Origin of the sequence: Streptococcus sp. NLAE-zl-C503, from assembly GCF_900104285.1 — a bacterium.
Lineage (GTDB): Bacteria > Bacillota > Bacilli > Lactobacillales > Streptococcaceae > Streptococcus.
In genome coordinates, this window is record NZ_FNJT01000001.1 from 301,261 (window position 1) to 358,931 (window position 57,671).

A 57,671-nucleotide genomic window follows, 5' to 3' on the forward strand; every position below is an offset into this window, starting at 1 on the left:
TCCGGAACCAGCACCAACGCCAACTCCGACTCCGGAACCAGAAGTAAAACCGGCACCTAAACCTTCTGATACTTCAAAACCAGAAGTTAAGCCAGAGCTTAAACCACAAACTAATTCGAATACTGCTCCAACAGCTCATGTGAAACCTGTTGGGCAAACTTCAAACTCTAAAGCTGATAAACCTACTTCGAAAAAAGAAACTCCAGCTCTGCCAAACACTGGCGAACAAAATTCAATTCTTGGATTTGCAGGTTTCCTCCTTGCAAGTCTTGGTTTAGCAGGTTTGACTTACAAAGGGCGTCACTAAAAAAATTAACACATAATAAACAAGAACTTGAACGATTGTTCAGGTTCTTTTTGGAATGAAAAAAATTGAATCGTTAAAAATTTAAAAGCTACTATTTTTAGTCTTATTTAAGTTATCTGCTATAAAATATGGTATAATTATTGAGTTGGTCTAGAGAAATTTTTGACCGTTTTTAGAAAAAGGAGTAAACATGAAGAAAAAACTATTGGCAGGAGCCATTACCTTATTATCCGTAGCGACTTTGGCTGCTTGTTCAAAAAGTTCTGAAGGAGCTGACCTCATCAGCATGAAGGGCGATGTCGTCACTGAACATCAATTTTATGAACAAGTCAAAAATAACCCAACTGCGCAACAAGTTTTGCTTAATATGGCCATTGAAAAAGTTTTTGAAAAACAATATGGTTCAGAAGTAACTGATAAAGAAGTGGATGATGCTGTTGCTGAAGAGCAGAAGAAATACGGTGATAGTTATCAAAATGTTCTTTCACGTGCGGGTATGACTCCTGAGACTCGTAAAGCTCAAATTCGCACAAGTAAGTTGGTCGAATTGGCAGTTAAAAAAGCAGCAGAAAATGAATTGACAGACGAAGCTTACCAAAAAGCTTTTGAGTCTTATACGCCAGATGTAACAGCTCAGATCATCCGTATGGATAATGAAGACAAGGCCAAAGAAGTACTTGAAAAAGCAAAAGCAGAAGGAGCTGACTTTGCCCAGTTGGCAAAAGACAACTCAAATGATGACAAGACAAAAGAAAATGGTGGCGAAATCACTTTTGACTCTGCTTCAACAGAACTTCCAGAACAAGTCAAGAAGGCGGCCTTTGCCTTGGATGTGAATGGTGTCTCTGATGTTATCACAGCGACTGGAACACAAGCCTACAGTACCCAATACTACATTATTAAGCTAACCAAGAAAACAGAAAAATCATCAAACCTAGATGACTACAAAGAAAAATTGAAAACGGTCATCCTGGCTCAGAAACAAAACGATTCATCTTTCGTTCAGAGCGTTATCGGAAAAGAATTCCAAGCTGCCAATATTAAAGTGAAAGATCCTGTTTTCCAAAATATCTTTGCCCAATACGTTGGTGGTGCCGATTCAAATTCAAGCAGCAGCTCATCAGCAAAATAAAAAAGAAAATACAAACTTTATCTTGAAGTTTGTATTTTTTAGCAATCAGTTTCAACCAAAGAGCAAAATTCGAAGGATTGGAGGATAAGAGTTTTTTTCTTTCTGAAAAAATGGTATAATAGCAATCAAAACTAGAAAATAAAACGGAATTAGGAACAGTTTTCTCTGTTTCTATTAGAGTGGTGACATATGAAAATTAGTAAAAGGCACCTATTGAACTATTCCATTTTGATTCCTTACCTCCTTTTATCGATTTTGGGTCTAATTGTTGTTTACTCAACGACGAGTGCTACCTTGATTCAAGAAGGAAAAAGCGCTCTTCAGTTAGCTCGGAACCAAGGAATGTTTTGGGGAGTTAGTTTGGTTTTGATTGCCTTAATTTATAAACTGAAACTTGGTTTTTTAAGAAATGAACGCTTGATTTTTATCGTTATGTTTGTAGAGATCATTCTCCTAGCTTTGGCTCGGCTAATTGGGACACCAGTCAATGGTGCCTACGGTTGGATTTCTGTAGGACCTGTAACGATTCAGCCTGCGGAGTACCTTAAGATTATCATTATTTGGTACCTAGCCCATCGTTTTTCAAAACAGCAGGATGAGATAGCTGTTTACGATTTCCAAGTCTTGACTCAGAATCAGTGGTTACCTCGAGCTTTTAACGACTGGCGTTTCGTTTTACTGGTTTTGATTGGTAGTTTGGGAATTTTCCCTGACTTGGGAAATGCGACTATTCTGGTCTTGGTGTCGCTGCTTATGTACACAGTCAGTGGAATTGCCTATCGTTGGTTCTCGACTATTCTAGCTCTCTTAGCAGGAAGTTCCATTTTAGCCTTGTTTGTCATTCGTCTTGTTGGGATTGAGAAGTTTTCTCAAATTCCGGTATTTGGTTACGTTGCTAAACGTTTCAGCGCCTTCTTTAATCCTTTCAATGACTTGGCAGGCGCAGGGCACCAGCTTGCAAATTCCTACTATGCCATGGTGAATGGTGGCTGGTTTGGACTTGGACTAGGAAATTCCATCGAAAAGCGTGGTTATTTGCCAGAAGCCCACACGGATTTCGTCTTTTCGATTGTCATCGAGGAATTTGGATTTGTAGGAGCGAGTATGATTTTGGCACTCCTCTTCTTCTTGATTTTGAGAATCATCCTAGTCGGTATTCGAGCTAAGGATCCCTTTAACTCCATGGTTGCTATCGGTGTCGGAGGTATGATCCTTGTTCAGGTCTTTGTCAATATCGGTGGGATTTCCGGTTTGATTCCTTCTACAGGGGTAACCTTCCCCTTTCTTTCACAAGGTGGGAATAGCCTTCTGGTCTTATCCGTAGCCATTGCCTTTGTACTAAATATCGATGCTAGTGAAAAACGTGCCAAACTTATCAGAGAATTCGAAGGTCAAACTTCTGTTACTCTATAAGGATTGAATGGAAAGGAAAGTATATGTCTCTTCAAAAATTAGAAAACTATAGTAATAAAGCCGTCGTCCAAGAAGAAGTCTTGATTCTGACTGAGCTATTAGAAGATATCACAAAAAATATGCTAGCGCCAGAAACCTTTGAAAAGATTATCCAGTTGAAGGAATTATCAACTAGCGAGAATTATCAAGGGCTCAATGACCTAGTGACCAGTCTTTCGAATGAAGAAATGATTTACATTTCACGCTATTTCTCAATCCTTCCACTCTTGATCAATATCTCTGAGGATGTGGATTTGGCTTATGAGATCAATCACCAAAATAATGTGGACCAAGACTATCTAGGAAAACTGTCAACAACCATTAAGATGGTGGCTGAAAAAGAAAACGCGGCTACAATTTTGGAGCAGCTGAATGTAGTTCCAGTTTTGACTGCCCACCCTACTCAAGTACAACGTAAGAGTATGTTGGATTTGACCAATCACATCCATACTCTTTTGCGTAAGTACCGTGATGTCAAACTAGGCTTGATCAACAAAGAAAAATGGCACACCGATCTCCGTCGTTATATTGAGATTATCATGCAAACGGACATGATTCGCGAGAAGAAATTGAAAGTAACCAACGAAATCACCAACGTGATGGAGTACTATCAAAGTTCTTTTTTGAATGCTGTTCCACGTTTGACGGCTGAGTATAAGAAACTAGCTAAAGAACAAGGTATCGAGCTCCAACATCCAAAACCGATTACCATGGGGATGTGGATCGGAGGAGACCGTGATGGGAATCCTTTCGTAACAGCGGAAACCCTCAACAAATCAGCCTTGACCCAGTGTGAAGTCATCATGAATTATTACGATGAGAAGATTTATAACCTCTATCGTGAATTTTCACTGTCAACCAGCATCGTGAATGTCAGTGACAAGGTTCGTGAGATGGCTCTTAAGTCACAGGATAACTCCATTTATCGTGAAAAAGAACTCTATCGTCGTGCCCTCTTTGACATCCAAGCTAAGATGCGGGCAACCAAGACCTATCTTATCGAAGATAAGGATGTTCATCCAAGATATGCTACCGCGGATGAATTTTACCAAGACTTGTTAGCTATCCGGGATTCTCTCCTTGAGAACAAGGGGGAATACCTGATCTCAGGAGAATTTGTCGAGCTGATGCAAGCAGTTGAAATCTTTGGCTTCTACCTTGCCTCTATCGACATGCGCCAGGATTCTAGCGTTCACGAAGCCTGTGTGGCTGAATTGTTAGCATCAGCTGGTATCAACGATCACTATAGCGATCTGTCTGAAGACGAAAAATGTAGCCTTCTCTTAAAAGAGTTGGAAGAAGACCCTCGTATCCTCTCAGCCACTCATGCTGAAAAGTCAGAACTGCTTGAGAAGGAACTGTCTATCTTTAAAGCTGCCCGCAAGTTGAAGGATAAACTGGGTGAAAATGTCATTCGTCAAACCATCATCTCTCACGCAACAAGTGTATCCGATATGCTCGAACTAGCCATTATGCTTAAGGAAGTCGGCTTGGTGGATGCTCAAAAAGCCCGCGTTCAGATTGTTCCCCTCTTTGAAACGATCGAGGACTTGGATCACTCAGAAGAGACTATGAGAAGATATTTCTCTCTACCTTTGGCTAAAAAATGGATTGCTTCAAAGGATAACTACCAAGAAATCATGCTTGGCTACTCTGATAGTAACAAGGACGGTGGTTACCTGTCATCATGTTGGACCCTCTACAAGGCGCAACAACAACTAACTGCTATTGGAGACGAATTTGGCGTTAAAGTTACCTTCTTCCATGGTCGTGGTGGTACTGTGGGTCGTGGTGGTGGCCCAACTTATGAAGCTATTACATCCCAACCACTCAAATCTATCAAAGACCGCATCCGTCTGACTGAGCAGGGAGAAGTGATTGGAAACAAATACGGAAACAAAGATGCTGCCTATTATAACCTTGAGATGTTGGTTTCTGCAGCCATTAACCGTATGATTACCAAAAAGAAGAGTGATACCAACACATCAAATCGTTACGAAGCTATCATGGATCAAGTAGTGGACCGTAGCTACGATATCTACCGTGATTTGGTCTTTGGAAATGAACATTTCTATGACTATTTCTTCGAGTCAAGCCCAATCAAAGCTATTTCAAGCTTTAACATCGGTTCGCGTCCAGCAGCTCGTAAGACCATCACTGAAATCGGCGGTTTACGTGCTATCCCTTGGGTCTTCTCATGGTCACAAAGTCGTGTCATGTTTCCTGGATGGTATGGCGTGGGTTCAAGCTTCAAAGAATTTATTGATCAAGATCCTGATAATATTGAGATCCTCCGTGATATGTACCAAAACTGGCCTTTCTTCCAATCCCTACTCTCTAATGTGGACATGGTCTTGTCTAAGTCTAACATGAACATTGCCTTCGAATATGCCAAGCTCTGTGAAGATGAAGAAGTGCAAGCCATCTATTACACCATTTTAGATGAATGGCAGTTGACCAAGGACGTTATTTTAGCTATTGAAGGCTATGACGAACTCTTGGCTGAAAACTCTTACCTAAAAGACAGTCTAAACTATCGTATGCCTTACTTTAATATCCTTAACTACATCCAGTTGGAGTTGATTAAACGTCAACGTCGTGGTGAGTTGTCAACAGACGAAGAAAGATTGATCCACACAACTATCAACGGAATTGCAACAGGTTTGCGTAATTCAGGTTGATATTTTCTAAACTTCCTCTTTTTCTAGGGGAAGTTTTTGAATAGTTTGAAAAATTCTAAAAATAGTCTTGACAAGTAATTGAAAAATGATATAATTTAAACATTCAGAAAGTAATCATTGAAGTTTTTTAGAGAGTCTGTGGTTGGTGGAAACAGATAAATGAAAGTGATGAAAATTGGGCTGAATGTTCTTAAGAATTTGAAATCATAAAAATTCGGTGAGCACACCTTACAGTGCAACTCGTGAATGCGAGAAAGAGCGATAGGGATATTCCCTATAATTGAGGTGGCACCGCGCATCGACGTCCTCACACAAGTTTTTTGTGTGAGGACTTTTTTGTTGGAGGAGACTTATGGAATTTAAACGATGGCGTCGCTTGATGATGTGATTTAAAAAGTTAAGGTAAAAGAATTAAGGAGAAAGAAAAATGAAAAATAAACGTTTAATTGGAATTATCGCTGGATTAGCAGTATTGGTAGTGGCTAGCTTGATCTATTCTTCAATGAACAAGCCAGTAGCTAAGGAAGAGCAAAAGGTTGCTAAGGTTGGTGTCCTTCAATTTGTTAGTCACCCATCCTTGGACTTGATTTACCAAGGGATTCAAGATGGACTAGCTGAAGAAGGCTATAAAGGTGACCAAGTGAAAATCGACTTTATGAACTCTGAAGGGGATCAGAGCAAGGTTGCAACCATGAGTAAACAGTTAGTAGCAAATGGAAATGACGTTGTTGTTGGGATTGCGACACCAGCGGCTCAAGGACTTGCAAGTGCTACGAAAGACCTACCAGTTATCATGGCTGCTATTACAGACCCAATCGGTGCTAACTTGGTCAAAGATTTGAAAAAACCAGGTGGCAACATCACAGGGGTATCAGACCACAACCCTGCTGAACAACAAGTAGAGTTGATAAAAACCCTCACACCAAATGTCAAAACAATCGGAGCTCTTTACTCAAGTAGCGAAGATAACTCAAAAACACAGGTAGAAGAATTCAAGGCTTATGCTGAAAAAGCGGGTTTGACAGTCGAAACCTTTGCTGTTCCTTCAACTAACGAAATTGCTTCAACTGTTAATGTTATGACAAGCAAGGTCGACGCAATCTGGGTTCCAATTGACAACACCATCGCATCAGCCTTCCCAACAGTTGTTTCAAGCAACCAAACAGCTAAAAAGCCAATCTATCCAAGTGCCACTGCCATGGTAGAAGCAGGAGGACTGGCATCTGTAGTAGTTGATCAACATGACCTTGGGGTGGCTACTGGTAAGATGATTGCTAAAGTTTTGAAAGGTGAAAAACCAGCTGATACTCCAGTTAATGTCTTCTCAACTGGTAAATCAGTTATCAACAAAAAACTAGCGCAAGAACTTGGTATCACCATTCCTGAGTCTGTTCTAAAAGAAGCAGGACAAGTGATTGAATAAAGATAAAGGAGGAGTTGGGGACATCTCCTCCCATTTTTACTAAAGAAAGAAATGAGTGAAAGATTATGATAGTATCCATTATTTCTCAGGGGATGGTCTGGGCGATTCTAGGTTTGGGAATCTTTATGACTTTTCGAATTTTGAATTTTCCAGATATGACTACTGAGGGCTCTTTTCCTCTAGGAGGAGCAGTGGCTGTAACCTTGATAACACAGGGAGTCAATCCATTTTTAGCGACCTTGGCTGCAGTAGGAGCGGGCTGTCTAGCTGGTATGGCGACGGGACTCTTATATACCAAAGGAAAAATCCCAACCCTCTTATCAGGGATTTTGGTTATGACTTCCTGCCATTCCATCATGCTCATGATTATGGGGCGTGCCAATCTGGGGCTTCTTGGAACCAAGCAAATTCAGGATGTCTTGCCTTTCGATTCAGACCTCAATCAACTCCTGACTGGCTTTATCTTTGTTGCTCTTGTTATTGGTCTCATGCTCTTTTTCCTAGATACCAAACTAGGTCAAGCCTACATCGCTACAGGTGACAATCCCGATATGGCTCGTAGTTTTGGAATCCATACTGGTCGTATGGAACTCATGGGTTTGGTTCTTTCAAATGGGATTATCGCGCTTGCAGGGGCCTTAATTGCTCAACAAGAAGGATATGCAGATGTTTCTCGAGGAATTGGAGTGATTGTCGTAGGGCTTGCTAGCTTGATTATTGGTGAGGTATTGTTCAAGAGTTTGACCTTGGCAGAGCGACTTATGACCATCGTTGTAGGCTCTATCGCTTATCAGTTCCTCGTTTGGGGAGTGATTGCTCTTGGGTTTAATACAAGTTATCTTCGTTTGTACAGCGCCTTGATTTTGGCAGTTTGCCTCATGATTCCAACCTTCAAAAGCAAATACCTGAAAGGAGTCAAGTTTAGCAAATGACAGCAATTGTAGAATTAAAAAATGCTACCAAAGTCATCACGAATGGCTTTGACGAGGAAAACATCATTCTGAATGATGTTTCTCTTGAAATTTTTGAACATGATTTCATTACCATCCTAGGAGGGAATGGAGCTGGAAAGTCAACGCTTTTTAACACTATTGCAGGTACCCTACCTTTAACAAGCGGAAGTATCCGTATCATGGGCGAGGATGTGACTCATTTTTCACCTGAAAAGAGGGCTAAGTATTTGTCTCGCGTCTTTCAGGATCCTAAGATGGGTACGGCTCCCCGTATGACGGTAGCGGAAAATCTCTTGATTGCCAAGTTTCGTGGTGAGAAGAGAGGACTCCTTCCTAGAAGGCTATCAAGCCATAGGGAAGAGTTTCAGTCTACCATTGAAAAAGTGGGAAATGGCCTTGAAAAACATCTGGACACTCCTATTGAATTTCTGTCAGGTGGACAACGTCAGGCCTTGAGTCTCTTGATGGCAACCTTGAAACGACCAGAGTTGCTCTTGTTGGACGAACACACAGCGGCCCTTGACCCAAAAACAAGTGTGGCCTTGATGGAATTAACAGATGACTTTGTCAGCAAGGATCATCTGACAGCCTTGATGATTACCCACCATATGGAAGACGCTCTCAAGTATGGAAACCGTCTGATTGTCATGAAAGAAGGTCGTATCATCCAAGACCTCAATAAAGAAGAAAAAGCTAAGATGAAGATTTCAGACTACTATCAATTGTTTGAGTAAAGTAGAGAATTGTTCATAAAAAATAGTAAAGAAAAACTTAGAAGTACGGAAGTGTTTCTGAGTTTTTTATCTCCTCTTTCTATCTAGAAAAATAAGGCAAAGAGAATTACGGAAAGCGTATGAAATGGTTTACTTTTTTTCAGAAATAAGCTATACTAGTTTACGTGAAATTATGATAAGATGGAGGTATTGTGTATGGTTGACAAGCAAGTCATTGAAGAAATCAAAAACAATGCCAACATTGTGGAAGTCATAGGTGATGTGATTTCTTTACAAAAGGCTGGACGGAACTATTTAGGGCTCTGTCCTTTTCATGGTGAAAAGACCCCCTCTTTCAACGTTGTGGAAGACAAGCAGTTTTATCACTGTTTTGGATGTGGTCGTTCAGGGGATGTCTTTAAGTTCATCGAAGAATACCAAGGCGTGTCCTTCATGGAAGCCGTTCAGCTCTTGGGAGAGCGCGTCGGTATTCAACTAGCTATTCCTGTCCAGTCTCGTCCTCAACAAGCTTCCCCTCATCAAGCTCTATATGAGATGCATGAAGAAGCTGCTCGCTTTTACCATGCAATTCTCATGACGACCAAGATGGGAGAAGAAGCAAGGGCTTATCTCTACAAACGTGGATTGACAGATGATGTTCTGAAGCACTTCCAAATTGGACTAGCTCCAGCTGAGAGAACCTATCTCTATCAACGTTTGGCTGACAAGTTCGAGGAAAAGGATTTATTGGATTCGGGCCTGTTTAACCTGTCAGATGGCAATCAATTTTATGATACTTTTTTTGGACGTATCATCTTTCCTTTGACCAATGACAAGGGGCAGGTTATTGCTTTTTCAGGTCGTATCTGGCAAGAAACTGATACTCAGACTGCCAAATATAAAAATAGTCGCTCGACTGCAATTTTTAACAAGAGTTACGAATTGTATCATTTGGACAAGGCTAAAAAAGCAACTGGAAAGACAGCAGAACTCTACCTGATGGAAGGTTTCATGGATGTGATCGCGGCCTACCGTGCTGGCATAGAAAATGCTGTGGCTTCCATGGGGACAGCTCTGAGCAAGGAACATGTTGATCACCTCAAACGCTTCACCAAAAAGATAGTTCTCAGCTATGATGGTGACAAGGCAGGGCAGGCAGCAACAGCCAAGGCATTAGAGGAGTTAAAAGACTTTTCAGTGGAGGTTGTTCGAGTACCTGATGCCATGGACCCAGATGAGTATTTGCAAAAGAATTCTGCTGAAGACCTGGCTTACCTCTTAACAAAGACTCGGATCAGTCCTATAGAGTTCTATATACACCAGCTCAAGCCAGAAAATAGTGATAACTTGCAAGCGCAAATCGAGTTCATTGAAAAGATTGCTCCCTTAATTGCCAAAGAAAAGTCTATCACTGCCCAGAATTCCTATATCCACATTCTTGCGGATAACCTACCTTCCTTTGATTACCAGCAGGTGGAGCAGATTGTAAATGAAAGTCGGATTGTTCAGAGACAGGAGAGGGTCAAGGAGCATCCTACACCGGTAGCGATTAGTTTGCCTGTGACGCGTCAACTGACAGCAGTTATGAGAGCAGAGGCTCATCTCCTTTATAGGATGGCAGAGAATCCAGTTGTGTTAAATGACTACCGATTAAGAGAAGACTTTTTCTTTGATACCCCAGAATTTCAGATTCTTTACGAATTATTAAGTGTAGAGGGACAAATCGGATCAGAGGAGCTTTCTCATCAGACTCCTGAGGTTGAAAATGCCTGGTACCACGTGCTTAGTCTGGATTTGCCAGCTGAGATGTCGCCTCAAGAGTTAGTGGAAGTCGAAGAGACTCGAAACCGTGCCCTCCTCGGCAAGGATAACTTAAGAATTAAAAAGAAAGTGCAGGAAGCTAGTCATGTAGGAGATACAGACACAGCCTTGGAAGAATTGCAACGATTGATTTCCCAAAAGAGAAGAATGGAGTAATAATGGCAACAAAACAAAAAGAAGTAACGACATTTGATGTGCAAGTAGCAGACTTTATCCGTAACCACAAAAAAACAGGAACAGCAACAGATGATGAAATCAATTCAAGTCTGGTTATTCCTTTTACCCTAGATGCAGACGGCATTGAAGACCTTTTGCAACGGATTCAGGATGCTGGCATTTCTATTACGGATAACGAAGGGAATCCAAGTGCACGTGTCCTTAGTACAGAAGAAGAGCCGGAACTCAGTGATGAGGATTTGATTGGCTCAACCTCTGCCAAGGTTAATGACCCAGTCCGTATGTATTTGAAGGAAATCGGGGTAGTTCCTCTCTTGACCAATGAAGAGGAAAAAGAATTGGCCCTAGCAGTTGAAGCTGGTGATATCGAAGCCAAACAACGTCTTGCGGAAGCCAACCTTCGTTTGGTAGTTTCGATTGCTAAGCGCTACGTAGGGCGTGGTATGCAGTTTCTTGACTTGATCCAAGAAGGAAACATGGGCTTGATGAAGGCCGTGGACAAGTTTGACTATTCAAAAGGATTCAAGTTTTCTACTTACGCAACTTGGTGGATTCGTCAGGCGATTACCCGTGCCATCGCTGATCAGGCTCGTACCATTCGTATTCCTGTTCACATGGTGGAAACGATTAACAAGCTTGTCCGTGAACAGCGGAATCTCCTTCAAGAATTGGGTCAAGATCCAACTCCTGAACAAATCGCTGAGCGTATGGATATGACACCTGACAAGGTCCGTGAAATCTTGAAAATCGCCCAAGAGCCAGTATCACTTGAAACACCGATTGGTGAAGAGGACGATAGCCATCTTGGGGACTTTATCGAAGACGAAGTGATTGAAAATCCAGTAGACTACACAACTCGTATCGTTTTGCGTGAGCAGTTGGATGAAGTCTTGGATACTCTCACAGACCGTGAAGAAAACGTCTTGCGCTTGCGCTTCGGGTTAGATGATGGGAAAATGCGTACTCTTGAAGATGTTGGTAAAGTCTTTAACGTGACTCGTGAACGTATCCGTCAGATCGAGGCCAAGGCTTTGAGAAAATTGCGCCAACCAAGTCGCAGCAAACCGCTTCGTGATTTTATTGAAGATTAGAGTGAGGATGAACATGGCTTATACAGAAGAGCAAATTGAGGCTATCAAAACCCGCATTTTGAATGCCTTGGAAGAAGTCATCGATCCTGAGTTGGGAATTGATATTGTCAACCTAGGTTTGATTTATGAAATTCGTTTTGATGGTGAAACTGGTCACACTGAAATTGATATGACCTTGACAACTATGGGCTGCCCACTGGCTGACCTTTTGACAGACCAGATACACGATGCGATGACAGATGTGCCTGAAGTAACCAATACCGAAGTTAAATTGGTCTGGTATCCAGCTTGGACGGTTGAAAAAATGAGCCGATACGCACGTATCGCCCTAGGAATTAAATAAAGACTAAGAAAAATGTGAGAGACGATTGGAAAATAGGGTAAATTCCTCTTTTTCCTCTTGTCTCTTCTTTCTTTTGCTGATTTTCTGGAAATAAAATGGTATAATGAATGGTATGGAAAACGAAAAATTGCGTGTCAATATGCTAAGTTCAAGTGAAAAAGTGGCTGGTCAGGGAGTATCAGGAGCCTACCGTGAGTTGGTACGTCTCCTACATCGTGATGCCCAAGATCAGTTAATTGTTACGGAGAATCTTCCTGTTGAGGCAGATGTAACCCACTTTCATACCATTGATTTCCCTTATTATTTATCTACATTCCAAAAGAAGCGATCTGGGAGAAAAATTGGCTATGTGCATTTTTTGCCTGATACGCTTGAGGGGAGTTTGAAAATTCCATTTTTCTTAAAGGGAATTATCAAGCGCTATGTTTTTTCATTTTACAACAGAATGGAACACCTAGTGGTGGTCAATCCCATGTTTATCGAGGATTTGGTGGCGGCTGGTATTCCACGTGAAAAAGTAACTTATATTCCAAACTTTGTAAATAAGGAAAAATGGCATCCACTGCCAGCTGACCAAGTAGCAAAACTTCGTCAGGAAATGGATTTAGCTGAGGATCAGTTTGTTGTTGTCGGTGCAGGTCAGGTTCAGAAACGTAAAGGTATTGATGACTTTATCCGCCTTGCGGAGGAATTGCCAGAAATTACTTTTATCTGGGCTGGTGGTTTTTCATTTGGCGGGATGACAGATGGTTATGAACGCTATAAAAAAATCATGGACAATCCACCTAAAAATCTAATTTTCCCAGGTATTGTTCCTCCAGAGCGAATGCGAGAACTCTACGCTTTGGCTGATCTCTTCTTGCTACCAAGTTACAACGAACTATTCCCTATGACCATCTTAGAGGCAGCTAGTTGTGAAGCACCGATTATGTTGAGAGATTTAGATCTATACAAGGTCATTCTCGAAGGGAATTATCGTGCGACAAGTGATGTTTCAGAGATGAGAGAAGCCATTCTCGAATACAAAGATCATCCTGAAAAGTTGAAAGACTTGAAAGAAAAAGCTAGAGAGATTTCTAAAGAGTATTCCGAGGAGCATTTATTGGAAATCTGGTTGAAGTTCTATCGGGAGCAGGCGGCTCTAGGCAAAAAGTGAGGTAATCTATGCGAATTGGTTTATTTACTGACACCTATTTCCCTCAAGTTTCTGGGGTTGCGACCAGTATTCGAACCTTGAAGACAGAACTTGAAAAGCAAGGGCATGCAGTTTTTATCTTTACAACTACCGATAAAGACGTGAACCGATACGAGGATTGGCAAATTATTCGCATTCCGAGTGTCCCTTTCTTTGCATTTAAAGATCGACGATTTGCCTATCGTGGTTTTACAAAGGCGCTTGAAATTGCCAAACAGTATCAACTTGATATCATTCATACCCAGACAGAATTTTCACTTGGTTTGCTAGGGATTTGGATTGCGAGAGAATTGAAAATTCCTGTTATCCATACCTACCATACCCAGTATGAAGACTATGTGCATTACATTGCTAAGGGTATGCTGATTCGGCCAAGTATGGTAAAATATCTGGTACGAGGCTTCCTTCACGATGTGGATGGAGTGATTTGTCCTAGTGAGATTGTTCGGGACCTTCTATCTAAGTACAAGGTCAAGGTTGAAAAGCGTGTTATCCCAACTGGAATTGAGTTGGCTAAGTTTGAACGACCTGAGATCAAAGAGGAAAACTTACAAGAACTCCGTTCGAAGTTAGGTATTCAGGAAGGCGAGAAAATGTTACTGAGTCTTTCTCGTATTTCCTATGAGAAAAATATCCAAGCAGTCATAGCCGCCTTTGCACAGGTTTTGAAAGAAGAAGACAAGGTGAAGCTGGTTGTTGCTGGTGACGGTCCCTATCTGGACAGTCTGAAAGAGCAAGCAGTGAAATTAAACCTGCAAAAACATGTGATTTTTACAGGTATGATTTCTCCAAGTGAGACAGCTTTATACTATAAGGCTGCAGATTTCTTCATCTCTGCCTCTACTAGTGAAACCCAAGGATTAACTTATCTAGAGAGTTTAGCCAGTGGAACGCCTGTCATTGCTCATGGCAATCCTTATCTGGATAATCTGATAAGTGACAAAATGTTTGGAACCCTCTACTATGGAGAGCATGATCTTGCTGGTGCAATCTTGGAGGCCTTGATCGCCACTCCAGATATGGATGAGCAGAAGTTGGCTGACAAGTTGTATGAGATTTCGGCTGAGAATTTTGGGAAACGAGTTCATGAGTTTTATCTCGATGCGATGATTTCAAATAAATTTGAGCAGGAACTACGTGGCGACGAACCCATGACACAGCGATTCTTAAAAACTATTTTGTACCTACCTCAGCAGGCTGTTTCAGCTCCAGTTAAAGAGTCCAAACGAATATTAAAGGCTTCTAAAAAGCAATTGTCTAGCATCCGGGATTACTGGAGAGATTAGTAAAAATATAGGAGAATAAAATATGGCAAAAAAATTTATGAGAAGTGGTAGAGATCAAAAAATTGGAGGCGTTTGCGCAGGTGTAGCCCACTATTTTGATATTGACCCTACCATTGTCCGTGTGATTTGGGGCGTTCTTGCCTTTTGTTATGGGGCAGGGGTACTTGCTTACTTGATTTTATGGGTAATTGCACCTGTTTCTAGCGAATATTAAAAGAGAATCAGAATAGAACAAAGAGAAATAAAAAGGAGTCCAGATGGCTTTTGGAGATAATGGAAAACGTAAAAAAACAATGTTTGAAAAAGTAACGCTTTTTGTCGTGCTAATTATGTTGTTTGTAACCCTTGCTGGTATCTTTGCGACAGCACTTGGAGCTTTTAGCAGATTCTAAGCAAGTTGCTAAGATAGAAACAATAACTAATGACTGGATTTTCCAGTCCTTTTTAAAGTGAGAAGAAAATATGAGTATGTTTTTAGATACAGCTAAGATCAAGGTCAAGGCTGGTAATGGTGGCGATGGCATGGTCGCCTTTCGCCGTGAAAAGTATGTCCCGAATGGCGGTCCTTGGGGTGGTGATGGCGGACGTGGTGGTAACGTTGTTTTCGTTGTGGATGAAGGCTTGCGTACCTTGATGGATTTCCGCTATAACCGTCATTTCAAGGCCGAATCTGGTGAAAAAGGAATGACTAAAGGAATGCATGGACGTGGTGCAGAAGATCTTCGTGTTCGCGTACCACAAGGAACGACTGTACGTGATGCAGAAACAGGTAAAGTCATTACAGACTTGATTGCACATGGTCAAGAATTTATCGTGGCCCATGGTGGTCGAGGTGGTCGAGGGAATATCCGTTTTGCAACACCAAAAAATCCTGCACCTGAGATTTCTGAGAATGGGGAGCCAGGTCAAGAACGTGAGTTGCAACTAGAATTAAAAATCTTGGCGGATGTCGGTCTGGTCGGTTTCCCATCTGTTGGAAAGTCAACTCTGCTTAGTGTCATTACTTCAGCCAAACCAAAGATTGGTGCCTACCACTTTACGACAATTGTCCCAAATCTTGGGATGGTTCGTACCCAGTCAGGTGAATCGTTTGCCGTAGCGGACCTGCCAGGTTTGATTGAGGGAGCTAGCCAGGGTGTCGGCTTGGGGACTCAGTTCCTTCGTCATATTGAACGCACTCGAGTCATCCTTCATATCGTCGATATGTCGGCGAGCGAAGGTCGCGATCCCTACGAAGATTATCTTGCTATCAATAAGGAATTGGAGTCATACAACCTTCGTCTTATGGAGCGTCCTCAGATCATCGTAGCCAACAAGATGGACATGCCTGAAAGTCAGGAAAATCTTGAAGCCTTCAAGAAAAAATTAGCAGCAAACTACGACGAGTTTGAAGAACTACCAGCCATCTTCCCTATTTCTGGTTTAACCAAGCAAGGGTTGGCTACTCTTTTGGATGCGACAGCTGAATTGTTAGATAAGACTCCAGAGTTCTTGCTCTATGATGAGTCTGATATGGAAGAAGAAGCTTACTATGGCTTTGATGAGGAAGAAAAAGCCTTTGAAATTAGCCGCGATGATGATGCTACATGGGTACTTTCTGGTGAAAAACTCATGAAACTCTTTAACATGACCAACTTTGATCGTGATGAGTCTGTCATGAAGTTTGCTCGTCAGTTACGTGGTATGGGGGTTGACGAAGCCCTTCGTGCGCGTGGAGCCAAGGATGGAGACTTGGTACGAATCGGTAAATTTGAGTTTGAATTTGTAGACTAGGAGATTGATATGGGAGATAAACCAATATCATTCCGAGATGCAGATGGAAATTTTGTTTCTGCGGCAGATGTATGGAATGAAAAGAAACTAGAAGAATTGTTTAATCGTCTCAATCCCAAACGTGCTCTTAGATTAGCACGAGAAAAAAAAGGCAATGAGAAGGCTGATAAAGAAGAAAAATAGCCTATCGACATTGATAAAACAGAACCCCGTGATTGTATTCATCACGGGGAATTTTTTAGTCATTGAAGAAAAATGGTGGCGCAAATTTTTTAAGAATTTCAAAGCAAGTCTGTGCTTCTTCAGCATTTTCACAGATAAGAAGGCAGACGTCATCACCACATACTGTGGCAATGATTTGTTTAAAATTGAGAGCATCGAGAACAGCTCCAAACGATTGGGCAAGGCCTGGCAAGGTTTTGAGGACAACCTGATGCTGGACAGGACGTAGCATGACTAAGCCATCTTCCATATAGTTTTCCAAGCGTTTTTCCCATTTGGAGATGGAACCAGTATTTAAAACATAGTAAGAATGTTCTGCTTCGCGAACCTTTGAAAGATTCATAGTCTTGATATCGCGTGAGAGAGTAGCCTGTGTGACTTGGATGTCGTTTTCAGCTAGTAAAGCTTGCAACTCTGCCTGTGTATGAATCTTATTTTTAGCTACAAGTGCACGGATGAGTTGGTGTCTATGTTCAGATTTATTCATATGAGGCTGACTCCTTTTATGAGGGGATGGTGATGGAGGATTGTGTGAGATCGACTGTTAAGTGATAGTCTGTATTATCACGGACAGTAATTTCAAAGTCGGTAGTATAGAGAACAAGGCGAAGTGTGTCACCTTTTTTCAGCTTGTAAATCGTAGGTTGTAGGGCAAATTGGATTTCCATCCATTTTTCAGCTTCTATGCTCTCAACAGTTAGTAAGTCATTTCTATTTTGTAAATTAAGGTAGCCTTTGGTGATGACACGTTGGGCGCTTGGAGTAAATGGCAGTTCGCAGAGATTTTCTAACATGTGGTAGCGACCGTTGTCAATGGTTCTAGCACTTAAAACAGCTGGATAAGGCTGTAGATATTTCTTTTGTCCAAGTTCTAGCAGTTGAGCAGACAATAAGCCCTTGTTTGTACTTGATTTGACACGAAGTTTCAGCTCCACTCTACCATTTAAGTGAATATCTTGAGTTACTGGAAGGTCAATGGTGATTTGATTGGCTTTTCCTTGGTAAAGTTCTGTGTTGAAGGTCTGGTAAGTCTTGCCATAACGCTCAAAATCTTCTTGTTCATAGTGGTTTTGAATCACTTTTTCCTCATTACCAAGAGAGAAGGTATGCAGTTCATCTTCTTTGCCAAAGTCATCAAGGCACTGCCATGTTTGAGGTACAGTATTGTCTTGCCAGATAACAGTAGGAAGTTGATAGTCTGTTGTAAGTCCTAACAATTTCTTACTTAACAAGGCATTCATGGACTCTCGGAAGTCAATCGACTGCCAGTTATTCATATAAACATGAGCCCCATGATGGAAAAATAGGTGCTTATTGATATTAGTTGGAAGAGCATGAAACATCTGGTAAACATGAAGAGGTTTGACATTCCAATCCTGAGAACCATGCGTAAAGACGACCTCAGCCTGAACCTTGTGAGCATTGAGCAGATAGTTGCGGTCATGCCAAAACTGATTGTAGTCACCAGTCTTGCGATCTAAATGTTCTTTTACCTTCTCTAAGTCTGCCTGATGAGCTTCATTACCACGGATATAGTCACCAGCTAAGAGATTGCGGGAGTAGGTCAATTCAGCAAGTGAGTCAAAATCCTCACCTGGATAACCACCAGGGCTGGTCACAAGACCATTTTCCCGATAGTAGTTATACCAAGAGGAAATACCTGCTTCAGCGATGATCACTTCTAAGCCATCAACACCAGTTGTCGCAAGACCATTAGACATGGTTCCTAGATAGGAAATACCTGTTGTTGCAACTTTTCCGTTTGACCAGTCAGCCTTGATTTGACGTTTGCGCGTGTGGTCAGTAAAGGCACGACAACGACCATTAAGCCAGTCAATGACATTTTTATATGCTTCAATCTGCTGGTAGTCCCCATTGGTCATGAGACCTTGGGAATCCTTGGTTCCAACACCCGATACATAGAGATTGGCAAATCCTCTTGGGAGGAAGTAATCGTTGAGAGTATAAGAACTATTGATGTGAGCTAGCTTTTCTTCAGTTTCAGAGACGGTTTCTGCTTGACCATGAGGCTCGACAAAATTCAGCTTAGGCTCCTCGAGCTCAATGGTGTGGGGTAGCTTGACCTCAAGCTCTCCTTCCATTTTGTAGAGAGCCTTGTCGCTGGCTGTGTCGTTGGTGCCTTGGTGATAAGGGCTGGCAGTCATAAGAGCAGGGACTTGTCCATCGTGGCGTGGACGAATAATGCTGACCTTGACTAAGTCAGGGAGTCCGTCTTTATCAGTATCCACACTGCTCTCGACATACACGACTTCACGAATGACATCATGAGTAGAGAAGGTTGCTAAGCTCTTGCCGTTAAAGTAGTGGTAGTGATTATCTTCTGCAATAAGCCCATCACTAACAAGCTGGTCAATGAGTGTATTTCCCTTTTTGGTTCGCGTATTTAGCAATTGATAAAGATTTTCAATGAGATCTCCATAAACAATAGGAAATCCAGTTTCTTTACGGAATTGTTCGGCGTCCTCAAAGTCAACAAGATAGCTAAATCCTAAAAGTTGAAAAGCCACAGTATAAAAAATCTCAGGAGTCAGGTCACAATCTGACTGAAAGAAGGTAAGGAGATCAGTCTCCTTGTCTGCAGCTAAGACAGACAAAGGATAGTCGGTATTTTTATAAGTGAAAAAACTCCAGCGGACAAATTGTTCAAGTTGTTTTTTTGATGCTTGTTCTGGTGCCAACCTCAAACCAAGCTGGGATAACTCGCGTAAAACTTGCGAATGAGAAACGTGAAGATAGCTGAATTGATTAAAACGCATGGCGCTCTCCTTTGGAAATATTCTAAATTTAGTATATCAAAAATAAGGTAAAAAAGATATTGTTGACCTGTGATGAAGTCACTTTAAAAGGAATGGTCTTCTACCTTTTCATTCTAGTTTTTAAAATGGTATAATAGTATTATATCTAAAGCAAGGAGGAGATGGAATGATTGCACAGCTCGACACCAAGACTGTTTATAGTTTTATGGAAAGTGTGGTTTCAATTGAAAAATACGTACAAATGGCTAAAGAATACGGCTATTCTCACCTTGCTATCATGGATGTGGATAATCTCTATGGAGCCTATTATTTTCTAGAAGCAACTCGTAAGCATGGCATTCAACCTTTAATTGGTCTAGAAATGACCTTGATTATAGACGAGAAGGAGATTTCTTTCCGTTTTCTAGCTCTATCTACTAAAGGTTACCAAGAGTTGATGAAGTTATCCACTTTAAAAATGACTGGACGAAAAAATTGGTCTGACTTCACCTCCCACCTCGAAGATGTTGCCATTATTGTTCCCTATTTTGAGGGGATCGAACACTTAGATTTAGGCTATGACTATTATATCGGTGTTAGTCCAGATACTCCTCAAGAAGTCTTTACTAGGCCCATTCTTCCACTCTATCAAGTCAATTCTTTTGAAAAAGAAGATATTCAAGTTTTACAAATCTTATCGGCAATCAAGGATAATGTCAGCCTAAGAGAAGTGAATGTGCATTCACAACAAGGAATCTTTCTACCTGCCTCAGACTTGGAAGCACGTTTTATGAATCGCTTCCCTCAGGCGCTTGCCAATCTCCAAGGTCTGATAGAGAATGTAAGCTATCAAATCGATCCAAGTTTAAAACTTCCTCGCTTTAATCCTGAAAGACCTGCAGTAGAAGAACTTAGAGAGAGAGCTGAGCAAGGTTTGAGTGACAAGGGGCTAACCTCAGCTACCTATCATGAGCGATTGAATGAAGAATTAACTGTGATTCATGATATGGGCTTTGACGACTATTTCCTTGTAGTTTGGGATTTGCTCCGTTTTGGACGTTCCCAAGGCTACTATATGGGTATGGGGCGTGGTTCTGCTGTGGGTAGCTTGGTGGCCTACTCACTTGACATCACAGGAATTGATCCGGTTGAAAAGAACCTGATTTTCGAGCGCTTTTTAAATCGTGAGCGCTACACTATGCCTGATATCGATATCGACATCCCAGACCTTTATAGGCCAGAATTCATTCGCTATGTTCGTGATCGGTATGGTAGTCAACACGTGGCACAGATTGTCACTTATTCGACCTTTGGAGCAAAACAGGCAATTCGTGATGTTTTCAAACGCTATGGCGTTCCAGAGTACGAATTAACAAATATTACGAAAAAAATCAGTTTCCGAGATACGCTAACGACAGCCTATGAAAAGAATTTACAGTTTAGGCAGGTCATAAATAGCAAAATGGAATATCAAAAAGCTTTTGAGATTGCTCGAAAGATTGAAGGGTATCCTCGTCAGACCTCTATCCATGCAGCTGGGGTCGTTATGAGTGACCAGGACCTGACAGACTATATCCCGCTCAAATACGGTGAGGATATGCTGATCACCCAGTATGATGCTCATGGTGTTGAAGCTAATGGCCTTTTAAAAATGGATTTCCTAGGTCTGCGTAACCTAACTTTTGTCCAAAAAATGCAGGAATTATTGGCTGAGTCAGAAGGTGTTCATCTGAAAATCGAAGAGATTGACTTGGAAGACAAGGCAACTCTGGCCCTCTTTGCAGCTGGAAATACTAAAGGTATTTTCCAATTTGAACAACCAGGAGCCATTCGACTCTTGAAACGAGTCAAGCCGCAAGTTTTCGAAGAAGTGGTGGCAACGACATCCCTCAACAGACCAGGTGCTAGTGATTATATTGATAACTTTGTCGCTCGAAAGCACGGCAAAGAAAAGGTGACGGTGCTGGATCCTGCCTTGGAAGACATCCTTTCTTCAACCTACGGTATTATGCTCTATCAAGAGCAAGTCATGCAGGTAGCTCAGCGCTTTGGAGGATTCAGTCTTGGGAAAGCCGACATTCTCAGACGAGCCATGGGTAAGAAAAATGCTAAAGAGATGCATTTGATGAAGGAAGATTTTATTACAGGAGCTATGAAACTTGGGCATTCAGAAGAAAAAGCCAACCAAGTTTTTGCAGTGATGGAAAAGTTTGCAGGCTATGGATTTAACAGATCCCACGCTTATGCCTACTCAGCGCTGGCTTTCCAGCTTGCCTATTTCAAGACGCACTATCCTGCTATTTTCTTTCAAGTCATGTTGAATTATTCTAGCAGTGATTACATTGTAGATGCATTGCAGATGGGCTTTGAAGTAGTTCCGTTAGCAATCAACACTATTCCCTATCATGATAAGATTGCACAGAAGAAAATCTATCTTGGTCTAAAAGCCATTAAGGGACTACCGAGAGATTTGTCTTACTGGATCATTGAAAACCGTCCTTTTTCAAGTGTTGAAGATTTCGTCACACGTCTTCCTAAGAATTACAAGAAACTCTCACTTTTGACGCCTTTAGTTGAACTGGGGCTTTTTGATGAATTTGACAAGAATCGCCAGAAAATCCTAGTGAATCTGCCCAATTTGTTTGTTTTTGTTGAGGAGTTAGGAGGACTCTTTGCGGATGCAAACTATAGTTGGACTGAGGCTGATGATTTTACAGAGGCAGAAAAATTTTATAAGGAGCAGGAACTGATTGGAGTTGGAATCAGTGCCCATCCTCTACAAACTCTTGCCAAACAAGCTTTATATCCAACAACGTCCATCGTTAATCTCACTGAGGGGAGTCAAGCAACTCTTCTAGTTGAAGTGCAAAAAATAAAAGTCATTCGAACTAAGAAAGGCGAGAGTATGGCCTTTCTACAGGTTCATGACAGTAAGTCTAGGCTGGATGTAACCGTATTTTCTGACCAATATCGAAAATTCGCTTCCATTTTATCCGAAGGAAAATTCTACTATATCAATGGCAAGGTTCAATCTCGAGATGGTCGTCTGCAAATGATTGCACAAGATTTGAAAGAAGCAGTCGATGAACGATTCTGGATTCAAGTTAAAAATCACGACAACGATAAAGAGATTTCAAATATCCTAGAACAATACAAAGGCCCAATTCCTGTCATTATCAGGTATGAAGAGGAAGGAAAAACGGTTGTTTCTACACAACATTTTGTTAGACAAGATTTTGCTCTACAGGAAAAATTAGAGGGAATTGTTATGAAAACGATTTATCGATAAAAATACGGAAAATAGAAGAATTTTCAAATGAAATGTGGTATAATCAATAAGAATGTTAAAAGAAAAAGGAGCAAAACCAAATGAAACGTATTGCTGTTTTGACTAGCGGTGGAGACGCCCCTGGTATGAACGCTGCCATCCGTGCAGTAGTTCGTCAAGCAATCTCAGAAGGAATGGAAGTCTTTGGTATCTATGATGGATACGCAGGGATGGTTGCCGGTGAAATCTATCCACTTGATGCTGCTTCAGTAGGAGACATCATTTCACGTGGTGGTACTTTCCTTCACTCTGCTCGTTACCCTGAGTTTGCACAACTCGAAGGTCAACTTAAAGGGATTGAGCAGTTGAAAAAACACGGGATCGAAGGTGTCGTAGTTATCGGTGGTGACGGTTCTTATCACGGAGCTATGCGCTTGACTGAGCATGGATTCCCAGCTATCGGTCTGCCTGGCACAATTGATAATGACATCGTAGGTACTGATTTCACAATTGGATTTGATACTGCAGTTACTACTGCAATGGATGCGATTGATAAGATTCGTGATACATCATCAAGTCACCGTCGTACTTTCGTTGTAGAAGTAATGGGACGTAACGCTGGTGATATCGCACTTTGGGCAGGTATTGCAACTGGTGCTGATGAAATCATTATCCCTGAAGAAGGCTTCAAGATGGAAGATATCGTAGCTAGTATCAAAGCTGGTTATGAATGCGGTAAAAAACACAACATTATCGTTTTGGCTGAGGGGGTTATGTCTGCCGATGAATTCGGTAAGAAACTCAAGGAAGCAGGAGATACTAGTGACCTTCGTGTGACTGAGCTTGGACATATCCAACGTGGTGGTTCACCAACCGCTCGTGACCGTGTATTAGCGTCACGTATGGGAGCACACGCTGTTAAACTTCTCAAACAAGGAATCGGTGGTGTCGCTGTTGGTATCCGTAACGAAAAAATGGTTGAAAACCCAATTCTTGGAACAGCAGAAGAAGGAGCCTTGTTCAGCCTAACTGCTGATGGCAAAATCGTTGTTAACAACCCTCACAAAGCTGACCTTGGACTTGCTAGCTTGAACAAGAGCTTGTCATAATCAACTTTAACTAATCTGGTAAAATGACCATAAAAGGTCAAATTATATAAAGGAGTCACAAATCATGAATAAACGTGTAAAAATCGTTGCAACTTTGGGTCCTGCGGTAGAAATCCGTGGTGGAAAGAAATTCGGTGATGACGGATACTGGGGTGAAAAACTTGACGTTGAAGCTTCAGCTCAAAATATTGCGAAATTGATTGAAGCAGGAGCTAACACTTTCCGCTTCAACTTCTCACACGGTGACCATCAAGAACAAGGTGAGCGTATGGCAACTGTTAAACTTGCTGAAAAACTTGCAGGTAAAAAAGTTGGTTTCCTTCTTGATACAAAAGGACCAGAAATCCGTACTGAATTGTTCGAAGGTGAAGCTAAAGAGTACTCATACAAAACTGGTGAAAAAATCCGTGTTGCAACTAAACAAGGAATCAAATCAACTCGTGAAGTGATTGCTTTGAACGTTGCGGGTGCTCTTGACATCTACGACGATGTTGAAGTTGGTCGTCAAGTATTGGTTGACGATGGTAAACTTGGTCTTCGCGTTGTTGCTAAAGACGATGCAACTCGTGAATTTGAAGTTGAAGTTGAAAACGACGGAATTATCGCTAAACAAAAAGGTGTAAACATCCCTAACACTAAAATTCCTTTCCCAGCACTTGCTGAACGTGATAACGATGATATCCGTTTCGGTCTTGAGCAAGGTATTAACTTCATCGCGATCTCATTCGTACGTACTGCAAAAGACGTGAATGAAGTTCGTGCAATCTGTGAAGAAACTGGAAACGGGCATGTTCAATTGTTCGCTAAAATCGAAAACCAACAAGGTATCGACAACTTGGATGAAATCATCGAAGCTGCTGACGGTATCATGATTGCTCGTGGTGACATGGGTATCGAAGTACCATTCGAAATGGTTCCAGTTTACCAAAAAATGATTATCACTAAAGTTAACGCAGCTGGTAAAGTTGTTATCACAGCAACAAACATGCTTGAAACTATGACTGAAAAACCACGTGCCACTCGTTCAGAAGTATCAGACGTATTCAACGCTGTTATCGACGGTACTGACGCGACTATGCTTTCAGGTGAGTCTGCAAACGGTAAATACCCACTTGAGTCAGTAACAACAATGGCTACAATTGACAAGAACGCACAAACTCTTCTTAACGAATACGGACGTTTGAACTCAGATACTTTCGAACGTAACTCTAAGACAGAAGTTATGGCTTCAGCAGTTAAAGATGCAACAAACTCAATGGACATCAAATTGGTTGTAACTCTTACTAAGACTGGTCACACTGCACGTTTGATCTCTAAATACCGTCCAAATGCTGATATCTTGGCATTGACATTTGACGAATTGACAGAACGTGGATTGATGTTGAACTGGGGTGTTATCCCAATGTTGACAGATGCTCCATCATCAACTGACGATATGTTCGAAATCGCTGAACGTAAAGCAGTTGAAGCAGGTCTTGTACAATCTGGTGACGATATCGTTATCGTTGCAGGTGTACCGCTTGGAGAAGCTGTCCGTACAAACACGATGCGTATCCGTACAGTACGTTAATCTAAACTTTTAAAAGCCTATCATACCAAGCTTTTGTGCTTGTATGATGGGTCTTTTTTCTATTTTAGAAGATAAAAAGAGAGAGATTTTTATTAAACAGAAATGGGAAAAATAAGAGAACTATGGTATAATAGAATGTAAAGACCTTTTTAGTAAATTTTGAAAGAGTATAACATGAGAAAAATTGTCATCAATGGTGGACATCCATTGCAAGGTGAGATCACCATTAGCGGTGCTAAGAATAGTGTTGTAGCATTAATCCCTGCTATTATACTGGCAGATGATGTTGTCACTTTGGATTGTGTCCCAGATATTTCAGACGTTGCTAGTCTTGTAGAGATTATGGAAATCATGGGAGCGAAAGTAAAACGCTATGATGATGTTTTGGAGATTGATCCGAGAGGTGTTCAAAACATTCCTATGCCTTATGGTAAGATTAATAGCCTTCGTGCTTCTTATTATTTCTATGGAAGTCTGTTAGGTCGCTTTGGTGAAGCAACAGTTGGACTTCCTGGTGGATGTGATTTGGGACCTCGTCCGATTGACCTTCACTTAAAAGCTTTTGAAGCCATGGGAGCTAAGGTGAGCTATGAGGGAGACAATATGAATTTGTCTGCTCAGGGTAAGGGACTTCACGGCGCAAGTATCTATATGGATACTGTCAGCGTTGGTGCGACGATTAACACCATGATTGCTGCAGTAAAAGCTAAGGGACGTACTGTCATTGAAAATGCGGCCCGTGAACCAGAAATCATCGATGTGGCTACCCTTTTGAATAACATGGGGGCTCACATTCGTGGTGCAGGGACTGATATTATCATCATTGATGGTGTCGAGCAACTTCATGGGACGCGTCATCAAGTCATTCCAGACCGTATCGAAGCTGGAACCTATATTTCACTTGCTGCAGCGGTTGGTAAAGGAATTCGTATTAACAATGTTCTCTATGAGCATTTAGAAGGCTTTATCGCCAAACTAGAAGAAATGGGCGTTCGCATGACAGTCTCTGAGGATAGTATCTTCGTTGAAGAACAGTCTGATTTGAAGGCCATCAATATCAAAACAGCTCCCTATCCAGGGTTTGCAACCGATTTGCAACAGCCTATCACGCCACTTTTACTAACTGCTCAAGGTCGTGGAACTATTATTGATACCATTTATGAAAAACGTGTCAACCATGTTTTTGAGTTAGCAAAAATGGATGCGGATATTACGACTACAAATGACCATATTTTCTACACTGGTGGGCGTGTTCTACATGGTGCCAAGGTGAAAGCTACAGATCTTCGTGCTGGTGCTGCACTTGTCATCGCTGGTTTGATGGCTCAAGGCCAGACTGAAATTACAAATATTGAGTTTATCCTTCGTGGTTACTCAGATATTATTGAAAAATTGCGTAGTCTTGGAGCGGATATTACACTTGTTGAAGACTAAACCGTTGAGGTGATTATGAATATTTGGACCAAATTAGCAATGTTTTCTTTTTTTGAAACGGAGCGCTTGTATTTGCGTCCTTTCTTTTTTAGTGACAGTCAAGCGTTTTTCGAGATTGCTTCAAACCCTGAGAATTTGCAGTTTATTTTTCCCAGTCAAGCAAGTTTGGAAGAAAGTCAGTACGCACTTGCTAACTATTTTATGAAGGCTCCTCTGGGTGTCTGGGCAATTTGTAGCCAAGACAATCAGGAAATGATTGGTTCCATCAAGTTTGAAAAAATAGACGAAATCAAAAAAGAAGCTGAAATTGGTTATTTCTTAAGAAAGGATTCTTGGTCACAAGGTTTTATGACAGAAGTAGTTACCAAACTTTGTCAGCTTTCATTTGAAGAATTTGGTCTCAGACAGCTGTCAATTATCACCCATTTGGAAAATGAGGCTAGCCAAAAAGTAGCCTTAAAATCGGGCTTTAGTCTCTTCCGACAGTTTAAGGGGAGCGATCGCTATACACGAAAAATGAGGGACTACCTTGAATTTCGATACATAAAAGGAGAGTTCAGTGAGTAAACACCAAGAAATCTTAAGTTATCTGGAAGAGTTACCAATAGGAAAACGTGTCAGTGTTCGTAGCATTTCCAATCACTTGGGTGTCAGTGATGGGACGGCTTATCGTGCCATTAAAGAAGCTGAAAACCGTGGAATTGTAGAAACTCGACCTCGTAGTGGAACCATTCGTGTCAAATCTCAGAAAGTGGCTATTGAAAAACTGACCTATGCAGAGATTGCAGAAGTAACCTCATCTGAAGTTTTGGCTGGTCAAGAAGGGCTGGATAGAGAATTTAGCAAATTCTCCATTGGGGCTATGACTGAGCAGAATATCTTGTCCTATCTGAATGATGGTGGTCTTTTGATCGTAGGTGACCGTACTCGTATTCAACTTTTAGCTCTGGAAAATGAAAACGCGGTCCTTGTAACGGGTGGCTTTCATGTGCACGAGGATGTACTAGCTCTTGCCAATAAAAAGGGTATTCCTGTCCTGAGAAGCAAGCATGATACTTTTACAGTTGCGACCATGATCAATAGAGCTTTGTCAAATGTGCAGATTAAGACAGATATTTTAACAGTTGAAAAGCTCTATCGTCCCAGTCATGAGTATGGTTTCTTAAGAGAAACGGACACAGTGAAAGATTATCTAGACTTGGTACGCAAGAATCGAAGTAGTCGTTTCCCAGTCATCAATCAGCATCAAGTGGTTGTGGGAGTGGTTACCATGCGTGATGCAGGGGACAAATCCCCTAGCACGACGATTGATAAGGTGATGACGCGCAGCATTTTCGTGACAGGATTAGCGACTAATATTGCCAATGTCAGTCAACGGATGATAGCAGAAGACTTTGAGATGGTTCCGGTAGTGAGAAGCAATCAAACTTTGCTCGGAGTTGTAACGAGACGAGATGTCATGGATAAGATGAGTCGTTCTCAGGTTTCAGCCTTGCCGACTTTTTCAGAGCAAATTGGTCAGAAGTTGTCTTATCATCACGACGAAGTTGTGATTACAGTTGAGCCCTTTATGCTTGAAAAGAACGGAGTTTTGGCAAATGGTGTTCTTGCTGAAATTTTAACTCATATGACACAGGATTTGGTGGCAAATAGCAGACGCAATCTCATCATTGAGCAGATGCTAATTTACTTCTTGCAGGCTGTGCAGATAGATGATACTCTGAGAATTCAGGCTCGTATTATTCATCATACAAGACGTTCAGCTATTATTGATTACGATATTTATCATGGTCATCAGATTGTTTCAAAAGCAAATGTTACAGTTAAAATCAATTAGAATCTAGGAGAAAAAATGATAACTTTAAAATCAGCACGTGAAATCGAAGCCATGGACAAGGCTGGTGATTTCCTCGCTAGTATCCATATCGGCTTACGTGATTTGATTAAGCCTGGCGTGGATATGTGGGAAGTAGAAGAGTACGTTCGTCGACGTTGTAAAGAGGAGAATTTCCTTCCTCTACAGATTGGCGTGGATGGGGCAGTCATGGATTACCCCTATGCAACTTGTTGCTCTCTCAACGACGAAGTAGCTCACGCTTTTCCACGTCATTACATCTTGAAGGATGGCGACTTGCTCAAGGTTGATATGGTTCTGGGTGGCCCGATTGCAAAATCAGACCTCAATGTGTCAAAACTCAACTTTAATAATGTCGAGCAAATGAAAAAATACACGCAAAGTTATACTGGTGGTTTAGCAGACTCGTGCTGGGCTTATGCTGTTGGTACCCCCTCTGAAGAAGTGAAAAACTTGATGGATGTGACCAAGGAAGCTATGTACAAAGGGATTGAGCAAGCAGTCGTTGGCAATCGTATCGGAGATATCGGTGCAGCTATTCAAGAATACGCCGAAAGTCGCGGTTATGGTGTAGTGCGTGATTTGGTTGGTCACGGAGTTGGTCCAACTATGCACGAGGAGCCAATGGTTCCTAACTACGGTGTTGCAGGTCGTGGTCTTCGTCTTCGTGAAGGAATGGTGCTGACCATTGAACCCATGATCAATACTGGAGATTGGGAAATTGATACAGATATAAAGACTGGTTGGGCTCATAAGACTATTGATGGTGGTCTGTCTTGCCAATATGAACACCAGTTTGTGATTACTAAAGACGGTCCAGTTATCTTGACTAGTCAAGGTGAAGAAGGAACGTATTAAAATGCAAGGAGCTTAGCTCCTTTTTTGTTTCAAGTTTAGATAAAATAGACAAGCGTAGCAAAGTTGTCACAAATTTTTTCTTTTGTAGTAAAATAAGATTAGAATTTTGTGAAAGTAGGTAATTCGTTGGAGTCTATTATATTTTTAGTATCAGTTTTTTTAGCCGGCATCCTGTCCTTCTTTTCACCCTGCATCTTCCCTTTGCTACCAGTCTATGCTGGTATTTTACTGGATGATCAGGGAAATTCGAAAAGCTTTCGCTTTTTCGGAAGAGACGTTGCATGGTCGGGCTTAATTCGGACCTTGTGCTTTATTGCTGGAATCTCCCTTATTTTCTTTATTTTGGGATTTGGAGCTGGATTCTTAGGGCACATGCTCTATGCTGACTGGTTTCGTTATGTAATGGGAGCAGTCATTATCCTTTTGGGCCTTCACCAGATGGAAATCTTGCATTTTAATAAGCTGGAAGTTCAAAAGACAGTCACCTTCAAACAATCAAAGTCAAATCACTATCTGTCAGCCTTTTTACTTGGGATAACCTTTAGCTTTGGCTGGACCCCTTGTATCGGACCAGTTTTAAGTTCGGTCTTGGCTCTTGCAGCTTCCGGAGGGAATGGTGCTTGGCAAGGAGCTATACTAACCTTAGTGTACACATTGGGAATGGCTCTTCCTTTTCTTGTTTTAGCCTTGGCTTCGGGCTGGATAATGCCCTATTTTAGCAAACTAAAACCCCATATGATTCTACTAAAGAAAATCGGGGGAGCTTTGATTATTTTGATGGGATTATTATTAATGCTAGGGCAGTTAAATGCCTTGTCAGGAATTCTTGGATAAAAGGAGAAAAAATGAAAAAAGTTATTTTTACAGGGTTGAGCCTCATGTCTTTATTTTTATTGATTGCCTGTGGCGAAAAAGAAACCAAACAAACGGAAAGTCCCAAACAGCCTACTGTACAACAAATCGCAGTAGGAAAGGATGCGCCAGACTTCACCTTGCAGTCCATGGATGGTAAAGAAGTCAAGTTATCAGACTATAAGGGCAAAAAGGTCTATTTGAAATTTTGGGCCTCTTGGTGTGGACCTTGTCGAAAGAGTATGCCAGAGTTGATGGAATTAGCTGCAAAACAAGATCGAGACTTTGAAATCTTAAGTGTCATTGCACCAGGTCTACAAGGTGAAAAAACAGTTGATGAGTTTCCAAAATGGTACCAAGAACAAGGCTACAAGGATATACCAGTTCTATATGATACCAAGGCAACTACCTTCCAAGCCTATCAAATTCGTAGTATTCCAACAGAATACCTGATTGATAGTCAAGGAAAAATCGGAAAAATCCAATTTGGTGCTATTAGCAATGCAGATGCTGAAGCAGCTTTTAAAGAGATGAAATAAATTAAAGAATACGAAAAAATCGCGAAGAATCGCGATTTTTTTATAATTTTTCATTGATAAAGCGGATGAATTGATTCCACCAAACTTTTAAGAAGAAGGCTTTTTCAACTTTCTTTTCAGAGACCATTTCAAAAGATGGTTTTTCAGAAGTGAGGTAGCCTTGACCCACCAAATCTTGGTCATCATAGGTTAGATGGCCAACAACAGTTTCAGCTTCTAGTGGCGCTGTCTCGGCCTTGTTTTTTGGAGTGAACTGCAGGCTTGATGATGCTCGACTTCCCAATCGTTGTATGACAGTGATATCAGATTTAGCAACAGCAGTTACGGTATCTTCCTTTCCATCAAGTACAGAAACTTTGCTATCTTTGTAGGCCTCTCCCTTCTGGACAATCGTTTTGAGAGCATAATTAGATGTTATATAGTCCAAAAGGGAAGAAGTAGCAGTAAAGCGAGCGTAAGGATTACTGTTTTGCTGGTCAGCGTTTAAGACAACAGTGATGATTCGCATCCCTTTTTCGGTAGTTGTTCCAACGAAAGAAGCTCCCGCCTTATCTGTTGTACCAGTTTTGAGCCCATCTACTCCACCTCGATATGCTGGCATTCCTTCCAACATATAGTTAGTAGAGTGAATTTCCATACCAGCAAATGTTGATGAAGCTTTCTTGGTAATTTCTAAAACTTGAGGGTAATCTCGGATGAGGTTTCGAGCGATGATTGCAACATCGTAAGCGCTTAGCTTATTCTCCTCATCCTTTTTAGAACCAGGATAGATATTATTTCCAAGTGTTTCGTTATTAAGTCCAGTAGTATTGACAATAGTAGCATCTTTGATACCCCATTCAAGAAGTTTCGCCCTCATCTTGTCAACGAAGTCTTTCTCTGAACCAGCAATTTTTTCAGCAAGAGCAATGGCTGCACTATTGGCACTTGATACTAGAGTTGCTTCCAATAATTGCTCCACTGTATACTTGCGCGCTTCCATAGGAACATTACTAGCCTCAGAATTGGTTGTGAGTTGGTATGGATAGTCAGAGATATCAACTGGGGTAGATAGGCTAATTGTACCTTGCTCCAAGGCTTCATAGACTAGGTAGACAGTGAGAATCTTGGTGATAGAGGCAATTTCTACAGGTTGATTTGCATCTTTCTCGTAGAGGATTTTTCCAGTTGTAGCCTCGACAGCAATGGCATGTTTAGCAGCAACGTCAAAATCTTGCGCAGATACAGTGGGGATGGCTGTACCAAAAATGATAAGAGTTAGTAAGGTTAAAATTATTTTCTTCATAGTAGTTTTATTCTATCACAAAGCGAAAAAATATTCTCGTTTTTATAGTAAAGCCATCTTATCTTTTTGAAGAATTATGGTAAAATAGAAGGAAGGAGGCGCCTATGTTCCGTAGAAACAAGTTATTTTTTTGGACAGCTGAAATTTTACTATTAACTCTTATTTTCTACCTTTGGAGAGAGATGGGAGCGATTGTCACACCTTTTGTGATGGTAGCTAATACCATTATGATTCCATTTTTGCTCGGAGGATTTTTCTATTACCTGACAAATCCCATCGTAACATTTTTAGAAAAGAAATGTAAAATCAATCGTTTGATAGGTGTGCTCATCACTCTTTGTGCCTTGATTGGTACAATAGTAGTAGGGGTAGTCTACCTGCTACCGATTTTGATCAATCAGTTGACAAGTTTGATTATTTCTAGCCAGAATATCTATAGCCGCTTGCAAGATTTGATATATGATTTATCAATGAATCCAATCTTTCAAAATATTGATATTCAAAAAACCATTCAACAGTTGAATTTATCTTACGTTGATATTTTACAAAATATTCTCAACAGTGTGAGCAATAGTTTAGGCAGCGTTCTTTCAGCCTTGTTTAGTACTGTTTTGATTCTCATTATGACACCAGTCTTTTTGATTTATTTCTTGCTTGATGGTCATAAGTTCCTCCCGATGTTGGAACGAACAGTCCTAAAACATGATAAATTAAACTTCTCCAGTCTCTTGAAGAATTTGAACGCCACTGTCGCACGTTATATTAGTGGAATCGCGATTGATGCGGTTATTATTGGATGTTTAGCCTATATTGGTTACAATACAATCGGGTTGAGATATGCTCTAGTCTTTGCCATTTTTTCTGGTTTGGCAAATCTGATTCCCTATGTTGGACCAAGTATCGGTCTGATTCCTATGATTATTGCCAATGTCTTTACTGATCCGCACAGGGTTCTCATTGCAGTAATTTATATGCTGATTATCCAACAAGTGGATGGGAATATCCTCTACCCTCGTATCGTTGGAGGGGTTATGAAGGTTCATCCAATCACCATTCTGGTCCTTCTCTTACTTTCTAGCAATATTTATGGTGTTATAGGAATGATTGTAGCAGTGCCAACCTATTCTATCCTAAAAGAAATTACTAAGTTCTTGGCGAAATTATATGAAAATCATAAAGAAGCCAAAGAAAAAGAACAAGAAAAATCAGAATCAATCTAAAAATCAGGGAAACCTGATTTTTTTGATAAAAAGACTTGAGGTTAGACTGGTCAAAAGTGTTTTAAATGAATCCGTTGGAGAAGGAAAAGAATGGGAAATTATAAGATTTAGAATAATTCACAAAATGTGTGTAAAACACTTGCAATTTAGCTGAAATTTGATAAAATAGTAAGGAAAGTTAGACTGTATTGCCTACTGTCTATCTATAAAATATATTTTATTGGAGGCTTTTACTCAAATGGCAAAAGAAAAATATGATCGTAGTAAACCACACGTTAACATTGGTACTATCGGACACGTTGACCACGGTAAAACTACTTTGACTGCAGCTATCACAACTGTATTGGCACGTCGCTTGCCTTCAGCAGTTAACCAACCTAAAGACTATGCGTCTATCGATGCTGCTCCAGAAGAACGCGAACGCGGTATCACTATCAACACTGCGCACGTTGAGTACGAAACTGAAAAACGTCACTATGCCCACATCGACGCTCCAGGACACGCGGACTACGTTAAAAACATGATCACTGGTGCCGCTCAAATGGACGGAGCTATCCTTGTAGTAGCTTCAACTGACGGACCAATGCCACAAACTCGTGAGCACATCCTTCTTTCACGTCAGGTTGGTGTTAAACACCTTATCGTCTTCATGAACAAAATTGACTTGGTAGACGACGAAGAATTGCTTGAATTGGTTGAAATGGAAATCCGTGACCTCTTGTCAGAATACGACTTCCCAGGTGACGATCTTCCAGTTATCCAAGGTTCAGCTCTTAAAGCCCTTGAAGGTGACTCTAAGTACGAAGACATCATCATGGAATTGATGGCTACTGTTGATGAGTACATCCCAGAACCAGAACGTGACACAGACAAACCATTGCTTCTTCCAGTCGAAGACGTATTCTCAATCACTGGACGTGGTACAGTTGCTTCAGGACGTATCGACCGTGGTACTGTTCGTGTCAACGACGAAATCGAAATCGTTGGTATCAAAGAAGAAACTCAAAAAGCGGTTGTTACTGGTGTTGAAATGTTCCGTAAACAACTTGACGAAGGTCTTGCAGGAGATAACGTAGGTGTCCTTCTTCGTGGTGTTCAACGTGATGAAATCGAACGTGGACAAGTTATCGCTAAACCAGGTTCAATCAACCCACACACTAAATTCAAAGGTGAAGTCTACATCCTTACTAAAGAAGAAGGTGGACGTCACACTCCATTCTTCAACAACTACCGTCCACAATTCTACTTCCGTACTACTGACGTTACAGGTTCAATCGAACTTCCAGCAGGTACTGAAATGGTAATGCCTGGTGATAACGTGACTATCGACGTTGAGTTGATCCACCCAATCGCCGTAGAACAAGGTACTACATTCTCTATCCGTGAGGGTGGACGTACTGTTGGTTCAGGTATGGTTACAGAAATCGAAGCTTAATTCGATTTAGTTCCCAGAAGAACAATTATTTAAGTCAGACACTAAAAGAATCTTGCTTTGCAAGGTTCTTTTTTTGTTCTTGCTCTATTTGAAGTGATTCTACTCTAGCAGTATAATCGTTTTTTTGGTATAATAAAAGTTATGGAAATCGAAAAAACCAATCGTATGAATGCGCTCTTTGAATTTTATGCAGCGCTTTTGACAGATAAGCAAATGAATTATATAGAGCTCTACTACGCTGATGATTACAGCCTTGCTGAGATTGCCGAGGAGTTTGGTGTCAGTCGTCAGGCTGTCTATGATAATATCAAGCGGACAGAAAAGATTCTGGAAGATTATGAGATGAAGTTGCACATGTACTCTGACTACATTGTCCGCAGTCAGATTTTTGACCAGATTTTGGAGCAGTATCCCAATGATGACTTTCTGCAAGAGCAGATAGAAATTTTAACAAGCATTGATAATAGAGAGTAAGAGGAAGAAAAATGGCATTTGAAAGTTTAACAGAACGTTTACAGAACGTCTTTAAAAATCTACGTAAAAAAGGAAAAATCTCTGAGGCGGATGTCCAAGAAGCGACCAAAGAGATTCGCTTGGCCTTGCTTGAAGCCGACGTTGCTTTGCCTGTTGTAAAGGACTTTATTAAGAAGGTTCGTGAACGCGCAGTCGGACACGAGGTCATTGATACCCTTAATCCAGCACAACAGATTATCAAAATCGTTGATGAGGAATTGACAGCCATTTTAGGATCTGATACGGCTGAAATTATCAAGTCACCTAAGATTCCAACGATTATCATGATGGTTGGTTTGCAAGGGGCTGGTAAAACAACATTTGCAGGAAAACTTGCTAACAAACTCAAAAAAGAGGAAAATGCTCGTCCTTTGATGATTGCGGCGGATATTTATCGTCCAGCAGCCATCGATCAGCTGAAAACACTTGGACAGCAGATAGATGTGCCTGTCTTTGCACTTGGAACAGAGGTTCCAGCTGTTGAGATTGTTCGTCAAGGTTTGGAGCAAGCTCAAGCCAATCACAACGATTATGTCTTGATTGACACGGCAGGACGTTTGCAGATTGATGAGCTCTTGATGAATGAGCTTCGTGATGTTAAGGCCTTGGCCCAACCAAATGAAATCCTACTCGTCATCGATGCTATGATTGGTCAGGAAGCTGCTAATATTGCCCGTGAGTTCAATGCTCAGTTAGAAGTGACTGGGGTTATTCTTACCAAAATTGATGGTGATACTCGTGGTGGTGCAGCTTTGTCTGTTCGTCACATCACTGGAAAACCAATCAAGTTCACTGGTACAGGTGAAAAGATTACAGACATTGAAACCTTCCACCCAGATCGTATGTCAAGCCGCATCCTTGGCATGGGGGATATGCTAACTCTGATCGAGAAAGCTTCTCAGGAATACGATGAGCAAAAAGCTCTTGAAATGGCTGAGAAGATGCGCGAAAACACCTTTGATTTCAATGATTTCATTGATCAATTAGATCAGGTGCAAAACATGGGACCAATGGAAGACTTGCTCAAGATGATTCCAGGTATGGCTAACAATCCAGCCCTTCAAAATATGAAGGTGGATGAGCGCCAGATTGCGCGTAAACGTGCCATCGTGTCCTCTATGACATCTGAAGAACGTGAAAATCCTGATTTGTTAAATCCAAGTCGTCGCCGTCGTATCGCTGCAGGTTCTGGAAATACCTTTGTCGAAGTCAATAAATTCATCAAGGACTTTAATCAGGCCAAACAGCTTATGCAAGGTGTCATGTCTGGAGATATGAACAAAATGATGAAGCAAATGGGTATTAATCCAAACAACCTTCCTAAAAATATGCCAAATATGGGAGGCATGGATATGTCTTCCCTTGAAGGAATGATGGGACAAGGTGGTATGCCGGACTTGTCAGCTCTCGGAGGAGCTGGAATGCCAGATATGAGCCAGATGTTCGGTGGTGGACTCAAAGGTAAAATTGGCGAATTTGCCATGAAACAGTCTATGAAACGTATGGCTAATAAAATGAAAAAAGCTAAAAAGAAACGCAAATAAAAAGGGAAGCAGAAGTGCTTTCCTTTTTTATATAAAATATATGCTTTCTATGATTAGACAATTTTCTTAATCGAAAAATTGACTAATCATAGAAAGAGTGATTTCAAACCCTTGCATCCATTCGGAATTTACTGTGATTTCGATTTTTAAAGCATCTGCTAATTGTTTGACCAGATAGAGGCCCATGCCTGTTGATTTTTTCCTTGTATCACCTGAATCACCTGTAAATCCTTTTTCAAAGATATGAGGGAGGTCGCAAGCTTTAACTCCGCAGCCATTATCCCTAATAATCAGACTTGTGCGCCCCTTATTCTTTGACATAGAAATACTGAGTTCGGGCTTGTCAGAGCTATATTTAAGGGCATTGGCGAGAATTTGAGAGAGGATAAATTCAAAACTGCGTTGATCAGTGTAGTAAGTTCCTTGTATATTTTCTACCTTAATTGTAAATTTCTTTTCTTTGAGCAAGAGATCAAAGTTTTCCAAAAGATCTTGGATACACTCTTTTAGATCAAGGTCTTCAAATAGAAAATCATTTTTCTCACTTTTCACCCTGTAGTAGAATAGGATCTGTGATACATTTTCTTGGATTTGATTTTTCACATAGTCCAACTTAAAAGCTGTATCCTCAGGCAACTGGTCACTTTGATTGTCCAAAAGGAGGGAAAGAAGCGATAGAGGGAGTTTAATCTCATGCGCCCATTTTTCAACATAGTCCTCATAGTCAGCTAGTAATGAGTTGAGCTTTCCTATTTCAGCTTGCTTTTGATAAAGTATATCTGCCATTTTTTCAATGCTTTCTTTCTCTGAGGCACTTGATAAATGCAATAATTCCAGCTCAGTATCGACCTTGGGATTGGCTATAAAGGCTTTATAGGTAGCAGATTTTTTTCTTTCTTTTCTTATAAGTAGGAATGATAGGATGAAAAAGAGCAGGACGGTGGCTAAAATATAGAGAAGGATGAGGGCTTGAAACATTCTCACATCTGAAAGCCAAAGCAGGACAGCTGTAAATAGGTCAAATGCTAAGAGAACAAGTAACCAAGGCAGATAAGTAGCTAGATATTTTAGATTAGGTTTCATCTGGACTTACCTCTTCTAGCTTGTAACCAATACCTCTGACGGACTTGACTTGAAGGGCAATGCCAGCCTGTTTCATCATCTTTTTTAGCCTTGCAATATTTACTTGAAGGGCATTTTCATCGATGAACTCAGTTGTATTCCACAGTTTCATACTTAGTTCTTCTTTTGTGACGACAGGAGCATTAGTAACCAATAAGGTTTCTAACAGTTTCCCTTGATTTTGGGGGAGTAAAATCGAATGTCCGTTGATATAAAGGGTATAGGTCTGTCTATCCAGCAGAAAATTATCTTTTTCAAGTAGATTTTGTCTACCTTCATAGCGTTTCAAGATATTTTCTATACGTGCCAAAAATCTTTCTTTCTTGAAAGGCTTTGTTAGGTACTCATCTGCCCCTAATTTTAGGGCGTAGATCTCATCTTTTAATTGTTCACGGGAAGTGAGAACCAATATGGGCACAGAGCGTTTTGACTTGAGATTTTTACAAATTTGAAAACCTGTTTCTCCTGGCAAATTCAAATCCAGTATGATTATATCCGTATCGTATTGCAGCACTTGTTGGCTTGTATCTTTGAAGTCAGTCAACTTATCAACTTGATAACCTGCTTTCTCTAACAAGATGACAATTTCATCTCGAATCAAGGCTTCATCTTCAATTACCAGAATATGCTTCATATCGGTTCCTCCTTTTCCTAATTTATTCTACCTTATTCATCTCTTTTGGGTTCCATTAAGGACAACAGGTACTTGTTGCTATTTTTCTTTACAATTCTGATATAGATGACTTCAAATCCAGCTAAGAGCAGTACTATCAGCATGGCTGTGATAAATTTCTGCCCCATGGCCATTCTTGCACTAGCTGGTACTATTCCTGTGAGGAGGGAGCTCACTCCGAAGCTACTACTGATAAGTGCAAGGGCTATTGGTAGACCGAAATACCAGTTGACTTGCTTTTCTGATGATTTACAAAGAGTTTCGTAGTTGGCACCAAGATGGATTAAGGTTTGGTATCGTCTGTAGGATTGTCTCTGACCCATCAAAAATTGAACGCCAATGATTGTATTTGCCACAACAAGGAAGATGATAGCTAGATAGATAGTGATATAGCTGGCAGAGATAATGTAAAATAATTGTCTTCCCATATTTTGTATATAGCTTTCATAGCCAAGAGAGGTTTGATTTAGCTTTTCATTGGTATCTGAGATAGCTCTCATCAAGCCTTTTTCTTTGACCAGCTCAGGAGCCAAGATACCGCTGACATAGTTCGAGTAGTGACCGTCTGTATAGTTCATAAAGACTTCATCTGGGACTATGAGGGCAACAGAGAGGGTGATTTCACGATCCGTTACAATCGGTAAAGACTCCACCTCTCCAATCAATTTTACATCATTTCCCATGACTTTGATTTGAGGGTTTGTTTTTAGGACAGAGTTGACGAGACTTTCATCTGGCAGAAAATCTTTCCCCATATACAGGTAGGCTTCCTTACTAGTTAATTCTAGAGGAGGGAGGTTTGCAGCCTTTCTAAGCTCATTGTATTCAGAAACTGGTATGAGGTGGGAAGTAGTAGACTGTTTAAATTTATGGAGCAAAATTTCCTTGTTCTTGCTGTCTTTTTGCTTTTTCAACTCCTTGATGACCTCTTCGAAGGACACGGACTCGTGTTCTTTAGTTTTGCCTACTTTAATTTGCAGAATCTTTGAAAACTGTGATGCCAGTCCAGCAGCTTCAAGCTCTTTTTTAACTGTATTTACATCAAGATTTTCATCTGTTTCCTGCTTGCTATCTCTAAATGTATAATCCAATACGTGGGTTTGATTGCCTGAATTGCCACTTGCAATGGCAACACCTGCTCCAAAGAGGCACAAGGCAGAGAAGATTAAGAGGGAGCAGATAGCCAGTATAGTTGAGCGCTGGATAACTAATTCCTGAATCTGTCTAAAATTATAGGCATGAAGTTTTCGATTGTTTCCAAGCTTGACCAAAAAGTCTATAAATAAACGCATACCAAAGAAGAGTAGGATAGTTCCCAGAGTTCCTAAGAGAACGGTGATGCCCATGGTTATGACACTCTCCCAAGCTCGTCTACTCATACCCATGTAATAGGCTGTTCCAAGAAGTAAAATTCCGAGGACAGAAGCAAGAAGGTACACACCCTTGGGGAGTAGTTTTTTCATCCCAGAAGGAGAATAGGATAGCAGGTTTCCGATTTCCTTATTGGCCGTCTTTGCACTTAAAAGGACAAAGACAGCTAATTTGACGGCTAGGAAGCCGATGACTGTATAGAGTATAGCTGTGGTAGATAGAGAAAATTGATGCTCAATAATCCCTAGTCCCACAATTTTAGCGGTTATTAGGCTGATTAGTTCTGAAATTAAGATGGAAATAGGAAGGCCTATTCCAAGGGCAAGGACACTGTTTCTCAAATCCTCGAGCAGAAGTAGCAAGAACAGTTTGCTTCTTCGCATTCCCAGTGTGAGATAGACACCAAATTCATGTTTCCTCCTTTCCATCTGCATACTACTTGCGAAGTAGACTAGAAAAAAGAGAATAAAGAGCGTTGCTACATAAAGAATGGGAATCATGCTAAAGAGTTTATTTACAGCGTCACTTTCTATTTGTTTTAGAAAGAGCATCACATCTTGATGAGACAAAGAAAGGATGATGTAAAAGGAGATAATAGAAAGAACCATAGAACTGAAATACAAGCCGTTATTCTTTCGATCCCTCTTGCTATTTCTTGAGACTAATTTAGAAAACATTGCCATCACCTCCAGCTAGTGCAGCCATGACCTTTAGTATTCTGTGGTAAAAATCTTCTTGACTTTCTCTTGGATAGTCGCGTCGGATTTCATGGAATAGTTTTCCGTCTTGGATAAACAAGATGCGGTTGCAAAAGCTGGCTGCAACGGAGTCGTGGGTCACCATGAGAATGGTGGTTTCTTCCACTTGATTCATTTCGGATAATTTTTGCATCAAAATGGTTGCGTTTTTTGAATCTAAAGCCCCTGTGGGCTCATCCGCAAATACAATCTTAGGGTCTAAAATCAAAGCACGCGCAGCAGCTACCCTTTGACGTTGACCACCCGATAATTGAGATGGGAACTTATCCAGAAGTTCAGAAATATCCAGATATTGGGAAAGCAATTCTAATCGAACCTTGCTTTCGTTGGCATCGACCTTGTGCAAAGACAAGGGAAGTAAAATATTTTCTTTGGCTGTCAGATTGTCCAAAAGCTCAAAATTCTGAAAGAGGTAGCCAATTTCCTTACCACGATAATCAGCTAACTGACTACCTTTTAACTGACCTAAATCCTTTTCTTGCATTTGAATGGAACCGTCAGTTGGCTTGATGATAGTGGCGAGACAGTTAAGAAGTGTTGTTTTCCCAGATCCACTACTCCCCATAATCCCTAGGAACTCGCCTTTTACAACTTGAAAAGATATGCCGTTCAAAGCTTTGGTGATATTCGGCTCTTTTCCATAATGCTTTTTTAATGATTCTACTCGTAAAATTGTTTCCATGTGAAACACCTCCATCTTTTGTTACTTTTATTATAGTATGAATCAGAGTAGAATAACACTTACGGATGATGTAAGAAATCTTTATCGCTGACTTTTATAGTCAGGTTATTGGAGCTATACTTACTATATTATAGCATGGTTTCAGGGATTTAAAAAGAGGAGTCTCGGAAGATACTCCAATTTAAAAGCAAATGCTATGAGAGAAGAAGTAACCAGAATGGCTGGAAAAGTAGTGGTGAGTGATAATAATATCAGAAAGAGTAAATTGAATTACAATCAGTATATTAAAAAGATTCGACTAAAGTTTTGTCTGACTAATGAGGTCGATCTGATTAAACTTTTGATTCCTAATAATTCAAAAAATGTTGAAATAGAAATTTCATTTTCTCCCTTTCAAATCTAAAAAGTTGAAATTTTGATATAGGATCAGCTATAGCATGATTAAAGAATATCCGATTAATTTTCTAAAATATCGAAAAGCACTCTGTAATGTTTCACAATTTAGTTCCCTTAATTTTCTTTTCGAGCTATAAACATGCCATATTCTTTAGGAATGACTAACACACCATTATTAAACTCCCTTTCCAATCTTTTACGAATAATTCCCTCTTCTAGTGAACCTATTTCTGAAATTCCTTTCAAGGATTGAATATATTGAACTAGATCGTCTATACTTGTTACCTGTAGCTCGTCATCATAAATTAATTTTTCCACAGTGTCAAAATGCCTATTTAAATAAGTCTCTCCATTTTGTAAAGTAAAAGTTTTATTTTCTAAATCTTGAACAACCTCATCTTTAAATAAGCTTGCCAAATAATCTACAACTCCATTTTCACCAAATGTAGCACAATAAAAAATGCCCCCGTTTTTTAAAACTCTATTCACTTCAGAGAGAGCTTTAGGAATGTCATTTACATGATGTAGAAGCATATTAGCAATAACAATATCAAACGTTTCTTTCTCAAAAGAAACATTTTGGATATCCATTATTTCATAGTTGACATTGTCTCTATTTCCAATCACTGCCCTAGTAGTTTCTACCATGTCACTAGAAAAATCCGTAATTACCAATTGCTTCATCTTGTCTATAGAATCAAGATTACTTTTCCACAGTTCTCCTGTGCCGCATCCCAATTCTAGAACGTTAATTTCATCAGTAATTTGGTAGTTAGAAAAAATCCAATTATTAAAGCCCAATTTATTTTTTGAATATTTCTTATGTAGTTTTACTCTAATGTCAAGATTGTCTTGTTTTGCATATTGTTCAATTACTCTATTAATCATTTTAAATTACCTCCACTTTATAATTTGACATTATATCACAAAAATAAATGTAGCGTAAAATAAGTTGTATAAATACAAAAAGGAATAAATCAGTTATAGTAGAGTTGCAACATATTACTAGAAAGAGATTCATTACTATAACTCAGTTTACCACATATTCTCCAACGTATAAAAGCTGAGTATAGTTTAGAGGAAGAATTTTAGTATTTGTTGTTAGTGCAAAATAAAAAGCTTTAGAAATCAATATTTCTAAGGCCTTTTAAACTTATTAACTCTATTCCCACTCAACTGTTGCTGGTGGTTTACTTGTAATATCGTAGACGATGCGGTTAACGTGATCCACTTCGTTTACGATACGTACAGAAATCTTTTGAAGGACTTCCCAAGGAATTTTGGCAAAGTCAGCTGTCATACCATCGATAGAAGTGATGGCACGAATGGCGATGGTGTAGTCGTAAGTACGACCGTCACCCATAACACCAACTGAACGAACACCTGTATTAACTGTGAAGTATTGCCAGATATCGCGGTCAAGACCTGCTTTGGCAATTTCCTCACGCAGAATAGCGTCTGACTCACGAACAGTTTCTAGTTTTTCCTCAGTGATTTCACCCATGACACGGATAGCAAGCCCTGGTCCTGGGAATGGTTGACGCCATACGATGTGGTCTGGCATACCAAGCTCTGTACCGAGGGCACGAACTTCGTCTTTATAGAGAGTGTTCAATGGTTCGATCAGTTCAAACTGCATGTCCTCTGGAAGACCACCTACGTTGTGGTGTGATTTGATAGTTTGAGCTGTATCTGTACCAGACTCGATAACGTCTGTATATAACGTACCTTGAGCAAGGAATTTTACATCTTTTAGCTTGCTTGCTTCGTCATCAAAGACGTAAACAAACTCATTACCGATGATTTTACGTTTTTGCTCAGGATCAGAGACGCCTGCAAGTTTATCGAGGAAGCGTTTAGCAGCATCTGCTTTGACGATATTCAAACCAAACTTACCACCAAGCATGTCCATAACTTGGTCAGCCTCTCCCTTACGGAGAAGACCGTGGTCTACAAAGATACAGATCAATTGATCACCGATTGCTTTTTGAAGAAGAACTCCAACGACAGAAGAGTCAACACCACCTGATAGACCGAGAAGAACACGCTTGTCACCTACAGTTTCACGGATTTTCTTAATCTGCATATCGATAAAGTTGTCCATTGACCAATCGCCTTTAGCCTTACAGATGTTGAGGGCAAAGTTGCGAAGGATATCATTTCCATAGACAGAATGGCGCACTTCTGGGTGGAATTGGATACCATAGATGTGCTTATCAGGGTTTTCAATAGCTGCATAAGGACAGTCAGCAGAAGTTCCAGTACGAACAAAATCAGCTGGAATTTCTGTTACAGCATCGCCATGACTCATCAAAACAATCTGTTCTTCAGGAGTCCCTTCAAAGAGGGCAGAAGTGGTATGAGTAAGCGGTGATTGGCCATACTCGCGGTTACCAGCATCACCTGCAGGAACAACTTTTCCTCCAAGTTTATGAGTTAAAAGTTGCATACCATAGCAGATTCCCAAAATTGGAATACCGAGTTCAAAAATTTCTGGGTCAATATCAAATGAACCATCTTCGTATACAGAGTTTGGTCCACCAGAGAGGATGATCCCTACAGGGTTTATCGCACGAACCTCTGCGGCTGAGATTTTGTGACTTTTTAGCTCTGAAAAAACACCAATTTCACGAATACGGCGTGAAATCAGCTGGTTGTATTGGCTACCATAGTCCAGTACGATGATTTTTTCGACATCTTTCAAATCAGTTGAAATATTGCTCATCTTTTTCCTTTCTCAAAAGAAATATCTTTTTCAATATTCTATCACAAATAGGGGTGAATTACCAACTAAACAAGGCAAAGTTTGACTTTTTCTTAGCAAATACGGTACAATGGAGAAAATAAAGAAAAGAAGTGAGAATCATGTTACCAGCCTATATGAAAATCCACGATCAGATAAAAAAGGATATAGATGAGCATCATTGGAAAATCGGTGAGAGGCTTCCAAGTGAGCGAGATTTAGCGGAACAGTTTCAAGTTAGCCGGATGACATTACGCCAAGCTATCTCTCTCTTGGTTGAGGAAGGAGTTTTGGAGCGTCGTGTAGGAAGTGGGACTTTTGTCTCCAGCACTCGTGTTCAAGAAAAAATGAGAGGGACGACCAGTTTTACGGAGATTGTCAAATCTCAGGGCAAAGTACCTTCCAGCCAACTTATTTCTTACAGAAGAACCATTCCCAACGAGCAGGAAGTGGCAAAGCTAGGCATTTCACCAACTGAAAATATCATCCGTATGGAACGGGTGCGTTACGCTGACCAAGTACCGCTAGTCTATGAAGTCGCATCCATTCCTGAGAAATTTATTAAGGATTTCAAAAAAGAAGAAATCACCAGTCATTTCTTCCAAACCTTGCAGCAACATGGCTACCGGATTGGCAAATCCCAACAGACCATTTATGCGAGATTGGCTAAGGAAAAGATTGCCCATTACTTAGAAGTCGAAAAAGGGCATGCGATTCTGGCATTGACTCAGGTTTCCTATCTCGATGATGGGACGGCTTTTGAATATGTTAAGAGTCAGTATGTGGGTGAACGTTTTGAATTTTATCTTGAAAATAACTAGTCTCAGCAGACTGGTTTTTCGTTTCTAAGAATATTAGAATTGTCAAAACAATCTGTCTAGGCTTGATTTTATCCATTATTTACTATAAAATGAGAAGGAAAAACGTCAAACTTTTATATTGTAAATAGGAGAAAAAATGACAAAAACATTAAAACGTCCTGAGGTTTTATCACCTGCAGGAACTTTAGAGAAGCTGAAAGTAGCTGTTCAATATGGTGCGGACGCAGTCTTCATCGGTGGACAGGCCTATGGTCTTCGTAGCCGTGCTGGAAACTTTACCTTTGAACAGATGGAAGAAGGAGTCCAGTTTGCTGCCAAGTACGGTGCTAAGGTCTATGTGGCTGCTAACATGGTTATGCACGAAGGAAACGAAGCTGGTGCTGGAGAATGGTTCCGTAAGTTGCGTGACATCGGGATTGCCGCAGTTATCGTGTCAGATCCAGCCTTGATCATGATTGCAGCAACTGAAGCGCCAGGTCTTGAAATACACCTCTCTACCCAAGCCAGTGCCACTAACTATGAAACTCTTGAGTTCTGGAAAGAACTTGGGTTGACCCGTGTGGTCTTGGCACGTGAAGTTTCAATGGAAGAATTGGCAGAGATTCGTAAACGTACAGACGTTGAGATTGAAGCCTTTGTCCATGGAGCCATGTGTATTTCCTATTCAGGACGCTGTACGCTCTCAAACCACATGAGTATGCGTGATGCTAACCGTGGTGGTTGTTCTCAGTCTTGCCGTTGGAAATATGACCTCTACGATATGCCCTTTGGTCAAGAACGTAAGAGTCTTAAGGGTGAGATTCCAGAAGAATTTTCGATGTCTGCCGTTGATATGTCTATGATTGACCATATTCCAGATATGATTGAAAATGGTGTAGACAGTCTCAAGATTGAAGGCCGTATGAAGTCTATTCACTATGTTTCGACAGTAACCAACTGTTACAAGGCCGCTGTGGATGCTTATCTTGAAAGCCCTGAAAAGTTTGAAGCCATCAAACAGGACTTGGTGGATGAGATGTGGAAAGTTGCCCAACGTGAATTGGCAACAGGATTCTACTATGGTACGCCGTCTGAGAATGAGCAGTTATTTGGTGCTCGTCGTAAGATTCCTGAGTACAAGTTTGTCGCTGAAGTCGTTTCTTATGATGATGCGACTCAAACGGCAACCATTCGTCAACGGAATGTAATCAACGAAGGTGACCAAGTTGAGTTTTACGGCCCAGGTTTCCGTCATTTTGAAACCTATATCGAAGATCTTCATGATTCTAAAGGCAATAAAATCGACCGCGCTCCAAATCCAATGGAACTCTTGACAATCAAGGTTCCACAACCTGTTCAGGCAGGCGACATGGTCCGTGCTCTCAAGGAAGGTCTTATCAATCTCTATAAGGAAGACGGGACAAGCGTTACAGTTCGTGCTTAGATAAGGAAAAGTGAATGATTCAAGCTCATGGTTTATTGGTAGATGATGAAAGCAGGTGTGTTCACTATCATAGTGTAAAGGATATCGTCTCCCTCCAGTGTTATGAATGCAGGAAATACTACGCTTGCTATCAGTGCCACAATGCTATGGAAACGCATTTGTTTTCTCCTTATCCCTTGACGCTTTCTGAGGATCGCCCGATTTTATGTGGGGCTTGTAAGAGGACAATGACTTTTCAAGAATACCAAAAACAGATGGTTTGTCCTTATTGTAGCGCTCCATTTAATCCAGGTTGTAAACAACATCATTCATTTTATTTTAAATAGACAAAAATAGATCCAAGTTTTTAAGCTTGGGTCTTTTATTTTGCTTCAAAAACCTTAGAAAAAATACGGAATTTCTTATGGTAACAGGTGAAAAATTTCTATACAATCGTACTAAAAATAGTAAAATTAGAAATAAATTATCTGAAACGCTTTCAATGTTAGTAAAAAGTTGACAAAAACAAATTTTAGGACTAAACTAAGTAAGTAAATTTAAATAAAAAAGGAGAATTCATCATGAATTTAACATTTTTCGGTCTATGTCTTGCCTGTATGGGTGTATCTCTTGCAGAAGGATTTTTGATGAACGGTTTGTTCAAATCTGCAGCACGCCAACCAGATATTATCCCACAATTGCGTAGTTTGATGATCATGGGGATTGCGTTTATCGAAGGAACATTCTTTGTAACTCTCGTATTTTCATTTATCATCAAATAAAGAGAAGTATAAAATGAAAAGGGAGGATTCTAGATGGAAGAAAGTATCAATCCAACCATCAATATTGGTCCTGTTACCTTTGATTTAACCTTGACAGCATTGACTTTGTTGTCTGTGGCACTGATTTTTGGCTTTATCTATTGGGCAAGTCGTAATATGACTGTGAAACCCAAAGGAAAGCAAAATGTACTAGAGTATCTCTATGACTTTGTAGTCGGATTTACAGAACCCAACGTAGGTTCTCGGTACATGAAAGATTACTCACTCTTTTACTTGTGTTTATTTCTTTTTATGGTTATCGCAAACAATCTTGGTTTGATGGCGAAACTTCAAACTACAGATGGGACAAACCTTTGGACATCGCCAACTGCAAATCTCCAGTTTGACTTGGCTTTGTCATTTGGAATTATCCTGATGACCCATATAGAAGGAATTCGTCGCCGTGGTGTTAAAAAGTATCTGAAGGGCTTTGTTACCCCAGGTTTTATGACACCGATGAATCTCCTCGAAGAAGTCACGAATTTCCTATCACTTGCTTTGCGGGTGTTCGGGAATATCTTTGCCGGAGAAGTGATGGCAAGCTTGCTTATTACTCTTTCTCATCAGGCTCTTTATTGGTATCCAGTCGCATTTGTTACCAATCTTGTCTGGACGGCATTCTCTGTGTTTATTTCCTGTGTTCAGGCCTATGTATTCACAGTCTTGTCTTCAATGTATCTAGGAAATAAAATTAATGATGAAGAGTAGAAAGGAGTAAATGATGCACGTAACAGTAGGTGAATTGATTGGTAACTTTATTTTAATCGCTGGCTCTTTTATCCTTTTGGTCGTCTTAGTTAAAAAATACGCATGGTCAAACTTGACGAGTATCTTTGAAGAACGAGCTGAAAAGATTGCTGCTGATATTGATGGCGCTGAACAAGCTCGTCAAAAAGCAGAGACTCTTGCTCAAAAGCGCGAAGATGAGTTGGCAGGTAGCCGTACCGAAGCTAAAACAATCATTGAGAATGCCAAGGAGACAGCTGAAAAGAGTAAATCAGATATTTTGGCTGAAGCTAAGCTAGAAGCTGGTCGCTTGAAAGAAAAAGCGAACCAAGAAATTGCGCAAAACAAAGCTGAGGCTTTACAAAGTGTTAAGGGCGAGGTGGCAGATTTGACAGTTAGCCTAGCTGGGAAAATCATCTCACAAAACCTTGACAGTCATGCCCATAAGGAACTCATTGATCAGTATATCGATCAGCTAGGAGAAGCCTAATGGACAAGAAGACAGCAAAGGTAATTGAAAAATACAGCATGCCTTTTGTCCAATTAGTGATTGAAAAAGGAGAAGAGGACCGGATTTTTTCAGACTTGGATCAAATCAAACAAGTCGCAGAAGAAACGGGCTTACCTTCTTTTTTAGCTCAGGTAGCAGTTGATGAGTCAGATAAGGAAAAAACAGTTCGTTTCTTTCAAGACTCTGTCTCACCTTTAATGCAAAACTTTATTCAGGTTCTGATTTACAATCACAGAGCAAATCTTTTTTATGAAGTAATTGCAGATTGTTTGAATCGCCTTGAAAAAGAGGCCAATCGTTTTGTAGTCACGATTTCTTCAGCTCATCCTTTAACAGATGAACAGAAGGAACGTCTGCTCCCATTGATAGAGAAAAAAATGTCTCTGAAAGTGCGGAGCGTCAAAGAACAAATTGATGAAGGTCTAATTGGTGGTTTTGTCATTTTTGCTAATCACAAGACAATTGATGTGAGTATTAAACAACAACTTCGAGTTGTTAAAGAAAATTTGAAATAGAAAGTGGTGTTCTTTTGGCAATTAACGCACAAGAAATCAGCGCTTTAATTAAGCAACAAATTGAAAATTTCAAACCCAATTTTGATGTGACTGAAACTGGTGTTGTAACCTATATCGGGGACGGAATCGCACGTGCCCACGGCCTTGAAAATGCCATGAGTGGAGAGCTCTTGATTTTTGAAAATGGCTCTTATGGTATGGCGCAAAACTTGGAGTCTACAGATGTTGGGATTATCATCTTAGGTGACTTTACGGATATCCGTGAAGGGGATACAATCCGCCGTACAGGTAAAATCATGGAAGTCCCAGTTGGTGATAACTTGATTGGACGTGTTGTGGATCCACTTGGTCGTCCAGTTGATGGTCTTGGAGAAATCCATACTGACAAGACTCGTCCAGTAGAAGCACCAGCTCCTGGTGTTATGGAGCGTAAGTCTGTATCAGAACCATTGCAAACAGGTTTGAAAGCTATTGACGCCCTTGTACCGATTGGTCGTGGTCAGCGTGAGTTGATCATCGGTGACCGTCAGACTGGGAAAACAACCATTGCAATTGATACAATCTTGAACCAAAAAGGTCAAGATATGATCTGTATCTATGTTGCAATTGGACAAAAAGAATCAACCGTTCGTACACAAGTAGAAACACTTCGTCAGTACGGTGCTTTGGACTACACAATCGTTGTGACTGCCTCTGCATCACAGCCTTCTCCATTGCTCTTCCTAGCTCCTTATGCTGGGGTTGCTATGGCTGAAGAGTTTATGTACCAAGGCAAGCATGTTTTGATTGTTTATGATGATCTTTCAAAACAAGCGGTAGCTTATCGTGAGCTTTCCCTCTTGCTTCGTCGTCCACCAGGTCGTGAAGCCTTCCCTGGGGATGTTTTCTACCTTCATAGCCGTTTGCTTGAGCGTTCAGCTAAGGTTTCTGATAAACTTGGTGGTGGTTCAATCACAGCCCTACCATTTATCGAGACACAAGCAGGAGATATCTCTGCTTATATCGCAACTAACGTGATTTCAATCACAGATGGTCAAATCTTCCTTGGAGATGGTCTCTTTAACGCAGGTATTCGCCCAGCTATTGATGCAGGTTCATCTGTATCTCGTGTAGGTGGTTCTGCTCAAATTAAAGCCATGAAGAAGGTTGCTGGTACTCTTCGTATCGACCTTGCTTCATACCGTGAGTTGGAAGCCTTCACTAAGTTTGGTTCGGACTTGGATGCAGCAACTCAGGCTAAGTTGAATCGTGGTCGTCGTACGGTTGAAGTTCTGAAACAACCAGTTCATAAACCATTACCTGTTGAGAAACAAGTAACCATTCTTTATGCTTTGACACATGGTTTCTTGGATACGATTCCTGTAGATGACATTGTTCGTTTTGAGGAAGAGTTTCATGATTTCTTTGATGCACAACATCCAGAGATTTTGGAAACTATTCGTGAAACAAAAGACTTGCCAGAAGAAACAGTCTTGGATGCTGCGATTACAGAGTTTCTCAATCAATCCAGCTTCCAATAAGAATAGAGGTGTCAGATGGCAGTATCTCTAAATGATATTAAAACAAAAATCGCCTCAACAAAAAATACTAGTCAAATCACTAATGCCATGCAAATGGTATCGGCTGCCAAGTTAGGTCGCTCTGAAGAAGCAGCACGCAATTTTCAAGTTTATGCTCAGAAGGTTCGTAAGCTTTTGACGGATATTCTGCATGGTAACGGATCTGGTGGTTCTACCAATCCGATGCTCATTAGTCGTCCAGTTAAGAAAACAGGCTATATCGTTATTACTTCAGACCGTGGCTTGGTTGGAGGTTATAATGCTTCCATCCTTAAAGCCGTTATGGAGTTGAAAGAAGAATACCATCCAAATGGAGATGACTTTGAAGTTATCTGTATTGGTGGTATGGGAGCTGACTTTTTCAAGGCTCGTGGCATTCAGCCAATCTATGAATTGCGTGGCTTGGCCGACCAACCAAGTTTTGATGAAGTTCGTAAAATTATTTCAAAAACGATTGAAATGTACCAAAATGAACTTTTTGATGAATTGTACGTCTGCTACAACCATCATGTCAATACTCTCACAAGTCAAATGCGTGTGGAACAAATGCTTCCGATTGTTGACTTGGATCCAAATGAAGCGGATGAAGAGTATAGCTTGACCTTTGAGTTGGAAACGAGCCGTGATGAGATTCTAGAGCAATTGTTGCCACAGTATGCTGAAAGTATGATTTACGGGGCTATTATTGATGCCAAGACAGCTGAAAATGCCGCTGGTATGACAGCTATGCAAACAGCGACTGATAATGCTAAGAAGGTCATCAATGATTTGACAATCCAGTATAACCGTGCCAGACAGGCGGCGATTACACAAGAAATTACAGAAATCGTAGCGGGGGCTAGTGCCTTAGAATAAGGCTTTGCCTCCCTCGAATCAAAATGAACTTAGGACCTAGTTGAGCTAGGAACCGACAGTATCTTATATAGAATAGGAGAAGGAGATGAGTTCAGGTAAAATTGCTCAGGTTATCGGACCCGTTGTAGACGTCTTGTTTGCAGCTGGGGAAACACTTCCTGAGATTAACAATGCACTTGTCGTCTACAAAAATGACGAAAGAAAAACAAAAATCGTCCTTGAAGTAGCCTTGGAGTTGGGTGATGGTATGATCCGTACTATCGCCATGGAATCAACAGATGGTTTGACTCGTGGAATGGAAGTATTGGACACAGGCCGTCCAATCTCCGTTCCAGTAGGTAAAGAAACTTTGGGACGTGTCTTCAACGTTTTGGGAGATACCATTGACTTGGATGCTCCTTTCGCTGAAGACGCTGAGCGTCAGCCAATTCATAAAAAAGCTCCAACTTTTGATGAATTGTCTACCTCATCTGAAATTTTGGAAACAGGGATCAAGGTTATTGACCTTCTTGCCCCTTATCTAAAAGGTGGTAAAGTTGGACTTTTCGGTGGTGCCGGAGTTGGTAAAACTGTCTTGATTCAAGAATTGATTCACAACATTGCTCAAGAACATGGTGGTATTTCAGTATTTACCGGTGTTGGAGAACGTACTCGTGAGGGGAACGACCTTTACTGGGAAATGAAAGAATCAGGCGTTATCGAGAAAACCGCAATGGTATTTGGTCAGATGAATGAACCACCAGGAGCACGTATGCGTGTTGCCCTTACTGGTTTGACAATCGCTGAATACTTCCGTGATGTAGAAGGTCAAGACGTTCTTCTCTTCATTGACAACATTTTCCGTTTCACACAAGCTGGTTCAGAAGTATCTGCCCTTTTGGGTCGTATGCCATCAGCCGTTGGTTACCAACCAACACTTGCTACGGAAATGGGTCAATTGCAAGAACGTATCACTTCAACCAAGAAGGGTTCTGTAACCTCTATCCAGGCTATCTACGTGCCAGCGGATGACTATACTGACCCAGCGCCAGCGACAGCCTTCGCTCACTTGGATTCAACGACTAACTTGGAACGTAAGTTGGTACAGTTGGGTATCTACCCAGCCGTTGACCCTCTAGCTTCAAGCTCACGTGCCTTGGCACCTGAAATCGTTGGTGAGGAGCACTATGCAGTTGCTGCTGAAGTCAAACGTGTCCTTCAACGTTACCATGAATTGCAAGATATCATTGCCATCCTTGGTATGGATGAGCTTTCTGATGAAGAAAAGACCTTGGTTGCGCGTGCTCGTCGTATCCAGTTCTTCTTGTCACAAAACTTCAACGTTGCGGAGCAATTTACTGGCCAACCTGGTTCTTATGTACCAGTAGCAGAAACAGTTCGTGGTTTTAAGGAAATCCTTGATGGTAAACATGACCACTTGCCAGAAGATGCCTTCCGTGGAGTTGGTTCAATCGAAGACGTCATTGCTAAGGCAGAGAAAATGGGATTTTAAGAGGTGATCTATGGCTCAGTTAACTGTCCAGATCGTGACACCAGATGGCCTCGTCTATGATCACCATGCCAGCTTTGTATCGGTACGAACTCTGGATGGTGAGATGGGGATCTTGCCACGACATGAAAATATGATTGCGGTTTTAGCGGTTGATGAAGTAAAGGTAAAACGAATCGATGATGATACTCATGTGAACTGGATTGCAGTGAACGGAGGGATTATCGAGATTGCCAATGACATCATTACCATCGTAGCAGACTCAGCAGAGCGTGCTCGTGATATCGATGTCAGCCGTGCTGAACGTGCTAAACTTCGCGCCGAACGTGAAATTGAAGAAGCTCAAGACAAGCACTTAATTGACCAAGAACGACGCGCTAAGATTGCTCTTCAACGTGCCATTAACCGTATTAATGTCGGAAATAAACTATAATCAAAAAATGAACTTGAGATTCAAGTTCATTTTTTGATTATCTTAGTTCGCAAAGTGGATGCAGACTGCTTCTGGGACATGGAAATCGTTAGAAAGTTCTGCAAGACGACCACTTTCAGGATTACGCTTAAAGACGGTTGCGTTATCAGAATCTTGATGAACAGCAATGAGAAACTCTTGATCAGGAGTTAGGTCGAAATCACGTGGATTTTGTCCATGTGTTGGTACTATCTCTAATAATTCCAGACTGCCATCAGCGAGGATTGTATAGACTGCAATGGAATCATGACCTCGGTTGGATGCATAAAGGTATTTCCCATCTTTTGAAAGACGAATGGCTGCAGTAGCATTGAATCTCTCATAGCCGTCTGGTAAGGTTGAAATGACTTGCATGCGTTCAAATTCACCAACCCCATCATAAATCAAGACTTCAATGGTACTATTTAGTTCGCAAATGAGATAGGCAATCTTATAGTGGTGGTGGAAAACGATGTGGCGAGCCCCTGCTCCAGCTTGGCTGTGATAGGTGGAGAGTTTACTTAGTCTTCCTTCTGGGCTGACATCATAGGTCGTTACTTCGTCCGTACCGAGGTCACATGTGACGAGATACTGGTCAGGTGTTAGATTCGTAAAGTGAACATGTGGGGAAGTTTGGTTTTCATGAGGACCATGTCCACTATGCTGATCCAGATCCGTTTGGATGAGACTACCATCTGCTTGGCGCTGATAAACCAGAACTTGACCTTTGTGGTAGTTGGCTCCATAAACAAGACTACGCTTTTCATCCACTGCCACATAGCAATGTGGAGCGCCTTCTTCAACCACATGATTTAGCAAAGTACCATCGGTCTTGTAAGCAGCGATTCCACCCAAGCCATTCTGGCTCCCTACGGTGTATATGTGTTGCTGTTGGTCAAAGGCAAGGTAGGTCGGACTTGGTTCAGCAGCAAAGAGTTCAAGATTTGCAAGCTGGCCTGTTTCTGTATCAAAATCTGCCTTGTAAATCCCTTTAGATGAGCGACGAGTATAAGTTCCAAAATAAACAGTTTCTTTCATGTCCATACCTCTTAATAATGATAAGTTCATTATACCACAAAATGACAGTCAGGAAGTGTTCGTTTAATCTATGTAAGCACTTTAATAAGAGTTATTTTAGATTAAAAATGGTATAATGAAATAATGACAGAAAGGATGTATTTATGGAACATAAAGAGAAACATTTTAGCCTATCTTGGTTTTTTAAGTGGTTTTTAGATAATAAAGCCATCACTGTATTTTTAGTAACCTTGTTACTGGGGCTAAACATTTTCATTCTAAGTAAGATTAGTTTTATATTTTTACCCGTTTTAGACTTTCTTGGGGTTGTCATGTTACCAGTTATTCTATCTGGTTTACTTTATTACCTCCTCAATCCGATTGTTGACTGGATGGAGAAGCACAAGATCAATCGTGTCCTTGCCATTAGTATTGTTTTTGTCATTATTGGACTTTTTATCCTTTGGGGTCTGGCAGTCGCTATTCCAAATTTCCAACGCCAAGTCTTAAATTTTGCAAAGAATGTGCCGACTTATCTTAAGGATGCTGATATGGTTATCAATGACCTTGTAACCAAACGCTTGCCAGATGATTTTAGACCGCAGTTGGAGCAGGTTCTTGCAAATGTTTCTACAGAAGCAACGATATGGGCCAGCAAAATTTCTTCTCAAGCCGTTAACTGGGTCAGCGCCTTTATCAGTAGCGTTTCTCAGGTGATTGTAGCGGTCATTATCGTACCATTCATGCTCTTTTATCTTTTGAGAGATGGAAAAGGCTTGCGTGATTACTTGACCAAATTCATCCCAACCAAGTTAAAAGAACCTGTGGGTGAAATCCTATCAGATGTCAATAAACAGCTATCAAACTATGTTAGAGGACAAGTTACAGTAGCTATTATTGTAGCTATCATGTTTATTATCTTCTTTAAGATTATCGGTTTACGCTACGCTGTCACTCTAGGTGTAACGGCTGGTATTCTAAATCTAGTCCCTTATCTAGGTAGTTTCCTCGCCATGCTGCCTGCCCTTGTTTTAGGTTTAATCGCAGGCCCTGTGATGCTTTTGAAAGTAATTATTGTCTTTATTGTTGAACAAACGATTGAAGGTCGCTTCGTATCTCCGCTCATTTTAGGTAGTCAGCTAAACATCCATCCGATCAATGTCCTCTTTGTTCTCCTAACTTCAGGTTCTATGTTTGGTATTTGGGGAGTCTTGCTGGGAATTCCTGTCTATGCTTCTGCCAAGGTCGTTATCTCGGCTATCTTTAACTGGTATAAAAAAGTCAGCGGTTTGTATGAAGAAGAAGGGGAGGAAATCAAGAGTGAACAATAGTCAACGCATGCTCCAGGCTTTGGATGACCAAGATTTAAACAAAGCAGATCAGTATTTTCGCAAAGCCCTCGAAACAGATTCAAGTGGAGTTCTCTATGAACTAGCAAGCTATCTTGAGGGAATTGGCTTTTATCCTCAAGCAAAAGAAATTTACCAAAATATTGTTACAGAATTTCCAGAGGTGAATCTGAACTTAGCAAGTATTGCTAGCGAGGATGGCAATGTTGAGGAAGCATTTGCTTACCTTGAGGAAATCACACCTGAAAGTGACTGGTATGTATCGGCTTTGGCCTTGAAGGCAGACCTCTATCAGTTGGAGGGATTGACAGATGTAGCGCGTGAAAAGTTACTGGAAGCCCTAAACTACTCAGACGATCCCTTATTAGTTTTTGGTTTGGCTGAGTTGGATAGCGAGTTAGGGAATTATCAGGAAGCCATTCAGGGATATGCTCAATTAGAGAATCGCTCCATCTATGAACAAACGGGTGTCTCAACCTATCAGCGAATCGGCTACGCTTATGCCCAGTTAGGCAAGTTTGAAGCTGCTACAGAGTTTTTAGAAAAAGCCTTGGAACTAGAATACGATGACCAAACTGCCTTTGAACTGGCTAGTCTTTACTTTGACCAAGAAGAGTATCAAAAATCAACTCTCTACTTTAAGCAGATTGATACCATTTCGCCAGATTTTGAAGGATATGAGTATGGTTATAGTCAAGCCTTGCACAAGGAACATCAGATAGAAGAAGCTCTCCGTATCGCTAAACAGGGGTTGGAGAAAAATCCATTTGAAACTCGGCTCTTACTAGCTGCTTCACAGTTTTCGTATGAATTACATGATGCTAGTGCTGCAGAGCATTTTCTCCTTATTGCCAAAGAAGATGCAGAAGATACGGAAGAGATTCTCCTTCGTCTCGCAACCATTTATATGGAACAAGAGCGGTTTGAGGATATTATCGCTCTCCAAAGTCAAGAACCTGAAAACGTCCTGACCAAGTGGATGATTGCACGTTCTTACCAGGAAATCGAGGATTTAGATAAGGCTTATGAGCTCTATCAAGAACTGTCGTCTGACCTCAAGGACAATCCAGAGTTTCTGGAGCAATATACTTATCTCTTGCGTGAATTGGGGTATTTTGAAGAAGCTAAGACTCAAGCAGAGGCATATTTAAAACTGATTCCAGATGATGTTCAGATGCAAGAACTGCTAGAAACACTTTAAAAATATCCTATAAAGCAAAACTGTATCTAGTCATTTTGATGGATACGGTTTTTTATTTTCAAAAAGAAACAGAATTTTTTTGCAATAACCCTTGCTAAATTGTTTATTTATGCTATAATAGGAACAATTATTTTTAGGAGGTGCAGTATGTCTTATTTGTTTGAGATATTACCGAGTTTATTGAGCGGTGCAAGCATGACTTTACAGGTTTTTGTACTGGTCTTGATTTTTTCTATTCCCTTGGGCGTTTTGATTGCCTTTGCCTTGCAAGTCCATTGGAAGCTCCTCCATTATCTGATCAACATTTATATCTGGATCATGCGGGGAACACCCTTGCTCTTGCAATTGATCTTTATCTATTATGTGCTCCCAAATATTGGGATTCGTTTGGATCGCCTTCCT

The 57,671-nt window shown here is 40.7% G+C and carries 53 protein-coding genes and 1 other annotated feature (1 of these 54 running past the window's edge); of the genes, 43 read left to right on the forward strand and 10 right to left on the reverse strand.

The genetic code is table 11. The annotated features are described in order from the left end of the window. The 16 genes from BLS46_RS09875 to BLS46_RS01540 all read left to right on the forward strand — a co-directional run. A partial coding sequence (locus tag BLS46_RS09875; RefSeq protein ID WP_180364030.1) for an LPXTG cell wall anchor domain-containing protein occupies window positions 1-307 on the forward strand: 307 nt, incomplete at its 5' end. Between the two features lie 190 nt (window positions 308-497). Then, the gene (prsA, locus tag BLS46_RS01470; protein ID WP_093585053.1) at window positions 498-1,439 is read left to right on the forward strand and encodes a peptidylprolyl isomerase PrsA; all 942 of its coding nucleotides are present in this window, start codon (window positions 498-500) and stop codon (window positions 1,437-1,439) included. A gap of 189 nt (window positions 1,440-1,628) precedes the next feature. Next, complete coding sequence (gene ftsW / locus BLS46_RS01475; RefSeq protein WP_093585056.1) at window positions 1,629-2,852, forward strand: cell division peptidoglycan polymerase FtsW; 1,224 nt, start codon at window positions 1,629-1,631, stop codon at window positions 2,850-2,852. Between the two features lie 23 nt (window positions 2,853-2,875). Beyond that, window positions 2,876-5,572 carry a phosphoenolpyruvate carboxylase gene (gene ppc / locus BLS46_RS01480; RefSeq protein WP_093585059.1) on the forward strand — a complete coding sequence of 899 codons (2,697 nt, stop codon included), beginning with the start codon at window positions 2,876-2,878 and terminating at the stop codon, window positions 5,570-5,572. Between the two features lie 95 nt (window positions 5,573-5,667). Further along, window positions 5,668-5,884, forward strand: a binding site (T-box leader). Between the two features lie 115 nt (window positions 5,885-5,999). After that, the gene (trpX, locus tag BLS46_RS01485; RefSeq protein ID WP_093585062.1) at window positions 6,000-6,995 is read left to right on the forward strand and encodes a tryptophan ABC transporter substrate-binding protein; all 996 of its coding nucleotides are present in this window, start codon (window positions 6,000-6,002) and stop codon (window positions 6,993-6,995) included. Between the two features lie 65 nt (window positions 6,996-7,060). Further along, window positions 7,061-7,927, forward strand: coding sequence for an ABC transporter permease (locus tag BLS46_RS01490; RefSeq protein WP_061409118.1), 867 nt, complete (start codon window positions 7,061-7,063; stop codon window positions 7,925-7,927). Next, complete coding sequence (locus BLS46_RS01495; RefSeq protein ID WP_093585064.1) at window positions 7,924-8,682, forward strand: ABC transporter ATP-binding protein; 759 nt, start codon at window positions 7,924-7,926, stop codon at window positions 8,680-8,682. Before BLS46_RS01490 ends, BLS46_RS01495 begins: the two co-directional genes overlap by 4 nt. A gap of 195 nt (window positions 8,683-8,877) precedes the next feature. Then, window positions 8,878-10,638 carry a DNA primase gene (gene dnaG / locus BLS46_RS01500; protein WP_093585067.1) on the forward strand — a complete coding sequence of 587 codons (1,761 nt, stop codon included), beginning with the start codon at window positions 8,878-8,880 and terminating at the stop codon, window positions 10,636-10,638. 2 nt (window positions 10,639-10,640) lie between these two features. After that, on the forward strand, window positions 10,641-11,750 hold the full coding sequence (rpoD, locus tag BLS46_RS01505; RefSeq protein ID WP_000201893.1) for an RNA polymerase sigma factor RpoD: 1,110 nt from the start codon (window positions 10,641-10,643) through the stop codon (window positions 11,748-11,750). 13 nt (window positions 11,751-11,763) lie between these two features. Next, window positions 11,764-12,093, forward strand: coding sequence for a metal-sulfur cluster assembly factor (locus tag BLS46_RS01510; RefSeq protein ID WP_033585983.1), 330 nt, complete (start codon window positions 11,764-11,766; stop codon window positions 12,091-12,093). Between the two features lie 112 nt (window positions 12,094-12,205). Beyond that, window positions 12,206-13,249 carry a glycosyltransferase family 4 protein gene (locus BLS46_RS01515; protein WP_180364032.1) on the forward strand — a complete coding sequence of 348 codons (1,044 nt, stop codon included), beginning with the start codon at window positions 12,206-12,208 and terminating at the stop codon, window positions 13,247-13,249. Window positions 13,250-13,257: 8 nt separating this feature from the next. Then, on the forward strand, window positions 13,258-14,574 hold the full coding sequence (locus tag BLS46_RS01520) for a glycosyltransferase family 4 protein (protein WP_093585070.1): 1,317 nt from the start codon (window positions 13,258-13,260) through the stop codon (window positions 14,572-14,574). 22 nt (window positions 14,575-14,596) lie between these two features. Next, complete coding sequence (locus BLS46_RS01525; RefSeq protein ID WP_001074503.1) at window positions 14,597-14,788, forward strand: PspC domain-containing protein; 192 nt, start codon at window positions 14,597-14,599, stop codon at window positions 14,786-14,788. Window positions 14,789-14,831: 43 nt separating this feature from the next. Next, entirely contained in the window at window positions 14,832-14,966 is a 135-nt protein-coding gene (locus tag BLS46_RS01530) for a DUF4044 domain-containing protein (RefSeq protein WP_000863854.1), read from the forward strand. Between the two features lie 70 nt (window positions 14,967-15,036). Further along, window positions 15,037-16,347, forward strand: coding sequence for a GTPase ObgE (gene obgE / locus BLS46_RS01535; RefSeq protein WP_093585073.1), 1,311 nt, complete (start codon window positions 15,037-15,039; stop codon window positions 16,345-16,347). A gap of 9 nt (window positions 16,348-16,356) precedes the next feature. Further along, the gene (locus BLS46_RS01540) at window positions 16,357-16,530 is read left to right on the forward strand and encodes a hypothetical protein (protein WP_000502573.1); all 174 of its coding nucleotides are present in this window, start codon (window positions 16,357-16,359) and stop codon (window positions 16,528-16,530) included. A 55-nt stretch (window positions 16,531-16,585) separates the two neighbouring features. Here the strand turns inward: BLS46_RS01540 and BLS46_RS01545 are convergent, their stop codons facing one another. Then, window positions 16,586-17,056, reverse strand: a complete 471-nt coding sequence (locus tag BLS46_RS01545) for an arginine repressor (protein ID WP_001043007.1) — start codon at window positions 17,054-17,056, stop codon at window positions 16,586-16,588. 16 nt (window positions 17,057-17,072) lie between these two features. Beyond that, entirely contained in the window at window positions 17,073-19,346 is a 2,274-nt protein-coding gene (locus tag BLS46_RS01550) for a Xaa-Pro dipeptidyl-peptidase (RefSeq protein ID WP_093585076.1), read from the reverse strand. Between the two features lie 166 nt (window positions 19,347-19,512). Between BLS46_RS01550 and BLS46_RS01555 the strand changes: the two genes are divergently transcribed. The 9 genes from BLS46_RS01555 (at window position 19,513) to sdbB (ending at window position 30,810) form a co-directional block, all read left to right on the forward strand. Further along, the gene (locus BLS46_RS01555; protein WP_093585080.1) at window positions 19,513-22,614 is read left to right on the forward strand and encodes a DNA polymerase III subunit alpha; all 3,102 of its coding nucleotides are present in this window, start codon (window positions 19,513-19,515) and stop codon (window positions 22,612-22,614) included. An 80-nt stretch (window positions 22,615-22,694) separates the two neighbouring features. Beyond that, window positions 22,695-23,702, forward strand: coding sequence for a 6-phosphofructokinase (gene pfkA, locus BLS46_RS01560; protein ID WP_000820880.1), 1,008 nt, complete (start codon window positions 22,695-22,697; stop codon window positions 23,700-23,702). A gap of 64 nt (window positions 23,703-23,766) precedes the next feature. Next, window positions 23,767-25,272: a pyruvate kinase gene (pyk, locus tag BLS46_RS01565; RefSeq protein WP_093585083.1), complete on the forward strand. Its 1,506-nt coding sequence runs from the start codon at window positions 23,767-23,769 to the stop codon at window positions 25,270-25,272. A 174-nt stretch (window positions 25,273-25,446) separates the two neighbouring features. Beyond that, complete coding sequence (locus tag BLS46_RS01570; RefSeq protein WP_093585086.1) at window positions 25,447-26,706, forward strand: UDP-N-acetylglucosamine 1-carboxyvinyltransferase; 1,260 nt, start codon at window positions 25,447-25,449, stop codon at window positions 26,704-26,706. A 15-nt stretch (window positions 26,707-26,721) separates the two neighbouring features. Beyond that, the gene (locus tag BLS46_RS01575) at window positions 26,722-27,273 is read left to right on the forward strand and encodes a GNAT family N-acetyltransferase (RefSeq protein ID WP_093585089.1); all 552 of its coding nucleotides are present in this window, start codon (window positions 26,722-26,724) and stop codon (window positions 27,271-27,273) included. Continuing rightward, window positions 27,266-28,543, forward strand: coding sequence for a CBS-HotDog domain-containing transcription factor SpxR (gene spxR, locus BLS46_RS01580; protein WP_000033803.1), 1,278 nt, complete (start codon window positions 27,266-27,268; stop codon window positions 28,541-28,543). The genes BLS46_RS01575 and spxR overlap by 8 nt, the downstream gene beginning before the upstream one ends. Before the next feature lie 15 nt (window positions 28,544-28,558). Continuing rightward, window positions 28,559-29,419, forward strand: coding sequence for a methionyl aminopeptidase (locus BLS46_RS01585; RefSeq protein WP_093585092.1), 861 nt, complete (start codon window positions 28,559-28,561; stop codon window positions 29,417-29,419). A gap of 126 nt (window positions 29,420-29,545) precedes the next feature. Continuing rightward, window positions 29,546-30,253: a thiol-disulfide oxidoreductase-associated membrane protein CcdA2 gene (gene ccdA2, locus BLS46_RS01590; RefSeq protein WP_093585094.1), complete on the forward strand. Its 708-nt coding sequence runs from the start codon at window positions 29,546-29,548 to the stop codon at window positions 30,251-30,253. An 11-nt stretch (window positions 30,254-30,264) separates the two neighbouring features. Further along, window positions 30,265-30,810 (forward strand): thiol-disulfide oxidoreductase-associated lipoprotein SdbB, encoded by a 546-nt coding sequence (gene sdbB / locus BLS46_RS01595; protein ID WP_093585097.1) that lies wholly within the window; start codon window positions 30,265-30,267, stop codon window positions 30,808-30,810. Between the two features lie 40 nt (window positions 30,811-30,850). On the opposite strand, the gene pbp3 is transcribed toward sdbB, so the two are convergent. Beyond that, a complete protein-coding gene (gene pbp3, locus BLS46_RS01600) occupies window positions 30,851-32,095 on the reverse strand; it encodes a D-alanyl-D-alanine carboxypeptidase PBP3 (RefSeq protein ID WP_093585100.1) in 1,245 nt (414 codons plus the stop codon). Between the two features lie 104 nt (window positions 32,096-32,199). Here pbp3 and BLS46_RS01605 point away from each other — a divergent pair, with 104 nt between their 5' ends. The 4 genes from BLS46_RS01605 (at window position 32,200) to ffh (ending at window position 36,807) form a co-directional block, all read left to right on the forward strand. Continuing rightward, on the forward strand, window positions 32,200-33,315 hold the full coding sequence (locus tag BLS46_RS01605) for an AI-2E family transporter (RefSeq protein ID WP_093585103.1): 1,116 nt from the start codon (window positions 32,200-32,202) through the stop codon (window positions 33,313-33,315). 238 nt (window positions 33,316-33,553) lie between these two features. Beyond that, entirely contained in the window at window positions 33,554-34,750 is a 1,197-nt protein-coding gene (tuf, locus tag BLS46_RS01610; RefSeq protein ID WP_093585106.1) for an elongation factor Tu, read from the forward strand. 141 nt (window positions 34,751-34,891) lie between these two features. After that, window positions 34,892-35,224 (forward strand): putative DNA-binding protein, encoded by a 333-nt coding sequence (locus BLS46_RS01615; RefSeq protein ID WP_049500404.1) that lies wholly within the window; start codon window positions 34,892-34,894, stop codon window positions 35,222-35,224. 11 nt (window positions 35,225-35,235) lie between these two features. After that, a complete protein-coding gene (ffh, locus tag BLS46_RS01620; RefSeq protein WP_093585109.1) occupies window positions 35,236-36,807 on the forward strand; it encodes a signal recognition particle protein in 1,572 nt (523 codons plus the stop codon). 66 nt (window positions 36,808-36,873) lie between these two features. On the opposite strand, the gene BLS46_RS01625 is transcribed toward ffh, so the two are convergent. The 6 genes from BLS46_RS01625 to guaA form a co-directional block, all read right to left on the reverse strand. After that, window positions 36,874-37,890 carry a sensor histidine kinase gene (locus tag BLS46_RS01625; protein WP_093585112.1) on the reverse strand — a complete coding sequence of 339 codons (1,017 nt, stop codon included), beginning with the start codon at window positions 37,888-37,890 and terminating at the stop codon, window positions 36,874-36,876. Then, the gene (locus BLS46_RS01630; protein WP_093585113.1) at window positions 37,880-38,563 is read right to left on the reverse strand and encodes a response regulator transcription factor; all 684 of its coding nucleotides are present in this window, start codon (window positions 38,561-38,563) and stop codon (window positions 37,880-37,882) included. The genes BLS46_RS01625 and BLS46_RS01630 overlap by 11 nt, the downstream gene beginning before the upstream one ends. A 32-nt stretch (window positions 38,564-38,595) precedes the next feature. Next, complete coding sequence (locus tag BLS46_RS01635) at window positions 38,596-40,650, reverse strand: FtsX-like permease family protein (protein WP_093585116.1); 2,055 nt, start codon at window positions 40,648-40,650, stop codon at window positions 38,596-38,598. Beyond that, a complete protein-coding gene (locus BLS46_RS01640; protein ID WP_093585119.1) occupies window positions 40,640-41,413 on the reverse strand; it encodes an ABC transporter ATP-binding protein in 774 nt (257 codons plus the stop codon). Before BLS46_RS01640 ends, BLS46_RS01635 begins: the two co-directional genes overlap by 11 nt. A gap of 510 nt (window positions 41,414-41,923) precedes the next feature. After that, complete coding sequence (locus BLS46_RS01650; protein WP_093585126.1) at window positions 41,924-42,697, reverse strand: class I SAM-dependent methyltransferase; 774 nt, start codon at window positions 42,695-42,697, stop codon at window positions 41,924-41,926. 274 nt (window positions 42,698-42,971) lie between these two features. Continuing rightward, a complete protein-coding gene (gene guaA, locus BLS46_RS01655) occupies window positions 42,972-44,534 on the reverse strand; it encodes a glutamine-hydrolyzing GMP synthase (protein ID WP_093585129.1) in 1,563 nt (520 codons plus the stop codon). Window positions 44,535-44,674: 140 nt separating this feature from the next. On the opposite strand from guaA, the gene BLS46_RS01660 reads away from it, so the two are divergent. The 11 genes from BLS46_RS01660 (at window position 44,675) to BLS46_RS01710 (ending at window position 53,684) form a co-directional block, all read left to right on the forward strand. Continuing rightward, entirely contained in the window at window positions 44,675-45,373 is a 699-nt protein-coding gene (locus BLS46_RS01660) for a GntR family transcriptional regulator (protein WP_093585132.1), read from the forward strand. Between the two features lie 136 nt (window positions 45,374-45,509). Continuing rightward, a complete protein-coding gene (locus BLS46_RS01665; RefSeq protein ID WP_000169099.1) occupies window positions 45,510-46,796 on the forward strand; it encodes a peptidase U32 family protein in 1,287 nt (428 codons plus the stop codon). Window positions 46,797-46,810: 14 nt separating this feature from the next. After that, the gene (locus tag BLS46_RS01670; RefSeq protein WP_093585135.1) at window positions 46,811-47,122 is read left to right on the forward strand and encodes a CHY zinc finger protein; all 312 of its coding nucleotides are present in this window, start codon (window positions 46,811-46,813) and stop codon (window positions 47,120-47,122) included. A 234-nt stretch (window positions 47,123-47,356) separates the two neighbouring features. After that, on the forward strand, window positions 47,357-47,557 hold the full coding sequence (locus BLS46_RS01675; protein WP_001054552.1) for a F0F1 ATP synthase subunit C: 201 nt from the start codon (window positions 47,357-47,359) through the stop codon (window positions 47,555-47,557). A 33-nt stretch (window positions 47,558-47,590) separates the two neighbouring features. Next, window positions 47,591-48,304, forward strand: a complete 714-nt coding sequence (gene atpB, locus BLS46_RS01680; RefSeq protein ID WP_000392856.1) for a F0F1 ATP synthase subunit A — start codon at window positions 47,591-47,593, stop codon at window positions 48,302-48,304. A 13-nt stretch (window positions 48,305-48,317) separates the two neighbouring features. Beyond that, window positions 48,318-48,812 (forward strand): F0F1 ATP synthase subunit B, encoded by a 495-nt coding sequence (atpF, locus tag BLS46_RS01685; protein ID WP_093585138.1) that lies wholly within the window; start codon window positions 48,318-48,320, stop codon window positions 48,810-48,812. Then, window positions 48,812-49,348 (forward strand): F0F1 ATP synthase subunit delta, encoded by a 537-nt coding sequence (locus BLS46_RS01690; protein ID WP_093585141.1) that lies wholly within the window; start codon window positions 48,812-48,814, stop codon window positions 49,346-49,348. The genes atpF and BLS46_RS01690 overlap by 1 nt, the downstream gene beginning before the upstream one ends. A gap of 14 nt (window positions 49,349-49,362) precedes the next feature. Beyond that, window positions 49,363-50,868: a F0F1 ATP synthase subunit alpha gene (gene atpA, locus BLS46_RS01695; protein WP_093585144.1), complete on the forward strand. Its 1,506-nt coding sequence runs from the start codon at window positions 49,363-49,365 to the stop codon at window positions 50,866-50,868. A gap of 15 nt (window positions 50,869-50,883) precedes the next feature. Further along, on the forward strand, window positions 50,884-51,762 hold the full coding sequence (locus tag BLS46_RS01700) for a F0F1 ATP synthase subunit gamma (RefSeq protein ID WP_000301234.1): 879 nt from the start codon (window positions 50,884-50,886) through the stop codon (window positions 51,760-51,762). Between the two features lie 85 nt (window positions 51,763-51,847). Continuing rightward, the gene (atpD, locus tag BLS46_RS01705; RefSeq protein WP_000094368.1) at window positions 51,848-53,254 is read left to right on the forward strand and encodes a F0F1 ATP synthase subunit beta; all 1,407 of its coding nucleotides are present in this window, start codon (window positions 51,848-51,850) and stop codon (window positions 53,252-53,254) included. Between the two features lie 10 nt (window positions 53,255-53,264). Further along, window positions 53,265-53,684 carry a F0F1 ATP synthase subunit epsilon gene (locus BLS46_RS01710; protein ID WP_093585147.1) on the forward strand — a complete coding sequence of 140 codons (420 nt, stop codon included), beginning with the start codon at window positions 53,265-53,267 and terminating at the stop codon, window positions 53,682-53,684. Between the two features lie 42 nt (window positions 53,685-53,726). On the opposite strand, the gene BLS46_RS01715 is transcribed toward BLS46_RS01710, so the two are convergent. After that, entirely contained in the window at window positions 53,727-54,740 is a 1,014-nt protein-coding gene (locus BLS46_RS01715; RefSeq protein WP_093585150.1) for a lactonase family protein, read from the reverse strand. 143 nt (window positions 54,741-54,883) lie between these two features. Between BLS46_RS01715 and BLS46_RS01720 the strand changes: the two genes are divergently transcribed. From BLS46_RS01720 to BLS46_RS01730, 3 genes are all read left to right on the forward strand, one after another. Beyond that, window positions 54,884-56,050 carry an AI-2E family transporter gene (locus BLS46_RS01720; protein WP_093585153.1) on the forward strand — a complete coding sequence of 389 codons (1,167 nt, stop codon included), beginning with the start codon at window positions 54,884-54,886 and terminating at the stop codon, window positions 56,048-56,050. Next, complete coding sequence (locus BLS46_RS01725; RefSeq protein ID WP_180364033.1) at window positions 56,040-57,269, forward strand: tetratricopeptide repeat protein; 1,230 nt, start codon at window positions 56,040-56,042, stop codon at window positions 57,267-57,269. The genes BLS46_RS01720 and BLS46_RS01725 overlap by 11 nt, the downstream gene beginning before the upstream one ends. A gap of 147 nt (window positions 57,270-57,416) precedes the next feature. Then, a protein-coding gene (locus BLS46_RS01730) for an amino acid ABC transporter permease (protein ID WP_000120844.1) crosses the window boundary here: on the forward strand, window positions 57,417-57,671 show its 5' end (the start). It continues 387 nt past the right edge of the window; only the first 255 of its 642 coding nucleotides appear in the window; its start codon is at window positions 57,417-57,419; its stop codon lies beyond the right edge, outside the window.

Excerpts from the sequence above, each read along its gene's own strand:
- BLS46_RS01715 (WP_093585150.1), bottom strand. The coding sequence starts at position 54,740 with ATGAAAGAAACTGTTTATTTTGGAACTTATACTCGTCGCTCATCTAAA.
- BLS46_RS01520 (WP_093585070.1), top strand. The coding sequence starts at position 13,258 with ATGCGAATTGGTTTATTTACTGACACCTATTTCCCTCAAGTTTCTGGG.
- BLS46_RS01690 (WP_093585141.1), top strand. The coding sequence starts at position 48,812 with ATGGACAAGAAGACAGCAAAGGTAATTGAAAAATACAGCATGCCTTTT.
- BLS46_RS01710 (WP_093585147.1), top strand. The coding sequence starts at position 53,265 with ATGGCTCAGTTAACTGTCCAGATCGTGACACCAGATGGCCTCGTCTAT.
- atpD (WP_000094368.1), top strand. The coding sequence starts at position 51,848 with ATGAGTTCAGGTAAAATTGCTCAGGTTATCGGACCCGTTGTAGACGTC.
- BLS46_RS01575 (WP_093585089.1), top strand. The coding sequence starts at position 26,722 with ATGAATATTTGGACCAAATTAGCAATGTTTTCTTTTTTTGAAACGGAG.
- BLS46_RS01630 (WP_093585113.1), bottom strand. The coding sequence starts at position 38,563 with ATGAAGCATATTCTGGTAATTGAAGATGAAGCCTTGATTCGAGATGAA.
- BLS46_RS01515 (WP_180364032.1), top strand. The coding sequence starts at position 12,206 with ATGGAAAACGAAAAATTGCGTGTCAATATGCTAAGTTCAAGTGAAAAA.
- guaA (WP_093585129.1), bottom strand. The coding sequence starts at position 44,534 with ATGAGCAATATTTCAACTGATTTGAAAGATGTCGAAAAAATCATCGTA.
- trpX (WP_093585062.1), top strand. The coding sequence starts at position 6,000 with ATGAAAAATAAACGTTTAATTGGAATTATCGCTGGATTAGCAGTATTG.
- tuf (WP_093585106.1), top strand. The coding sequence starts at position 33,554 with ATGGCAAAAGAAAAATATGATCGTAGTAAACCACACGTTAACATTGGT.
- BLS46_RS01700 (WP_000301234.1), top strand. The coding sequence starts at position 50,884 with ATGGCAGTATCTCTAAATGATATTAAAACAAAAATCGCCTCAACAAAA.
- BLS46_RS01530 (WP_000863854.1), top strand. The coding sequence starts at position 14,832 with ATGGCTTTTGGAGATAATGGAAAACGTAAAAAAACAATGTTTGAAAAA.
- atpF (WP_093585138.1), top strand. The coding sequence starts at position 48,318 with ATGCACGTAACAGTAGGTGAATTGATTGGTAACTTTATTTTAATCGCT.
- BLS46_RS01635 (WP_093585116.1), bottom strand. The coding sequence starts at position 40,650 with ATGTTTTCTAAATTAGTCTCAAGAAATAGCAAGAGGGATCGAAAGAAT.
- obgE (WP_093585073.1), top strand. The coding sequence starts at position 15,037 with ATGAGTATGTTTTTAGATACAGCTAAGATCAAGGTCAAGGCTGGTAAT.
- BLS46_RS01545 (WP_001043007.1), bottom strand. The coding sequence starts at position 17,056 with ATGAATAAATCTGAACATAGACACCAACTCATCCGTGCACTTGTAGCT.
- prsA (WP_093585053.1), top strand. The coding sequence starts at position 498 with ATGAAGAAAAAACTATTGGCAGGAGCCATTACCTTATTATCCGTAGCG.
- BLS46_RS01640 (WP_093585119.1), bottom strand. The coding sequence starts at position 41,413 with ATGGAAACAATTTTACGAGTAGAATCATTAAAAAAGCATTATGGAAAA.
- BLS46_RS01510 (WP_033585983.1), top strand. The coding sequence starts at position 11,764 with ATGGCTTATACAGAAGAGCAAATTGAGGCTATCAAAACCCGCATTTTG.
- BLS46_RS01665 (WP_000169099.1), top strand. The coding sequence starts at position 45,510 with ATGACAAAAACATTAAAACGTCCTGAGGTTTTATCACCTGCAGGAACT.
- pbp3 (WP_093585100.1), bottom strand. The coding sequence starts at position 32,095 with ATGAAGAAAATAATTTTAACCTTACTAACTCTTATCATTTTTGGTACA.
- BLS46_RS01490 (WP_061409118.1), top strand. The coding sequence starts at position 7,061 with ATGATAGTATCCATTATTTCTCAGGGGATGGTCTGGGCGATTCTAGGT.
- BLS46_RS01525 (WP_001074503.1), top strand. The coding sequence starts at position 14,597 with ATGGCAAAAAAATTTATGAGAAGTGGTAGAGATCAAAAAATTGGAGGC.
- BLS46_RS01585 (WP_093585092.1), top strand. The coding sequence starts at position 28,559 with ATGATAACTTTAAAATCAGCACGTGAAATCGAAGCCATGGACAAGGCT.
- sdbB (WP_093585097.1), top strand. The coding sequence starts at position 30,265 with ATGAAAAAAGTTATTTTTACAGGGTTGAGCCTCATGTCTTTATTTTTA.
- pfkA (WP_000820880.1), top strand. The coding sequence starts at position 22,695 with ATGAAACGTATTGCTGTTTTGACTAGCGGTGGAGACGCCCCTGGTATG.
- BLS46_RS01555 (WP_093585080.1), top strand. The coding sequence starts at position 19,513 with ATGATTGCACAGCTCGACACCAAGACTGTTTATAGTTTTATGGAAAGT.
- BLS46_RS01650 (WP_093585126.1), bottom strand. The coding sequence starts at position 42,697 with ATGATTAATAGAGTAATTGAACAATATGCAAAACAAGACAATCTTGAC.
- BLS46_RS01570 (WP_093585086.1), top strand. The coding sequence starts at position 25,447 with ATGAGAAAAATTGTCATCAATGGTGGACATCCATTGCAAGGTGAGATC.
- rpoD (WP_000201893.1), top strand. The coding sequence starts at position 10,641 with ATGGCAACAAAACAAAAAGAAGTAACGACATTTGATGTGCAAGTAGCA.
- BLS46_RS01720 (WP_093585153.1), top strand. The coding sequence starts at position 54,884 with ATGGAACATAAAGAGAAACATTTTAGCCTATCTTGGTTTTTTAAGTGG.
- BLS46_RS01670 (WP_093585135.1), top strand. The coding sequence starts at position 46,811 with ATGATTCAAGCTCATGGTTTATTGGTAGATGATGAAAGCAGGTGTGTT.
- dnaG (WP_093585067.1), top strand. The coding sequence starts at position 8,878 with ATGGTTGACAAGCAAGTCATTGAAGAAATCAAAAACAATGCCAACATT.
- BLS46_RS01615 (WP_049500404.1), top strand. The coding sequence starts at position 34,892 with ATGGAAATCGAAAAAACCAATCGTATGAATGCGCTCTTTGAATTTTAT.
- ffh (WP_093585109.1), top strand. The coding sequence starts at position 35,236 with ATGGCATTTGAAAGTTTAACAGAACGTTTACAGAACGTCTTTAAAAAT.
- ftsW (WP_093585056.1), top strand. The coding sequence starts at position 1,629 with ATGAAAATTAGTAAAAGGCACCTATTGAACTATTCCATTTTGATTCCT.
- BLS46_RS01540 (WP_000502573.1), top strand. The coding sequence starts at position 16,357 with ATGGGAGATAAACCAATATCATTCCGAGATGCAGATGGAAATTTTGTT.
- BLS46_RS01605 (WP_093585103.1), top strand. The coding sequence starts at position 32,200 with ATGTTCCGTAGAAACAAGTTATTTTTTTGGACAGCTGAAATTTTACTA.
- BLS46_RS01675 (WP_001054552.1), top strand. The coding sequence starts at position 47,357 with ATGAATTTAACATTTTTCGGTCTATGTCTTGCCTGTATGGGTGTATCT.
- atpB (WP_000392856.1), top strand. The coding sequence starts at position 47,591 with ATGGAAGAAAGTATCAATCCAACCATCAATATTGGTCCTGTTACCTTT.
- BLS46_RS01660 (WP_093585132.1), top strand. The coding sequence starts at position 44,675 with ATGTTACCAGCCTATATGAAAATCCACGATCAGATAAAAAAGGATATA.
- BLS46_RS01625 (WP_093585112.1), bottom strand. The coding sequence starts at position 37,890 with ATGAAACCTAATCTAAAATATCTAGCTACTTATCTGCCTTGGTTACTT.
- BLS46_RS01495 (WP_093585064.1), top strand. The coding sequence starts at position 7,924 with ATGACAGCAATTGTAGAATTAAAAAATGCTACCAAAGTCATCACGAAT.
- pyk (WP_093585083.1), top strand. The coding sequence starts at position 23,767 with ATGAATAAACGTGTAAAAATCGTTGCAACTTTGGGTCCTGCGGTAGAA.
- ppc (WP_093585059.1), top strand. The coding sequence starts at position 2,876 with ATGTCTCTTCAAAAATTAGAAAACTATAGTAATAAAGCCGTCGTCCAA.
- BLS46_RS01550 (WP_093585076.1), bottom strand. The coding sequence starts at position 19,346 with ATGCGTTTTAATCAATTCAGCTATCTTCACGTTTCTCATTCGCAAGTT.